Raw genomic sequence first — 46,264 nt, forward strand, 5'->3', positions numbered from 1 at the left:
GTGTCCACCGCGACGATCCGTACCGGCCGGTGCCACTCGCGGAAGTACCGCGCGCACCCCATCAGGGTGCCCGTGGTGCCCGCGCCCACGAACAGCACGTCCAGGCGCGGGAACTGCGTGGCGATCTCCGGCGCCGTCCGCCGGTAGTGCGCACCCCAGTTGCCCGGGTTGGTGTACTGGCTGAGCCACACGTACCGCTCGTCGGAGGCGCACAGCGCCCGGACGTAGTCGATCCGGGCGCCGAGGAAGCCGCCGTTGGCGTCGAGGTCGGCGATGACGTGGACCTCGCTGCCCAGCGCCTCCATCAGCAGCCGCGTGGACAGGTTGCAGCGGGAGTCGGTGACGCACAGGAACCGGTAGCCCTTGCTGGCGGCGATCATGCTGAGCGCGACGCCGAGGTTGCCGGACGAGGACTCGATCAGCACCGAGTCCTCGCCCAGCAGCCCGTCCCGCTCCGCGGCCTCCACCATCTCGACCGCGGCCTTCAGCTTGATCGAACCCGCGAAGTTGAAACCCTCGCACTTCAGGTAGAGCGAGCGTCCGAAGATCGGCCGGAGGTCGACGTAGAGCCGGCCTTCGTTGAAAGCGTGGGGAGCGGAGATGACGGGCACGCTAACCTCCTGATGCCGGGGCCGGGGGACGGGCGTTCAGCCGTACCGGCGCAGCTCGTGGAAGAAGTCGTCGACGACGTGGAGGTTCCCGGCCCGGGCCACCTCGGCGTGGACATAACTGCCGACGGCGAGGTCGAGGACCCCGAGGCCGAACGGGGAGAAGATCACGGTCCGGTCGGCCGGCGGTTCCACCCGGCCGGTCAGCACGTCGTCGAGCGTGCCGTCCAGGAAGTCCCGCCCGCCGGTGAGTTGTTCGGCCAGGTGCGGTGAGGTGCCGGCCTTCAGGCAGTGCTCGACGTCGTCGACGAAGTTCGCCGCGCCGAGCAGGATCCGCGGGTCGAGGTCGCGCAGCGACACGTGCAGCACCACCGGGCGGTGGTCGAACCAGGACGGGTCGGTGACGTGCGGTTCGCCCGCGACGGTCGCGAACACGACCAGGTCGCTGGAGCGGATCAGCTCCTCGGGGCTGTCGTGCACGGTGATCCGCCCGGCCTGATCCGCGGAACCGTTTCCGCCGCCCTGCCCGGCCTGTTCCGCGGCACCGGCCGCCCCCTGGCGCAGATAGCCGCAGAAGCCGGCCGCGCTGTCGGCGGAGACGTCGTACACGCCGACCGAGTCGAAGCTCCAGCCGGTACCGGCGAGGAACGTGTGGATGTAGCGCGCGATCAGACCCGTGCCGAAGAAACCGATCCGGGCCGGCCGTGTCCGGGTGCGGGAGAGCCGGTCCGCGGCCAGCGCGGCCGACGCCGCCGTCCGGGTGGCGCTGATGATGGAACTCTCCAGGCAGGCGAACGGATAGCCGGTGTCGTGGTCGTTGAGGATCAGGACCGCCGAGGCCCGGGGCACCCCGGCGGCCACGTTCTCCGGGAAGCTGGAGATCCATTTCAGTCCGTCGACGCCCACCGGCCCGCCGACCGAGGCGGGCAGCGCGATGATCCGGGAGGTGGGCCGGTCCGGGAAGCGCAGGAAGTACGACGGCGGGTTGACCGTCTGCCCGGCGCCGTGCAGCCGGTACGTGGCCTCGACGAGGTCCACGATCTCCTTCTCGCGGCCCTGGAGCGCCTGCTGCACCTGGGCACCGGAGATCACCGCGAAGGACGGCACGCGCGCCGCACCGGAGGCGGGGGAGCCGGTGACGGGGGACGTCACGGAGGTCATCGCCGGTCTCCTTCCGGGGTGGGCGTGCCACCGGCCGGCACCCGCGGCTCGGCCATGGCCACCAGCACCCGCCGCTCACCGGTGAAGGCCTCGCGGCTGTGCGCGGTGCGGATGTTGTCGACGAGCATCAGGTCACCGGCCTGCCAGGGCTCGCGCCGGGTGTGCTCCTCGTAGACGGCGTTGATCTGCTGGACGACCTTCTCGCTGATCGGAGCGCCGTCCCCGTAACGGGTGTTGAACGGCAGCCCGTCCTCGCCGTACTCGTCCACCAGGTACTCGCGCACCTCGGGTGCCAGCGTCCACTCGTTGAGGAACGCGATCTGGTTGAACCAGCAGGGGCGGCCGGTGACCGGGTGCCGTACGACGGCGCCGCGGCGCTGCCGGGTGCGCAGCGACCCGTCGTCGTGCCACTCGAAGTCGATGTCGTGCGCGCGGCAGTAGTTCTCGACGGTCTCCCGGTCCTCGGTGCCGAACGACTCGGCCAGTGAGGCGCCGATCTCGTCGTTGTAGCTGCGGGTGAGCAGCCAGCCCTCGCGCTCGAAGCGCTCCGTCACCTCGGCGGGCAGCGCCCGGAGCACCTCTTCCGCGTCCGCCACCGCGGTGGCACCGCCCTGGGCGGGCGCGGTGAGGCACGCGAACAGCATCAGCGTGGGAACCCGCTGCGCGTAGCTCAGTTCGTGGTGCATGCACATGGGCTGGTTGTCCGGCCAGGCGGTCGAGGAATACAGCCCGCCGCCGTAGGACTGCCGGACGGCGAACGCCTCGCGCTCCGCCATCGGTTCACCGCCCAGCGCGGTGAAGACCGCCCGGACCTGTTCCTGCTCCCCGAGACCCAGGCCGCGCACCAGGAGCGCGCCGTGCTCGGCGACCTGCGCGCGCACCGCCTCGCGGTACTGGGCCGCCCAGCCGGCCGCGTCGGCCGGCGGTTCGACGTGCAGGACCGGCGGCCGGTCCGGTCGCAGCTCCACCTCCAGCAGTGACGCCGGGGACGAGAACGACATCTCGGTGTTCCTTTCGTCGGGCGGTGTGGTCGCCGGCCGGCCGGTCGCCGGCCGGCGTGGTCAGGAGGACGCCAGCAGTTCGGCGGCGTCCAGGACGGCCCGCGCCGCCCCGTCCGGCCGGGTGCGGGGGAAGTAGTGGCCGCCGTCGGTGAGTTCGTGCAGCTCCACCTGCCCGGCCAGGAACTTCCAGTCCCGGTGGTGTGCGCCGTACCCGGCGGTGTGCGGATCGTCGGCGGCGACGACCACGGTCACCGGTGCGGCGAGCCGCACCGCCGGCGGGTTCTCCAGGGCGGCCGCGAAGTAGCGGTGCGCCGACACGCAGTCGTGCCGGTAGGCCGCGCCGATGTGCTCGGCGTGGTCCGCGTTCAGCTCGCCCAGCTTGGTGTAACCGCTGTCCGCGCTCAGCCGGGCGGCGATCTCCGCGTTGCCGCACCGTGCCAGCTCGGCCGCGGCGGCGGTGCGCCCGGCGGCCGTCCCCGGCAACTGCGCGCCCAGGAACACCCGCACCACCCGCACCCCGCGCTCCTCCAGCCGCCGTGCCGTCTCGACGGCCGGGGCGGCCCCGGAGGAGTGACCCCACAGCATGACCTGCGTCAGACCGCGCGCCAGGATCTCGGACACGGCCCGCTCGGCGACCTGCTCCAGCGGGGCGAACTCCTCACCCGCGGCGGCCAGGTCGTGTCCCGGCAACTCGGCGGCGTACACCGCGAGGCCGCTGCCCGCCAGGGCGCTCGCCATCGGCCGGAAGTTGACCGCGTTGCCGCCCGCGTACGGGAAGCACACCAGGGCGCAGGCGCCGGGCGGGCCCGCCGCGGACAGCGGCTGCAGCAGCTCCGGGCGGCTCGTACGAGCACCGTCGAGCAGCGCGGCGAGGTCGGCGAGCACCGGATGGCGGGTGATGTCCTTGAGGGAGACCGCCCGGTCCAGGGCGATGGTCAGCTTCACCGCCGACAGAGAGGTGCCGCCGCGGTCGAAGAAGTGGTCGTCGCGGCCGACGCCGTCGCGGGGCAGCCCCAGCAGTTCGGCCCAGGCGTCCGCCAGCCGCCGCTCGGTCGCGGTGCGCGGGGCGTCCTTCGCCCCGCCGTCCGCCCTGTCCTGCTCGGCGGACCGCTCGGCCAGCGCGGTCAGGGCCTTGCGGTCGGTCTTGCCGTTGGCCGTCAGCGGCAGGCCGTCCTGCCAGTGGAAGGCGCTCGGCACCATGTACGCGGGCAGCGCTGCCCCCAGCGCCCGCCTCAGTTCCCCGGCATCGAGGCGCCGGCCGGTGTAGAAGGCGACCAGATGGGCGCCGCCCCCGGCGAGTTCGGCGACGACGACCGCGCCGTCGCGTACTCCGTCCACCCGCAGCAGCGTGTTCTCGATCTCCCCGATCTCGATCCGGAACCCGCGGATCTTGACCTGGCTGTCCCGCCGCCCCAGGAACTCCAGCTTGCCGCCCGGGTGCCAGCGCCCCCAGTCCCCGGCCAGGTAGAGCCGCTCGCCCGGCCGGTAGGGGTCCTGCCGGTACGCCTCCCGGGTGCGCTCGGGATCGTTGACGTAGCCGCGGCCCACGCACACCCCCGAGAACGCGATCAGGCCGGGCGCGCCCAGCGGCACCAGGGACAGGTTCTCGTCGACGACCAGGACCCGTACGTTGCTGACCGGACGGCCCAGCAGCACCCGGTCCGGCACCTCGCGCATGACCTCGTGGTTGGTGTCGTCCGACGTCTCGGTCAGGCCGTAGGCGTTGACCAGGGCGACGTCGGGCTTCAGCGCGAACCAGCGCTGGACCAGCTCCCGTTTCAGCGCCTCACCGGTCACCGACACGTACCGCAGGGCGGGCAGCTCGCGCGGGTGCCGTTCCAAATACGCGGCCACCACCTCCAGGTAGGAGGGCACGACCTGCGCCACCCCGGCCCCGCCGCGTTCCAGCGTGTCGACGAACCGCTCCACGTCCACGACCGCGTCCTGCTCCACCAGCAGCGTCCGCCCGCCCACCAGCAGCGCGGCCAGCAACTGCCACAGCGAGATGTCGAAGCACTGCGGGGCCGTCTGCGCCACCACCGTCTCCGGGCCGATCCCCAGGTCGTCGATCTTGGCGAACAGGTGGTTGAGCATGCCGGCGTGCTCGCACATCGCGCCCTTCGGCTCGCCCGTGGAGCCGGAGGTGAAGTAGATGTACGCCAGCCGGCCGGGCGCCACCTCCAGACCGAGGTCGCCGTCGGCGTGGTCCTCCGCGTACGCGTCCCCCACCAGCAGCTTCTCGATGCCCGGTGCCTGCCCGGCCAGGGCCTCGTCCAGGGTGGCGGTGCTGCCCGGCTCGGTCAGCGCGATCCGGCAGCCGGACCGGGCCAGGGTCGCCGCGATCCGCCCGGCCGGGAAGTGCGGCTCGATCGGCAGGTAGACACCGCCGGCCTTGAACACCGCGAGCACCGAGGCCAGCCAGTCCAGATCGCGTTCGGTGACCACCGCCACCACGTCCTCCGGGCCCAGCCCCCGCGCCAGCAGCGCCCGCGCCAGCCGGTTCGCGCGGGCGTTCAGCTCGCCGTACGTCCACGAGCGGTCCCCGTGCACCGCGGCCACGGCGTCGGGACGCTCCCGCACCCGCTGCTCGAACAGCTCGTGCGCCCGCGCGTCGGGCAGGGCGCGCTCCGGTCCGGCCAGCCCTTCGAGCTGCTCGCGCACCTCCTCGTCCGGCAGCAGGCTCTGCCGGGCGTGCTCGGCGTCCGCGTCGGCGGCCATCAGCGCGAGCGCGGCCAGGTGGTAGCCGCAGATCCGGGCGGCCGCCGAGGCGTCCAGCACGTCGGTGCGGTACCGCAGCCGCAGTGTCATCCGCGCCTTGCGGTCGGACCAGCCCACGGCCAGCACGGTGCCCGCGGGCAGGGCGCCGTCGGCGCCGCGCCCGGTCTCCTGCCAGGCCCCGGCGGCCCAGGAGCCCTCCGGGTCGCACACCACCTCGTACGCCGGCTGTGTCAGCCCCAGCTCCCGGCGCAGCTCGCCCACGGCGAAGCCGCGGTGCGTGAGCAGGTCCGCCTCGACGCGGCGGGCGGCGCGCACCACACCGCGCCAGGTGGGGGGCGCGACCGTCAGCCGGCAGGGGAGCGGGTCACCGTCGCCCACCGCGTGCCCGGTCACCACGTCCGGCTCCCCGCAGAGCGCGGACAGCACCTTGGCGTGGGCGGCCAGCAGCACCGCGCTGACCGGGACGCCCAGTTCGGCGGCCAGGGCGCGCACCGCCTCGGCCACCTGGGCCGGGACCGTCTCCTCGTGCCCGGCCACGCCGGCGACGGGCCGCGGCGCCCACCGCGGTACGGCGGTGAACCCGCCGGCGGTCAGCACATCGGTCCAGAAGTCCCTGTCCGCTGCCACGAGCGTTCCCATCGAATGACCCTTCCTCAGTTCGCCTTCGGGGCGGCGGGGTTGCCTTCCCATTCCGCGTCGGGCGGGACTTCCTCGCCCTTCATCAGAAAGGAGTCGGGCGCCAGCACCGCCCGGTCGCCGAGCGTCACGCCGTAGTGCACGTGCGCGCCGACGCCGAGGGTGACGCCCGCGCCGAGTGTGGTGCGGTCGGACTTGAAGGTCCCGTCCTCCTGCGAATGGCACTGGATCTTGCTGCCCGCGCTGAGGGTGCAGTCGTCGCCGATGGCGGCCAGCGTCCGCTCCGTGATGAAGCATCCGTCGTCGAAGACCCGCCGGCCGATGCGCACCCCGGTCAGCCGCCAGACCAGAGCCTTGAACGGTGTGCCGTTGAAGATGGCCAGGTAGTGGTCCGGCACCTTCCACACCCGTTCGTGCCACCAGAAGTACGGCTCGTAGATGGAGCACAGCTTCGGCCGCAGCGGGCGGAAGCCGGTCAGGCACCGCTCCAGCAGGATGTAGAACCCGGTGGTGAGCACCAGGGTGAGGGCCAGGTAGCAGCCGATCACGATGTGCCCCAGGGTGCCGTACAGGCCGACCGAGCCGAGCGCGAAGGCGGTGAGCAGTGCCGTGTGCAGCCAGCGCATCAGCAGGTGCAGGGCCATGGAGCGCAGGTTGTAGCGGTTCTTCGCGGCCAGACTGCGGCGCAGCGCGTCGCCCGTGCGCAGGTGGTCGAAGCGGGTGTCGCGCTCGACCGAGCGGGGGATCTCGAAGCAGGGCGAGCCGAGCAGTCCGACCCCCTCGCGGACCTCGCCGTCGAGGGGGACCATCACCTTCGTCGCCAGCAGGCAGTTGTCACCGGTGCGCGCCCCGGCCGGGTAGGCGATGTTGTTGCCGAGGAAGTTGCGGGCCCCGATCGAGGCCCGGCTCATCCTGAAGGACGTACGGGAGTAGTCGGCGTTCAGGACCGACAGGCCGTCGGCCACCATCGTGCCGCCGCCGACGGAGACCAGGAACGGGGACTGGTGCTGGACCTCGGTGCCGAAGTTCGAGCCGGTCTGCTCGACCTCGCAGAGGTCGTACCCGATGCCGCGCAGGTAGGGGACGATGTAGGAGCTGTCCCCGAACAGCCAGGTGAAGAACCTGACGTTGGTCAGGCCGGCGATCAGCCGGTGCACGGCGTAGTGGAAGCCGTAGAGCGGATAGACCCGGTCGGGGCGGATCACGCGGTGCAGTACCCGCGGCACGGTGCACAGGGCGAGCAGACCGAGCAGGAGACCGCCGAAGAACAGCACCGAGGACACGATCAGGGTGTCGCCGAGGAACTCCCCGGCCGTGGTGCCCCGGGTCTCGGCGGTCAGTCGTTTGCTGAGCACCGGGACCTCCGCGAACAGCATGTACACCCCGCCCACGGCGAGCGGGAGGTACAGGAGGAACAGCTGCAGCAGGGTGGTGAGCGCGAAGCCGGCCCGGCGCAGCGTGCCGCACCGGGCCGGGGGGACCCGTACGTGATCGACGTGCGTGGGCTGGGCCGGGGAGCCGTGCCACCGCTCGCCCGCCGGGATGGTCCGGCCCCGGTACAGGGCCGAGGCGTGGCCGAGTTGGGCGGCGTCGCCCATGGCGGTGTCGATGTCGAGGACCGTCTTCTCCCCGATGAAGACGTCCCGGCCCAGGGTGACGCGGCCGGTCTGGATGGCTCCGGCGTGCGCCCGGTAGCCCAGGAACACGGCGTCGTTGCGGATCACCGTGCCGGCCCCGATGGTGAGCAGGTCGGTGCAGACCGGAACCGACCGGGAGAGGATCGTGACGTCCTTCCCGATCCGCGCGCCCAGCGCCCGCAGGTACATGACGTACAGCGGATTGCCGACGAACAGGACCATGGGGTTGGCGTGGAGCAGTGACTTGACGACCCAGAAGCGCAGGTACGCCATGCTCCACACGGGGAACTCCCGGGGCTTCCAGCGGCCGACGAGCACCCATTTCACGAGGACCGGGAAGGCGCACAGGGCGAGGAATCCGCTCGTGCCGCACAGGAACGAGCGAACGTAGATCTGGACGAGGCCCGATCCGGCCGCGACCCATTCGTAGGCCTGGGCGGTGGCCATGCCGATGACGAAGGAGTAGCCGAGGAAGATCAGCGCCTGGAGCGCCCCGCACACCAGGTGGTTGCCCGGCACGTGCGGTGCGGGCGCGGGCGCGGGCGCCGGCGCGGAAGCCGGTGCCGGCGGTGGTGCGGCCGCCGTGGCGGGGCCGGCGGCCGGGGCCGCGGCCGGCGCGAGGGCGGCCGCCAGCTCGCGGAGGGTGGGGTGCCGGTAGATGTCCTTCATGGACACGGACGGCAGGTCGGGGTGTTTGCGCACCCGTGCGCAGAACTGGGCCATGACCAGGGAGTTGGCGCCCAGGTCGGTGAAGAAGTGGCTGTCCGCCGGTACCTGCTCGGTGTGCACGACGTCCGCCAGGATGCCCGCGAGGAGCCGCTCGGTGTCCGCCGTCGTCGGATCGGTGACTGCACGTCGGGCGACGGCGGATTCGTCCGGCCCGGGCATCAGGATGTCGGCAGACTTCTCCACCATGCGAACTCCCTGAGAAAGGTCGAAAACCGTCGGCCAGGGGTGGCCGGTCCCCGAGACCGTGCGTTTTCGCCTGATCACGAAACCATGGATCAGTCTTGTGCGGGGTTCACGGGGTTGCCACTCGGGTCGGGCGTGCCGATCCGCCGCCGAGCGGCCGACGTACCGCTGTTTCCGCTGCCCCGGGCAGGGCGGGGGCCTTCGGCGGGATCACCCGTATGGAGTTCACTCCCGGCCCCCGAGCGGGGCGCCGGGACGCCGCTTCGGGGGCCTCGGAGCCTTTTCGGGGGCCGGGAACCGGCCGAGTGGCCCACGGCGGTCCTGGCGCGCACACTGAGCTGAGACGCGGGGCCGCGACTGGCAGTGACGCGGGGCCGCCCGGAGCAGGACCGTACCGGCCCGTGGCCGGACCGTTCGTCGAGGGGGCCGATATGGCCGTAGAAATCCCGCCCCTGATCACACCCTCCCGGCTCAGGCGCCGCGGGGGCCTGTGGGGCGAATGCCTGGCGGAGTTCCTCGGGACCTTCGTCCTCATCGCCTTCGGCTGCGGCGTGGTCGCCATGGCGGTCGCGGCGCTGCCCGGATCGGGCCGGACGGAAGGACCCACGACTTTCTTCCTGGGCGCCGGGGACTGGCTGCTCATCACCTGGGGCTGGGCGTTCGCCGTGGTCTTCGGCGTGTACGTGGCCGGTGGCGTCAGCGGCGCGCACATCAACCCGGCGGTGACGCTGGCGTTCGCGGTACGGCGTAAATTCCCCTGGGCCAAGGTCGTGCCGTACTGGATCTCACAGGTGGTGGGCGCCTTCGCCGGCGCGGCCCTGGTGTACGGGGTCTACCACGACGCGATCAACACGTTCGACCAGGCCATGAAGGGTCCCAAGACGCACGGGCACACCGTCGCGTCCTTCTCCATCTTCGGCACCTTCCCGGCCCCGTACTTCCACGGCGGCTACTGGGGGCCGCTGGTCGACCAGATCGTCGGCACCGCCCTGCTGGTCATGCTGATCGTGGCCGTCGTCGACCTGCGCAACACCGCGGTGAAGGCGAACCTCGGGCCGCTCGTCATCGGCTTCGCCGTGGCGGCCGTCGGCATGTCCTACGGCGCCAACGCCGGGTACGCCATCAACCCGGCCCGCGACTTCGGCCCCCGGCTGTTCACGTTCTTCGCCGGCTGGGGCGACCTCGCGCTGCCGGGCAGTGAGCCGGGCTCCTTCAGCGCCTACTGGTGGGTCCCCATCGTCGGGCCGCTCGTCGGCGGTGTGGTCGGCGTGCTGGTCTACGACCTGTTCATCGGTGACGTCCTGCACATCCGCGCCCAGCAGGCCGAACTGCCCGAGGTGGGCCGCACCCGCGGCACCGCGTCGGACGAGGAGTAGCGCGGGCGCGGCACCCGCGGCGGTCCTGGCGGACGCCGCGGGTGCCGCGCCGTCGTGGTCGCGTCGCGGTGCGGCTCAGCCGTGGTAGGAGATGTAGCCGTTGCCGTCGCGGTCGTCGCGCCTCTTGGTGTAGGAGTGCACGTCGGCGCGGGCGCCGGAGGGCTTGTACAGGTAGATGGTGTCCTTGTCGTTGTTCCAGATGAAGTTGCAGTTCTGGCGGTAGGCGACGTTCTTCGCGTCGGACTCCCTGCCCTTGCCGCCGCGCAGCTTCACGTAGTCGCCGGGCTCCAGGTAGTGGTCGGCGGAGAACCTGAAGCGGTTGCCGGCGGCGTCCTTGACGACGTAGCCCTTGAGGTTGACCCGCGAGGTGCGCGAGTAGTTCTTGATGGTCAGGTACTCGTCCTTGGCGTTGCCCTTGGTGCAGCTGTTGGAGTCCCGCCCGGGAGCGTCGTACTGGACGCCCTTGATCTTCAGGGCGGAGGAGTACTCGGCGGCCTGTGCCGGAACCGCGGCGACGACGGCGACCGTCCCCGCCGTGGCGGCCGCGGCCAGCACGGAACGTATGCGCATGAGGATCCCCCCTCGGTGATGCGGATGGAGCGTCAGGAGCATACACAGGCGTGGCGGAACGGTGGCGGGGGAGTGGAGGAAACGTGAAGGCTGGCGGGGCGGCAGACCTGGAGGTCAGGCCCGGGTCCTCGCCGGTGGCGGGAGGGGGCGGGCCCGGCGCGGGGGGCGCTCGCGTACGCGGCGCACGAGGTCCACGGCGGCCTCGGGCCACTGCGGGTGGTCGAAGGCGAAGCCGGCGTCGAGCAGGCGGCCGGGGACCACGCGCCGGCTCTTGAGGAGCAGTTCGGTGTCCGTGCGCAGCACGAAGGCGCCGGCCTGAGCCATCCACCGCGTGGCCGGCAGGCCCACCGGGACGCCCCAGGCGGTGCGCAGCACGCGCATGAGGGCGCGCTGCGTCAGGGGCGCGGGAGCGGCGAGGTTGACCGGCCCCTCGATGTCCTCCCGCGCCGCCAGGAACAGCACGGCACGCACGAAGTCCTGCTCGTGGATCCAGGAGACGTACTGCGCGCCGCCCGCCACCGGTCCGCCGACGCCCAGCCGCGCCAGCCGCAGCAGCACGTCGAAGACCCCGCCCCGGTCGGGGCTCATCACCATGGCGGTCCGCAGGGCGACCTTGCGGGTGTGCGCCGTCGCGGCCCGCTCCTGTTCCCGCTCCCAGGCGCGGGCGATGTCCACGCTGTAGGCCCAATACGCGGGGACGCCGGGTTCCGACCCGCCGATGACGCCGGTCGCCTCGTCGTGGGGCGCGTCGAAGCGGTGCGCGTAGACGGTGGCGGTGCTCATCTGCAGCCACAGGCGCGGGGGCCGCCGGGCGGCGGCCACGGCCTCGCCCACGACCCGGGCGGATTCCACCCGCGACTGTTTCATCGCCCGCAGGTTGTCCGGCGTGTAGCGGCAGCTGACGCTGCGTCCGGCCAGGTTCACGACCAGGTCGCAGCCGTCGACCGCTTCCGCCCACGGCCCCAGCGTCCTTCCGTCCCACAGGACCTGCCCCGCGCGCCGCGGACGCCGGGTCAGTACGACGACCTCGTGACCGGCCGCGGTCAGCGCCCGCTCCAGCACGGTGCCCACCTGACCCGTCCCGCCCGGCAGTACGACCTTCATCGGACCTCGCCCCCCCCTTTTTGTCGGTGAGGGTGATCCTACGCCTTTCTTGAACGCGTTCAAAAAAATTATGGCGGTCGTCCGGGACTCCGGAACGGCTTGACCCTCACGCGGCGTGAGGCCCCAGGGTGAGGCGCATGAGCGACCACTTCAACGCGTTCGAGATCAGCCCCGTGCCCGCTCCCGGCCCGGACGCCACCCCGCCCGAGCCCTTCCGCGGCATCTACGGAATGCCCGCCTTCGTCACCGTCCCCACCGGCGACATGGCGGCGTCCGTGGACTTCTGGACCCGCGGGCTCGGCTTCTTCGAACTGTTCACCGTCCCCGGCAGGCTCGTGCACCTGCGCCGGTGGGCGTTCCAGGACGTACTCCTCGTCACGGCGGCGGACGTTCCGGAGCGGGCACCCGCGATGAGCGTCGGTTTCGCCTGCGTGCTCAGCCAGGTGGAACCCCTCGCCGAGGCCTGCCGCGCGCTGCGCCCGGACTCGGTCGAGGGTCCGCGTGACACCCCCTGGAACACCCGCGACGTGACCGTGATCACCCCCGAGAACGCGCGGATCGTCCTCACCGCGGCGAAGCCCCTCGACCCGGCCGGCGAGGAGGCGCGGTACCTCGAAGCGGTCGGCATCGTCGCGCCGGGAGCGGGTCGCGGCGACGGCGACAATGGGGAACATGCCTGACACCACCGATGCCGGGGGCCTGACCGTCGGTCAGGTCTCGGCCCGTCTGGGCGTGACCGTCCGCGCGCTGCACCACTGGGACGAGACGGGGCTGGCGCGCCCGTCGCTGCGCACCGCTGCCGGGTACCGGCTCTACACCGCCGCCGACCTCGAACGTCTGCACCGCGTCGTCGTCTACCGTGAGCTGGGTCTGGGCCTGGACAGGATCCGGGCCGTCCTGGACGACCCGGCCGCCGACGTGCCCGGTGCGCTGCGCGCGCAACGCGCCCAGGTCGCCGAACGGATCGAGCGCCTCCGGCAGCTCGATGCCGGACTGGGCCGGATGATCGACGCCCACGAGCGCGGCCCGCTGCTGAGCGCCGGCCAGCAGGCCGCGGTCTTCGGCCCCGGGTGGAACGCGGACTGGCCCCTCCAGGCCCGCCGGCGCTACGGGGACACGAGGCAGTGGCAGCAGTACGCCGAGCGCTCGGCCGCCCGCTCGCCGCAGGAGTGGCAGGAGGTCGCCGACGACGTCGCCGGCTTCGAGCGCGCGCTCGCGGAGGCGATGGACGCCGGCGTCGCCCCGGGCGACCCGGAAGCCGACCGGCTCGTCGAACGGCACCGGGAGGTCTTCACCGCCTACTTCCCCCTCACCCGGCGGATGCAGGTCTGCCTCGGCCGCAGGTACGAGACCGATCCGGGATTCGCCGCCCACTACGACGGCATCCGGCCCGGTCTCGCCGCGTGGTTCCGCCGCGTCATCGACGCCGGCGCGCGTGCCCACGGCATCGACCCGGACACCGCGACCTGGGAGTAGGCCCCCGGGCCCCGCCGGACGGTCCGGGGAGCAGGGCCGGCCGTTCGGTGCGCAGCCCCGGCGGGGCCGGGTCAGACGCCCGGCACGGGCCGCACGGTGAGGATCTGCTGGGCGTGGCCGACCGGGCCGTGCACGTCGTGCAGCACCGTACTCGTGATCCCCTGGCCGGCCGGACCGAAGACGACGGTGGTGTCCAGGCCGGTCCAGCGCCCCTCCGGCCGGCGGTGCAGGTGCACGGTCAGGTCGACGTTGGGAAACATCCACGCCTTGGGCGACTCGCGTACGGCGATGCCGTTGGCCGTGTCGACCAGAGCCAGGTAGGAGGCCAGCGGGCCGCACGGCTCCCCGGCCACCAGGGCGAGCGGAGTGGACACCCAGACGGTCGCGCGGCCGGGCCGCGGCGGCCCGACGGGGCGGACGTCGAGGGAGGCGATGTAGCCGCCGGGCCAGTGGTCCGTCATCGGCCAGGGGGCGAGCCCGTCCGGACCGGTGAGCGGCACGGCCCCGCCCCCGGCGACCGAGGCGGTGTCCTGCGCGGCCAGCAGCCAGGCACGGGCCCGGACCACCGGGCGCCCGGCGACGCGTACGACGGCCTCCAGCAGTTCGATGGTGCGGCCCGGCCGGACCGTGTCCACCTCGATCTCGCACTCCTGGAGCGCCAGCCGGCCCAGGATGTCGTAGCTGATCCGCGACAGCAGCAGACCGCTGGGCGGCCGCGTGGCGAGATAGCGGTCGATCGCGTGGACGACGAGACCGCCGAGCGGGCTGAAGTGCAGCTCGGTCTCGTCCCAGGCGCCGCTCGCACGGGCCGTGGGCGTGAAACGGTGGTCGCCGGTACGGACGTAGTAACTGCCGGGAGCCGCAGTGCCGGTGCTCAACGGGCGCCTTTCCTCGTCTTGGTCAGCATGCGCGGGTCACCTCACGCACAAGTACTTCAGGGACCGCCCCCAGCAGGCTGGTCCGCCGCGCGAGCCGGCCGGTCCCCGGGGAGCCCCGGGCAGGATGCCATGACGCTGCTGCCCGGCCCGGGGCAGGGTGCCCCGCCGGCCGCTCCCTCTGCGGCCGGGCGGCCGAGGCGGGGTGGACGCACCCGGGCGGGTTCGCAGGCGGAGCGGGGCACGGCGTCCGGAGCCGTCGCGGCGGCGGCCCGCGTCAGGGCTCGCGGTGCTCGTGGGCCGCGCGGTCCAGTTCGTCCGCCTCCGCCTCGGCCAGCCGCCGCTCGGCGGCCACGTCGAGGGAGCGGGTCAGCCACCAGTACAGCAGCGCGGAGACGGGCAGCCCGACGAACAGGGAGATGTCCGCGCCGCCCAGCGCCTTCGCGGCCGGTCCGACGAAGAGGGTGCCGACGGAGAAGAACGGCACCATGGCGGCGAACCCGGCGAGGTAGGAGACGATCCCCTGCACGCCCCAGCGGCCGTACACCCCGTGCGGGTCGAAGATCTCCGCGACCGCGTAGTGGCCGCGGCGCACGACGTAGTAGTCCATGAGGTTCACCGCGGTCCACGGGATGAACAGGTAGAGGACCAGCAGCAGGAAGTCGTTGAAGTCGCGCAGGAAGTGCGAGGTCGCGGCGAGCGCGCCGCCGAGCGAGAGCGCCGCCGTCACCGCCAGGGTCACCAGGCGCACGGTGAGCGTCGGGCGCACCTTGCGGAAGGAGTCGATGCCGCTGATCAGTGTCAGCGAGCCGCCGTACATGTTCAGCGCGGTGACGGACACCAGGCCGAGCGCGGCGAACAGCAGCACGACGGCGCCGAAGCCGGTGAACACGGTGTCGCCGGCCGCGTCGATCGACCGGATCGTGTCGAAGTCCCGGCCCGCCCAGGCCGCCAGCAGGGAGCCCAGCACCATCAGCCAGATGCCGCCGAGCGCGGAGCCGGCGTAGGTCCAGTAGAAGGTCTTGCGGACCGTGACGTCGGGCGGCAGGTAGCGGGAGTAGTCGGAGACGTAGATGGCCCAGCTGATCTGGTAGCCGGCGACCACGCCGAACTGGGCCAGGAACGGGGTCCACCGGAAGCCGCCCGGGTCGAAGGAGCCCGCCGGGTAGTGCAGGTTCACCAGGACGCCCACGGTGAAGATCCCGAAGACGACCAGGAAGGTGTACGTCAGGAAGCGCTCGGCCTTGTGGATGACGTCGTAGCCGACCAGCGCGACCACCAGCCCGAGCACGGTGACCACGAGCACCCAGAGCTTGACGCCGCCGTGCAGGGTGGCGTGCAGGGCCTGCCCGGCGAGGATCGTGTTGAAGACGTTGAACCCCGCGTACTGCACATAGGCGAAGAGCCACACGAGCAGGGCGCCGACGTAACCGAACTGGGGCCGCGACTGGATCATCTGCGGCAGCCCCAGCTGCGGGCCCTGGGCCGAGTGGAACGCCATGAAGAAGGTGCCGACGAGGGTGCCCGCGACGATGGCCAGGAGCGACCAGAGGAGGTTGCCGCCCCCGGTGATACTGATCAGGCCCACGGCCAGGGTGGCGATCTGCGCGTTCGACATGAACCACAGGGGGCCCAGGTGCCACAGCTTGCCGTGCCGCTCGTCCAGGGGCACGTAGTCGATGGACCGGGTCTCCAGACCCGTCACCCGCGGTTCAGCCGACGCGCTCACGGCACCTCCAGGGACCGACACACCCCTGTGGCCACGGTCGGCCCCGCGAGGGCGGTGGTCAAGCCGGGCGGCGGGCGGCGCGTGCGACCGGACGGGCTGGGCGCGCCCGCGGGCGGCCCGGCGCCGCTCAGCCCGCCAGGACCTCCGCCCAGCGGCTGGTCCCGGCGTCGTCCGCCCGGACGCCGCACCGGGCCGACAGCGCGGTGACGATGCCCAGGCCGCGGCCGTGCTCGTCGGGGTCGGGGGCCGAGCCGGGCGCGGGGGGAGCCGCGGGACCCGGGTCGCTCACCTCCACGTGGACCGCGCCGCGGCCGTCGACCGGCACCCGCCACAGCCGCAGGGTCGCGGGCGGCCGGGCGTGCACGAGCGCGTTGGTGACCAGCTCCGAGACCACGAGGAGGACGTCGTCGGCGGCGTCGGCGGGCAGGTCCCAGCCGCCCAGCAGGCGGCGTACGCGACGGCGTACCGCCGACACGGCCCCGGGCGTGTGCAGCAGGGGGAAGGCGTGGTCGACTTCCCCGTGGGGCGCGGCGTCGAGCTGCGCTACGGTCATGTGCCTTCCTCCTCCGGCAGGTGCCGCCGCCCGCCGTCCGGGCGCGACGTGTCACGCTAAGGAACAAAAGCCCCGCAGGTCAATGAACCGCGGTCGGCATTACCGAACAACAGTCCTGAGCGGGACAAACAGGGCTAATATCGCCCCATGGCCGGACCCGTCCAGTCCATCGAACGAGCCGCGGCGATCCTGCGCCTCCTCGCCGGGGGCCCCCGCAGACTGGGGCTCGGGGAGGTGGCGTCGTCCCTCGGCCTCGCCAAGGGCACCGCACACGGCATCCTGCGCACCCTGCAGCACGTGGACTTCGTCGAACAGGACGAGACCACAGGAAAGTACCAGCTCGGAGCGGCACTGCTGCATCTGGGGACCAGTTACCTCGACGTCAACGAACTGCGCTCGCGCGCGATCAACTGGGCCGACGCGCTGGCCGCCCGCAGCGGCGAGGCGGTGCGCATCGGCACGCCGCTGGAGGGCCGGGTCCTCGTCATCCACCACGTCTTCCGGCCCGACGACACCCTGCAGACCCTCGACGTCGGCGCGCTGCTGCCGCTGCACGCCTCCTCGCTCGGCAAGGTCCTGCTGGCCTTCGGCACCGCCACCCTCGGCCCCCTGCCCCCGGACGGCCTGGAGGCGTACACGCGGCACACCCTCGTCGTCCGCGAGGACCTGGACCGGGCGCTCGCCGAGATCCGCGAGGTCGGCTGGGGCGCGGAGGTCCAGGAGATGGCCATGGGCGACGCGGGGATCGCCGCGCCGATCCGCGGGCACGGCGGCCTGGTGGTGGGCGCCATCTGCCTGTCCGGCCCCGTCGAGAGGATCTGCGACCCCCGGGGCAGGCCGCTGCCCGCGCTGACCGCCCTGCTCCGGGAGGCCGCACGGGCGATTTCCCGGGACCTGGGAGCGGGCCGCTGGTAGACCCCGGTAGGCCTCTCCTGTCAGGCACCCCGCAGACCCCGACAGGTCTCCGCACCCGCGCGACGCACCGGAAGGCAGGACCGACCATGGTTGACCGGTATGTGATGTCCATCGACCAGGGCACCACGTCCACGCGGTGCATCCTGTTCGACCACAGCGGACGGCTGTGCGCGGTCTCCCAGCGCGAGCACCAGCAGTACTTCCCCCGCCCCGGCTGGGTCGAGCACGACGCCGTGGAGATCTGGCGCAACGTCCAGCGCATCGTGCCCGAGGCGCTGCGGAACGCGGGCGTGGACGCCGGGGCCGTCGCCGCCATCGGGATCGCCAACCAGCGCGAGACGACCGTCCTGTGGGACCGGCGGACCGGGGCTCCGCTGGGCCGGGCGATCGTCTGGCAGGACACCCGCACGGCACCGCTCGTCGACGCGCTCCGCGACCGGCCCGGCGACGAGTTCTTCCTCGACCGCTGCGGCCTGCCCGCCTCCACCTACTTCTCCGCGCCCAAGATCCGCTGGCTCTTCGAGCACACGGAGGGCCTGGAGGAACGCGCCCGCAACGGCGACGTGCTGTTCGGCACGATGGAGAGCTGGCTGATCTGGAACCTGACCGGCGGCACCGACGGCGGCCTGCACATCACCGACCCCACCAACGCCGGCCGCACCATGCTCGTCAACATCCGCACCCTGACCTGGGACCCGGAACTCCTGGACTTCTTCGGAGTGCCGCGCGCCCTGCTGCCCGAGATCCGCTCCTCCGCCGAGAGCTACGGCGAGGCCCGCGCCCTGCTGCCGGGCGTGCGCATCACCGCCGCCCTCGGCGACCAGCAGGCGGCCCTGTTCGGGCAGACCTGCTTCTCGCCCGGCGAGGCCAAGTGCACCTACGGCACCGGCAGCTTCCTGCTCATGAACACCGGCACCGAGCTGGTCCGCTCCCGCAACGGGCTGCTCACCACCGTCGCGTACAAGATCGCGGGCGAGCCCACGGTCTACGCCCTCGAAGGACCCATGGCGGTCACCGGGTCACTGGTGCAGTGGTTCCGCGACCGCCTCGGCATGATCAATACCGCCCCCGAGATCGAGACGCTGGCCCGCACGGTGGAGGACAACGGGGGCTGTTACATCGTCCCGGCCTTCTCCGGCCTCTTCGCCCCCCACTGGCGCAGCGACGCGCGGGGGGTCGTCGTCGGCCTCACCTCCTACATCACCCGGGGACACCTGGCCCGCGCGGTCCTGGAGGCCACCGCCTGGCAGACCCGTGAGGTGGTCGACGCCATGAACGCCGACTCCGGTCTCGCCCTCAAGCAGCTCAAGGTGGACGGCGGCATGACCTCCGACCACCTGCTCATGCAGATGCTCGCCGACGTGCTCGACGTCCCCGTGGTGCGGCCCCTGGTCTCCGAGACGGTCTCGCTCGGCGCGGCGTACGCGGCCGGGCTCGCCGTCGGCTACTGGGCCGACCTGGAGGTGCTGCGCCGCAACTGGCACCGTGCCGGACAGTGGATCCCGCAGATGACCCCCGAGCGGCGGGCGTGGGAGTACGAGAGCTGGCAGCGGGCCGTCGAACGCTCCCTGGACTGGGTCCGTCCGCGCCCCGACGGCGTCTGACGCCCGCCGGGCCCCCCACGAATCGCCCCCGCCGCACTGGATACCCGGACGCCCAGGGGTTCGGAAGTGAGCCCCTTTGGGCTCTCCGCGCCGTGTGCCGCGGAGGGCCCTCACCCGTCCTTCACCCGCCTCACCCGGCTCCCCAACGGGATCGCGCCGGGGCGCGGCGGGGGCCGCCGGCCGGTCGTGCCGGTCACCGGGAATTCCGTGTCCGGGACGATTGCGCGGTGCGCGGCCGGGTACGCGAGCAGAACCGTGCCAGGGCGCAGCGCCCGGACGGGCCCCCCGACCGCCGCGACCAGGGACCTGCCATGGACACACCCTCGAACGACCACACCGCCACGCCCGCCCAGCAGGCACTGGACGTCCTCGCCGAGAACGCGGAGGACACCGGCGCGCTGGACACGCTGGCCGGCAGCGACGTGCTGGTGCCCGTGCCGGACGACGTCAGCGACGAGGACGCCACCGACCCCTCGGCGGTGGCCCTGCCCGTCCTGGAACAGCCGGGCGGAGTGCCGGTGGTGCCCGTGTTCACCTCGGAACTGGAGATGTCCGAGCTGCTGCCCTTCATCTCCCGGTACCGCCTGGTGCCCCTGGGCGCCCTCGCCTCCCAGTGGCCCGCCGACGATCTGTCGCTCACCATCGACGCCAGCTCGCCGCACGGCCTGACGCTGACCTCCGAGGGCGTACGCACCCTGCTGGGCCGCCCGCGGGGCTGACCCGCGGGCGGCCGGGCGTCCGTGTGTCTGCCGGACGCCGGGCGGCCGCGCGCCGCTCACGCGTCCTGGATGAGCCCGACGAGGTTGCCGTCGGCGTCCTTCACCGAGGCGATCATCCGCCCGCCGCCGACGTCCTGCGCGTCCTGGAGCAGTTCGCCGCCCGCCTCCAGCAGCGCCGCCAGGCGGCCCCGGATGTCGTCGACGTGCCAGTAGGGCACCGGGCCCGTCATGCCCTTGCCGTGCCCGTTGGGGTCGAGGCCGACGTCCTGGCCGGCCGCCTTGTAGCCGACGTAGTAGGGCTCGTCGGCGTACGGCTCGACCTGGAGCAGGGCGCCGAACAGGCACTTGGCACGGGCCAGGTCCTTGACGGGGTAGACGATCGTCTTGAGGCCGGTGGTCATGGTGGGCTCCTCGCTGGTGGGCCGGATCCGACGGGTGCGTCGGTGGTTCCACCGTAGGGCGGGGGAGGGCGGGACGGCTTCTTCGATCCTGACCGGTCCCGCCGCGCCCCGCGCCTCCCGTCCCGCCACGCCGAGCCGCGCCTGACCAGCTCCGTCGGAGGATCACTGCACCGGTGCTCGGCCGCCGAGGACGCGGGCGTCGCGCCGCGCACCGGACTGTCCCGCGACGCCGAAGCGGCGCGCCGCAGCGGTGCGTCCGGCACCCGTCTCCTCGCCGTCGACCGCACCGGCTCCGGCGTGAAGGTGCCGCTGGAGGGACCCGGCACCGAAGTGCTGACCGGCGAAGCCGTCGCGGGCCGGTTCGCGGTGCCCGCGGGCGCCGTGCGGGTGGTGCGCCTCGGCCGCGGCTGAACCGCCGCGGGGCCGGACCGGGTCGCCGAGCCGCGCCCGGGGAGTGCCGGGCCGTACGCGGCGGGTGCCGGGCCGCACCGGTGTGCGCGGGGGCGCGTTTCCGCGCATGCTCCCGCGCGCACACCCCCCGCGCCGGCCTCCGCCGTCCGGTACCGGCCAACGGCCGTCGAGTCCCGGTCAGCGCGGGTCGCTCCGCTCCCTGGCGGGAAACGTCAGGACGGGACGGGCGAGTGGCCCACGACAGGAGGCGGAGATGCTGCGGACCCCCGCCGGCCGGACACGTCTGGCCATCCTGGAGTGGCTCGAGGACCCGGTCCCGTCCCCGCGGCGCCGCGCGCCCCGCGTCCTGACCGCCGGCCGCGCGGCGCGCGGCAGGACCGCACGGTCCGTCGCCGCGGGCCTCGGCATCCCCCGCCGGGTCACCGAGAACCACCTCGCCCTCCTCGCCGGCCTCGGCCTCGTGCGCGCCCGGCGCGTCGGCCGCCGTACCTACTACCGGCGTGACGAGGCCCGCATCGCGCAGGTGAGCCGGATGTTCGAGAACGGCTGGTGACGGGGGCGAGTTCAGACGGACAGGGGGTGGACGTCACCGGGACTTCATCTTGGCGCAGTAAGAGTGTCTGCGACGCAAGAGCGTCTACAACACTGTCGACCAGACATCCCCAGAACTGGATCCCATGAGCGCCATCTCCGTCGGTCAGGCCGTCGTCCTCGGAGTCGTCGAGGGGGTGACCGAGTTCCTCCCCGTGTCCTCCACCGGCCACCTCAAGATCGCCGAGGGGCTCATGGACATCCCGGTCGACGACAGCTCCGTCGTCGGGTTCTCCGCCGTCATCCAGGCCGGCGCCATCGCCGCCGTGCTCGTGTACTTCTTCAAGGACATCGTGCGGATCGTCTCCGCCTGGTTCCGCGGCCTGACCGACCGCGAGCAGCGCCACCACCACGACTACAAGTTCGCCTGGTGGGTGATCTACGCGACCATACCGATCGTCGTCGTGGGGCTGGCCGCCAAGCCGCTGATCGACGGGCCGCTCGGCTCGCTGTGGGTGGTCGCGGGATCGCTGATCGCCGGCAGCGCCGTGATGTGGTGCGCCGACCAGATGGGGCGGCACAAGCGCGGCGAGGACGACACCTCCTTCAAGGACGCCATGCTGGTCGGCACCTCGCAGATCCTCGCCCTGCTCTTCCCCGGCTTCTCCCGCTCCGGCGCCACCATGTCCACCGCCCTGATCCTGGACCTGGACCGCGTCGCCGCCACCCGCCTCTCCTTCTTCCTCGGCATCCCGGCACTCACCGGCGCCGGCCTGTACGAACTCAAGGACGCGCTGGGCGCCGGCGTGGGCGCCGCTCCGCTGGCCGCCGGCACGGTCGTGTCGTTCGCCGTCGCCTACGCCTCCATCGCCTGGCTGCTGAAGTTCGTCGCCAGGCACTCCTTCAACGCCTTCGTCCTCTACCGCATCGCCGTCGGCGTGCTGCTCTTCGGGCTGCTGGGCACGGGCGTCCTGGACGCGTAGTCCCGATCCGGGACACATGGCGGCGATCCGGGAGGGTGCGGGGCCGGCTCGGGACACATGGCGGCGATCCGGGACCGGGCGGGCCGGCTCGGGACGCACCGGCCCCGTCCGCGAGGGCGCGCCCGGTCCGGCGCGGTCCGCCGGTGCCGGGGCGCGCCTGCGAGGGCCGGGGCCGGGGCCGGGACGAGCCGGGGCGGGACTTGACACCCCCGCCCCGCAGGCCGGACCATCGCACCGTGAACCTGTCAGACAGCCAGACAGGTGGGCAGGCACCCCGGCGCGTCAGCGCCATGGAAGCGGTCCTCACCCACCTGCGCGACGCCATCGAGCGCGGCGCCTACGCGATCGGCGACAAACTGCCGTCCGAGGCGGAGCTGTGCCGCACGCTCGGCGTCTCCCGGCCGGTGCTGCGCGAGGCCCTGCGCGCCCTGCAGACCATGGGCCTGACCGTCTCGAAGACCGGCAGGGGCACCTTCGTCGTCGCCCACTCGGTGGAGGACCCCACCTTCGGCGACTACACCGCCGGCCACCTCATGGAGGTGCGTCGGCACATCGAGATCCCCGTCGCGGGCTACGCCGCCACCCGGCGCACACCGGAGGACCTCGACCGTCTGACCCACCTGCTGGAGCGCATGGAACAGGAGACCGACACGACCTCCTGGGTCGCGCTGGACACCCTGTTCCACCTGTCCGTCGCCCAGGCGGCCCAGAACCCCGTCTTCCGCCGTGTCATCGAGGAGATCCGGGACGCCCTGGCCCGCCAGTCCGCGTTCCTCAACGAGCTGGGCGGCCGGCGCGAACAGTCCGACCGTGAGCACCGGGCGCTCCTCGACGCGCTGGTCGCCGGCAGCGAGCAGGACGCGGTGCGGGCCATGTCCCACCACCTCGACCGCGTCGAGACGACCCTCACCGACATCGTGCGCTCCCCGCACACCCCCACCACGGCCGGCGCGTGAACCCCGCGCGGGGCCGAGCCACCCACCCACCAGTGATCCAGGCAGTGATGTACAGCAGCTTTCCCGCCGAGGCACCCCTCGTCCGCGAACCCCGCCACGTCCCCGTCGCCCACCTCGTCCGCGGCGGGGTGATCGAGGGCGTCCACCACGGCTCCGTCGTCGTCCTCGGCGTCGACGGCCGGGTCTCCTTCGACCTCGGCGACCCCGAGGCCGCCTTCTACCCGCGCTCCGCGCTCAAACCCGTCCAGGCCGTCGCCATGGTGCGCGCCGGGCTCCCGCTGGAGGGCGAGCTGCTCTCGCTGGCCGCCGCCAGCCACTCGGGCGAGGAACGCCACCTCGCCGGCACCCGGCGGATCCTGGAGCTGGCCGGGCTGACCGAGGACGACCTGCGCAACGTCCCCGACCTGCCCTTCGACCCGGTCGTCCGGGACGCCTGGGTGCGCGAGGGCCGGCTGCCCTCCCGGCTCGCCCAGAACTGCTCCGGCAAGCACGCGGCCATGCTCTACACCTGCCGGCTCAACGGCTGGTCCCTCGAGGAGTACCTCGACCCGGCCCACCCGCTCCAGCAGGCCATCGCCGAGATCGTCGAGGACCTGACCGGGCAGCGCGTCGCGCAGGTCACCGTCGACGGCTGCGGCGCGCCGCTGTTCGCGGTCTCCCTGCACGGCCTGGCCCGGGCCGCCGCCCGGATCACCACCGCCGTGTCCGGCACCCCCGAGGCCCGCGTGGCCGACGCGATGCGCGAGCACGCCGAGATGGCGTCCGGCTCCGGCCGGGACGTGGCGGCGCTGATGCGGGCCGTGCCCGGACTGCTCGCCAAGGACGGCTTCGAAGGGGTCCAGGTCGCCGCGCTGCCGGACGGCCGGGCCGTCGCCGTGAAGATCTCCGACGGGGCGAACCGGGCCCGGATACCGGTCGCGGCGGCCGCCCTCGTCCGGGCGGGCGTCGACGCCCGCCTGCTCACCGAGTTCGCGGGCGAGACACTGCTCGGCGGCGGCCGTCCGGTCGGCAGCGTCCGTCCCGTCCGTGCGCTGGACCCCGAGGCGGACCCGCGCCCGGACTCGGACCCGGAGCGCTCCGCGGCCCCCGCCCGCGTCTGACGTCCGGCCACGGCCCGTGTCCGCCGGCCGTACCGCCCGGCCCGAGGTGACGGGCAGGGGCCCGGGGGCGGCGCTGCTGCCCGCGGCCTGTGCGTGAGGGCTGAGGCGATCCGGGCCGCCGCAGCCGCGAGGATGCCGGCGGAGCCTCGGCCCGGCTCGCGTCGAGCCCGGGGCGGTACCCGGCGGGCGGCCGGGGCCGTGAGCAGGCCGGTACGTGCCGGTCCCGGCGCGGTGCGCGGGAGCCCTGGGCGGTACGTGCCGGTTCCGGCGCGGTGCGTGAGTCCTGGGCAGTACGCCCGACCTGTCAGTGCGTACGAGTTCCGGGGCCGGGCGGGGCCGAGTGGCGTGGTGTCGCCGGTTACGGGGGTCAGCCGCGTGCGAGGCGCCTGGACCGGCGCCGCAGGCCCATCAGGACCGCTCCCGCGCCCAGCCCGGCCGCGCCGGCGATCGCGCCCGTCTGCGGCCAGTCGTCGGAGGCCGGTGCGGGCGGCGGCGGTGCGGGCGCCGGCTTCGGGACGACGACCTGGGCGCCGTGCGCGACCGGACGCAGTCCGTCGAGCGACCCGACCGGGTCGACGTGCCCGGCGGCGTCGAACCCCCAGTCGAGCAGGGCACGGGCCTCCTCGTACACCTCGAAGCCCTCACCCTCCTGGGGGTTCATCACGGTCACGATGAGGGTGCGCTCGCCCCGGTGGGCGGCGGCGACCAGGGTGTTGCCCGCGTTGGTGGTGTATCCGTTCTTGATGCCGACCAGCCCGGGGTAGGGCGTCACACCGTCGGCGCCGGTCAGCAGCCGGTTGGTGTTCGCGATCTCGAAGGTGCTGCCGTCGTTGCCGGGGAAGGAGGTCTCCACCGTGGAGCAGTAGCGGGCGAAGTCCGGGTTGCGCAGTCCGGCCCGCCCGAACACGGCCAGGTCGTAGGCGGAGGACACCTGTCCGTCGGCGTCGTAACCGTCCGGCGAGACCACGTAGGTGTCCATGGCGCCCAGGGAACGGGCCTTGACCTGCATCTGACGGGCGGTCTGGTTCCAGCCGCCGTTGAGCGCGGCGAGCACGTGCACGGCGTCGTTGCCCGAGTTGAGGAACACCCCGTGCCAGAGGTCGGAGACCCGGTAGGTGTGCCCTTCCACGACCCCGACCAGGCTGCTGCCCTCGCCGATCCCGGCCAGTTCCTTCGCGCTGACGGTGTGCTGGACACCGCCGGGGACGGCGGGCAGCACAGTCAGCGCGAACAGCGTCTTCAGGGTGCTCGCGGGCGGCAGTTTCTCGTGCGCGTTGTGGGCGGCGAGCACCTCCCCGGTGCCCGCGTCGGCCACCACCCACGACAGGGCGGAGACGTCAGGGGTCTCGGGTGCGCCGGCGCGCGGGCGCACCTGTGTGCCCTCGTGCTGGAGGAGGGCCGGCTGCGGTACCGCGGCGTTGGGCCGTCCCCGCGCCCCGGGGTCCGTGCCGGCCCGGTTCGCAGCCGCCACCGGCGAGGTCACTATGAGCATGCCGGCCGCGCACAGGGCGCAGGCCGACACGGCAGTACGGAGGGAGAATCCGATCGTCATATCGCAAACGTAGGGACGTGCCGGGGCAGGCGTGACCTTGCCGGGGGCCGAACGGGGACGACGAACACCCGGATGTCCCAGCCCGCGCGGCCGTTCGGGTCGCCGCCTGCGTCGCAGGGGGACTTCTCCGGCTTCCGCGCAGCCGTTGAGCGGGTCGGCCGAGGAGTCGGGGAGCTGAGCGGTGGGTCAGCTGAGCGGTGGGGCGGTCGGCCCAGCGGGCGGTCGGCCGGTCGGCCGGGCGGTCGGTGGGCCTGTCGGTCCGTGCCCGTGGGCCCGTGGGCCTGGCGACCGGTCAGTCGCTCGTCGCTCGGCAGCAGTGGGGCGGTCTAGCGGGCGGTCGGCCGGGTTGCCGAGCGGTGGACGGGCCTGTCGGCCCCGTCGGCCTGTCGGCCTGTCGGCCGGTCAGTCGCTCGTCGCTCGGCCGGTCGGCAGGGTCGGCTGGATCCGGCGCAGGAACGTGGCGTTGTCCGGCGTGCCGCGCAGCCGCTCCAGGAGGGTTTCGAGACCGCTGCGGCCGTCGCGGTGCCGCAGGACCCGGCGCAGACCGCGGGTCGCCGCCAACTCGGCCGGTGACAGGAGGAGTTCCTCCCGGCGGGTGCCGGAGGCGGCGAGGTCGACGGCCGGATGGACGCGGCGGGAGGCGAGTTCGCGGTTCAGCCGCAGCTCCATGTTGCCGGTGCTCTTCAACTCCTCGAAGAAGAAGTCGTCGGCGCGGGAGCCCGTCTCCACGAGCGCGGTGGCCAGGATGGTGAGCGAGCCGCCCTCCTCCGCCAGGCGTGCCGCCCCGAAGAGCCGCTTGGGCGCGTGCAGCGCTGCCGCGTCGACGCCGCCGCTGAGAGTGCGGCCACCCGCGGCCGCGGCGTTGTTGTGGGCCCGGCACAGGCGGGTCAGGGAGTCGAGGAGGATCACGACGTCCTCGCCCGCCTCCACCAGCCGCTCGGCCCGCTCTACGACGAGTTCGGCGAGTGCGATGTGCTGCCTGGGTGTCCGGTCGAACGTGGAGGCGTAGACCTCGCCGCGCACCGAGCGCCGCATGTCGGTGACTTCCTCGGGGCGTTCGTCCAGCAGCAGCACCATCAGCCGGCATTCGGGATGGTTGCCGGTGACGGCGGCGGCGATCTGCTGGAGCAGTACGGTCTTGCCCGTCCTCGGCGGTGCCACGATGAGTCCGCGCTGGCCCTTGCCGACGGGTGCGACCAGGTCCGTCACCCGCCCGGCGAGGCCGGCTGCCGGGTGTTCCAGACGCAGCCGCTCGCGCGGGTGCAGGGGCGTCAGGTCGTGGAAGCGGCGCCGGCCGGCGAGTCCGTCCGGGGTGCGTCCGTCGACGCGGGCGACAGCGGTGACGGTGTGCCGGTCGCCCTGCACGGCGTCGACGAGGTCGCCCTTGCGCAGCCCGTGGCGGCGGACGAGGGCGGCGGGGACCTGCGGGTCGGTGGGGGAGGGAAGGAGGCCGGGGCCGCGCAGACGGCCCTTCCCGCCGGTGTCGAGGTCCAGGACACCGGTGACGAGCCGGGGGGCCGGGGACGACTGCGCGTCCCTCGGAAGGCGGTCGAGTGTGACGGTCATGGGTGGGGGTCCTTTCACGGACGGAGGCGCACGGCACGGAAGAGGTGCGGGAGCGAGGAGAGCCACGCGGCGGCGCCGGGTACGGCCCGGACCGGGCCCGGAACGGGTGCCGCGGGCGGAACCACCACGGCGGTACGGCGGCCCGGTGGCGCACGGCGTGCGGTCGGGGGCCCGCGAGGTGGCGGTGGGAAGCTGCTGTGCCGGACGCGAAGGAGCCGGATCGGCAGTCGCGTCGGCGGACCAGCTCGGAAGAAGGGGAATCACATCGCACCGGCGCCCACAGGAAGAGGGCGTGACACAAGTGCTCCAGGCAACGTAACACGTTCACGCCCGTCCGGCCACCCCGAAGGCACGGTGACTCAGGACGGGTGGCTAAGCTGACGCGGATGTTCAGCCCGGAAGGACCCACGGTCCGCGAACTCGCCGTGCAGGCGCTGTCCTCCGTCGAGCACGGCTACGACCTGCTCGCCCCCAAGTTCGACCGCACCCCCTTCCGCACCCCGGACGCGGTGCTGGACGCCGTCGGATCGGTGCTGGAGCGGACCGGCCCCTACGGCGACGGGCTCGACCTGTGCTGCGGGACGGGCGCGGGGGCCGGCGTGCTGGCCCGGGTGTGCCGCTCCACGGTCACGGGCGTCGACTTCAGCGGGGGCATGCTCGCCGTCGCCCGGCACCGACACGGCCGGGCCGGAGACGCCCGGACGGCCGGTGCCCGGGGCACGGATGCTTGGGTCGCCGATGTCCGGGATGCGGGCGGCCGGGGCCCGGACGCCCGCACTCCGGACGACCGGCCCCCGGCTGCCCGGCCCATGGACGCGCCGGGCGCCGGACCAGGGGACGACCGCGGTCCGGGCCCCCGGCCGGCCTGGGTGCGCGCCGACGCGCGTGCCCTGCCGTTCCGTGCCGCCTTCGACCTCGTCGTCAGCTTCGGGGCGCTCGGCCACTTCCTCCCGGCCGAACTGCCCGCGCTCTTCGGACAGGTGCGTGCGGTCCTGCGGCCCGGCGGCGTGTTCGCGCTGCCGGTGTTCGCGCCGCCCCCGCCGCGTTCGAGGGCGTTCTGGGTGCTGCTCGGCTTCGACGCGGTGATGCGGGTGCGCAACGCCGTGTGGCGGCCGCCGTTCGTGATGTACTACCGCGCGTTCCGCTTCGGTGACGTCCTGCGGGAACTGGAGCGCGCCGGACTGCGGACGGAACTGCACGCGCTGCCCGGATTCGGCCGGCGCGCCGACGGCAGCCCGCGGGGTCGGCTGATCATGGCCCGACGGCTGCCCTGAGAGCCGCGGACAGAAGGGGCGCCAGGCTCGCGACGCCCGGCACGCACGCTCGTGGCGTTGCCGCAAGGTCCTGACAGTTCCGCCACAAGGACCCTCCGGCGCGTTGCGATCGCACGCACCGGACGCCGCGAGCCGATCGGGCTCCCCCTCTGTCCGCAGCTCTGAGACCGCCGCCGGCCGGTCCGGCCGAGCACGGCACGTCCCCGGCGGCCGGTACCGGGGCGCGGCGGCTCAGCCCGCCGCCGGCAGCGTGAACTCGTAGACGAGCGCGTCCTGCCGTGCGTCGACCACCAGGTCGGTGATCTCCAGGATGCGGGCGTACTGGTCGTGGACGCGCCGGGTCACGCGCACCGAGGGGCCGTCGGCGAGCCGGGTGATCGCGTCGCGGTGGTGCAGGGCCAGGCCCGCGCGGCGCATCCAGTCGTAGGCCCGGCGCAGTTGGGCGGCGCACGCCCCGTCGGCGCGCTCGCGGTAGCGGGCAAGCTCGTCCACCTCGGCGAGGGCCACGGGGGAAAACGATGTCACCGCGGTGCGCAGTCCGGTCCCGTCGGCCGTCGCCGAGCGGTAGCGGTGCACCAGGGTCGGCCGCCGCGGGGCGAGGCCCAGCTCCGCCGCGTGGTGCGCCGGCGGTGCCTCCCAGGCCACTGTGGCCCGGTCGAAGGCGTCCGGGGCGGCGGAGCGGGCGCCCACGGGGAAGTCCAGGAACGTGGACGGCTCGACGGGCAGGCCGGTCAGTGTGGCGTGGGTGCCGCGCCGGTCGGTGGAGACGAGCCCGTCCCGGCGCAGCACCTCCAGGGCCTGCCGTACGGTCTCCCGGCTGACCCGGAAGTGCGCGGCCAAGTGCCGCTCGCTGGGCAGGCGTTCACCGGGCGGGATGGTGCCGGCGCGCAGCTCGCCGAGCAGTTGGGTGGCGATTCTCCAGTACAGTGGCCGTCCCTCGGTCGCTCCTTCGGTCGTCGGTCGGGGGTGGGGGGTGGTGCGGGCCATGCCGCGCCTCCTGTTGGTGACGTACGGTAGCCATGCGGGCTCGGTGCGCCACCACATCTACCATTGGTCTAAACCAGTCGGAAGATGGTCCGCGCACTTCGACCGAAATCCGTCCATGCCCCACCCCTCACCGCGCCACCGGACCGCCTCCGGACGCCTCTCCTCCCGTCCGCGGGCCGGCCGCGTCGGACCTCCGGCCCGGCGCGGCCGCCGCCGCCGCCCAGAAGCTGCGTCAGGCGCGCGAGCGCAGCCAGCGCATCTGGGCCGCTTCCTGGTAGGGGCCGCCGCCTTCGTGGTCGTTGAAGTCGTACACCTCGATCGTCTTGTCCTGGTGCGCCCACGCGTTGAACGCGGCGAACACCGTGGACGGCGGGCACGTCTGGTCCTCCAGGGCCGCCGAGAAGAGGGCCGGCGCCCGGCCGCGGGCCGCGAAGTGGACCCCGTCGAAGTACGACAGCGTCCGCAGCACGTCCTCGGTGCGGCCGCGGTGCGTCTTGAGGTAGAGGCCGATCTCCCGGTAGGGGTGGCGGTCCGTCAGGGTCGCGGCGCGCGGGTAGTCGCACAGGAACGGCACGTCCGGCGCGACGGCGACGAGGTCCGGCACCAGGCCGCCCACCGCGATCGTGATGCCGCCGCCCTGGCTCGCGCCGAGCGCGACGGTCCGGGCGGAGTCGGTCAGCGGGTGTGAGCGGGCCGCCTCGACCGCGCGGACCGCGTCCGTGAACACCCGGCGGTAGTAGTAGTTCTCGGGCGCGTCGATGCCCCGGGTCATGAAGCCGGGGTACGCCGGAGCACCGCCCACCGGGTCGGCCGTGCCGCCACCGCCGCCCCAGGCGCTGCCCTGTCCGCGGGTGTCCATCACGAAGTGCGCCCGGCCCGTGGACGCCCACAGCAGGTGTTCGTGGGCCAGCCCGCGCCCACCGCCGTAGCCGACGAACTCCACGATCAGCGGCAGCGGCGCGTCGACGTGGGTGGGCAGGGTCAGCCAGCCCTTGACCGGGTGGCCGCCGAAGCCGGCGAAGGTGACGTCGTACACCTTGACCGTGCTCAGCCCGGTGTCGACGAGGTCGAAGCGCGCGCCGAGATCGTGCTCGCGCGCCTCCTGGAGGGTCTTGGACCAGAAGGCGTCGAAGTCCTCGGGCTCCGTGGAGGCGCTGCGGTACTCGCGGAGTTCGTCGAGGGGAAGGTCGAACAGGGGCATCGGCGACCGCCTTGGGGAGAGACGTACTGAGGATGATCACACCGTACGGCGGTGGTCGGATCACTCGCCAGACCCGGTCCGTGGACCGGACGGCCGGGCGGCGCGTCGCGGTCCGGGTGATCCGCAGGTCAGGGCGGCTGCGCGGGAAGGAGCGTCCGGCGGGCCGGACAAGTGGGGGCGGCCGGGCGGGGGCGCGGGTGATCGGGTCGGTGGGGGCGGCCGTGCGGGGGCGTGAGCGCTCTCGGGGAGCGCGCCCGGGCGCGCGGGCCGCACGTCCGCGCCCGGGCGGACCGCCGTCAGCCGAAGCGCTCCACGCGGACGCGGTCGACGGGCAGGCCCGCCGCGACGAGCAGCCGGCAGGCGTGCTCCGCGAAGGAGTTGGACCCGCACACGTACGCCTCCCAGCCGCCCTCGGGCGACTGGGCGACGAGCGGCGCCAGATGCGCTGCCGACAGCCGCCCCACCGGCACGCCGGCCGGGGCACGGCGGGTGAAGACGGCCGTGGTCTCCGCGCCGAACTCCCGGGCGTAGATGAGCTGTTCGGGGCTGCGCGCGGACACCAGCAGGCGCAGCGGCACGCTCAGCCGCCGAGCGCGGTGGTGGCGCACCATCGACATCAGCGGGACGACCCCGCTGCCCGCGCCCAGCAGCAGCGCGGGACGGTCGCCGGGCCAGGCGAAGAAGCCGCTCAGCGGGCCGCGCACCTCCACCTGGTCGCCCGGCCGGGCCACCGTGTGGAACCAGCCGGAGACCTCGCCGCCCTCGACGTGGTCCAGGGTCAGCTCGATGTGCCCGGAGTCGTCGGGCGCGGAGGCCAGCGAGTAGTGACGCTGGGCCACGTAGCCGTCGGGCGCGGTCAGCCGCAGCATCAGGTGCTGCCCGGGCAGGTGCCCGGCCCAGCCCGGCACGGCGAGGCGGAAGGTGGCGGCGCGCGGGGTCTCCCGGCGGATCTCGGTCAGGGTCGCCGTCCGCCAGGTCGCGGCGACCTGCTCGCCGACCGCGATACGCCCCGGCACGGCGAACCGGGTCGGCGGCGTGAACGCCCCGCCGGCCGGCGCCCGGCCCGCCGGCGGCTCGTTCACCACGGCCCCGCTCGCCGGCGCCTCGGCCGCCCTCGTCTCGTTCACCGGCGTGCGGGCCGGAGGTGTCTCAGTCACCGGAGTACCGCTGCTCCTCCCAGGGGTTGCCCCGGGCGTGGTAGCCGTTCTGCTCCCAGAAGCCCGGCTCGTCGTGGTCGAGGATCCGCAGACCGGCTATCCACTTGGTGCTCTTCCAGAAGTACAGGTGCGGCACCAGCAGCCGGGCCGGACCGCCGTGCTCGGCGGTCAGCGGCTCGCCGTCGTGGGTGAACGCGATCCAGGCGCGCCCGCCGCGCAGGTCCGCCAGCGGCAGGTTGCTGGTGTACCCGGTGTGGGAGTAGGCCACCGCGTGCGTGGCGGCGGCGTCCGGCCGCACGGCGTCCAGGAACACGTCCAGCGACACCCCGCCGAAGCGCACCCCGAACCGCGACCAGCCCGTCACACAGTGGATGTCGCCCTCGTAGGCGGACCGCGGGAGCCGCCGCACCTGCTCCAGGTCCCAGGTGCGGTCCTCGGCGACCAGGCCGTCGACGCGGAAGGTCCAGTCGGCGGGTGCGAGGTCGGGCGTGACCTCGGCGGACAGGACGGGCCAGTCGTCGCCCGCGTCGTACTGCCCGGGCGGCAGGCCGGGGTTGTGGACGCGGGGGCGCCCGGTGAAGCCTCGGGTGACGTGCATGCGGGTGGTGCCTCCAGGCCGCCGTGCGCGCGGCGGCCCGCCGGTCGGACGGGACGGTTGCTTGCGCATTCCACCGTACGTGCTCGCCGGACCCGCTCCCGACCCGGGCGGGCCCGGCCGGTGTGACGGCTGTATGAACTCTCCGGCGCGCCCCGCGGTCACCGGGAATAGCCGCCGGACGATCTCTCTTGCAGGTGGCGTGCCGGCCGCGGCCGCCCCGCGTCCGGACAGGTGACGGCGCGGACGACACCGGCCGCGCGGTGCGGACGGCGGCGGACGGCGGCGGACGTGCGGCGGCGGCCTGTGCGACCGCACGGGCCACAGCGAACGCGACAGCGAAGGAGAGTGGGAGCGATGCCGAAGGCGTACGTCTTCACCCGGTACGGCGGTCCGGAGACCGAGGCGCTCGTGGACGTCGACCGGCCCCGGCCGGGCCCCGGGCAGATCCTGATCGCGGTGCGGGCGGCGGGGGTGAACCCGGTCGACTGGAAGCTGCGCACGGGATTCCGGCGGCCGGGCGAGAGCGGCGAGCCGGTCTTCCCGGTCGTCTTCGGCAGCGAGGCGTCCGGTGTCGTCGAGGAGGCCGGCGAAGGCGTCACCGGCTTCGCCGCCGGGGACGCCGTCTTCGGGAACACCGTGGCGGGCGGCTACGCGCAGTACGCCCTGCTCCCGGCGGCGGTGACCGCGCACAAGCCCGCGACGGTCCCGTTCACCGACGCGGCCACGCTGCCCGTCGCCGCGGCCACCGCCTACGACGGCCTGCGCCAGCTCGGCCTGCCGGCCGGGGCCACCGTGCTCGTCACCGGCGCGGGCGGCGGGGTCGGCGCGGCGGTCCTGCAGATCGCCCGCGCCTTCGGGCTGCGGGCCGTGGGCGTCGCGAGCGAGGGCAAGAAGGACTTCGTCGAGGGGCTCGGCGCGGTGCACGTGCCGTCCGGGCCCGGGTGGGCCGAACGCGCGCGGGCCGCCGCTGGCGCCGCCGACGGCGTCTACGACCTCGTCGGCGGTGAGGTCCTGAAGGAGGCGGCGGACCTGGCCGCCGACCGCACGAAGCTGATCACCGCCGGCGCGCCGGAGTCCGACGTCGAGGCGCTGGGCGGCGCGCGGGTGCGGCGCGCCCGGACCGCCGCCGTCCTGGACGCGCTGGCGGACCTGGTCGTGCGCGGCGCCCTGGACCCGCACGTCACCGCGGCGTTCCCGCTGGAACGGGCCGCCGAGGCGCTGCGCACCGTGGAGGACGGGCACGCTCGCGGCAAGGTCGTGATCGAGGTCGCCGCGTGAACGTGCGCACCGGCCGCACCGCCGGCGGCCCGGTGCGCGGGCACGTCCTCGACCACCCCGCCCTGGCCTCCCTGACCGGCCCGCACGCCCGCTTCGCCGAGCGGCGCGGACGGGTGCTGCGCTACCCGGTGGACGTGTCACCGTGGACGGCGCTGCCCGAGGAGCCCGACGCCCGCGACTGGGCGGACCTCGCCGCCCTCGCCGGGCCGGGCGCCGAGGTCCCCCTGCCGGGGTTCGTGGGCCGGGTGCCCGCGGACTGGGAGATCACCTTCCGGGTCGAGGGCGTACAGCTCGTCGACGACGGTCTGGCCGCGGCCCCCGACCCGGAGGCGGTCCGCCTCGGCCCCGCCGACGTGCCGGAGATGCTCGGCCTGATCGCCCGCACCGAGCCCGGCCCGTTCCTGCCGCGCACGATCGAACTCGGCACCTATCTCGGCATACGGCGGCAGGGAGCGCTCGTCGCCATGGCGGGGGAGCGGCTGCACCCGCCCGGGTACACCGAGATCAGCGCGGTCTGCACGGACCCCGCCTTCCGTGGCCGGGGCCTGGCGAGCCGGCTGGTGCTGGCCGTGGCCCACGGCATCCGGGCCCGCGGCGAGACGCCCTTCCTGCACACGGGGGCCCGGAACACGAACGCCGTACGGCTGTACGAGTCCCTGGGCTTCCGTCTGCGGCGCCGCACCGCCTTCCTCGCGGCCCGCGCTCCGCAGGAGGCGGACGGCGGTGCGGCTGCCGCGGCGCCGGCGGCGTAGCGGCCCCCCGCCCGGGGCCGGGGTCAGCCGCCGTCGGGCGGTGCCCAGGAGTTGTAGCGGGTCAGGTAGTCCGCGAAGCGCTTCAGGTCCTCCTCGGGCCACCGGGCCAGCCGCTCCTGGAAGGCCGCCCGGCGGCTGTCGGTGACCTGGAGGAGGAGCTGCCGGCCGGCGTCCGTGAGGTGCAGCACCTGGACCCGGTGGTCCTCCGGGTCCAGGCGCCGTTCGATGAGCCCGGTCCGTTCCAGCGCGGCGACCTGCCGGCTGACGGTGGACTTGTCCAGGGCGTAGTGCGCGGCCAGGTCGGTGGCCCGGCAGCCGCCGCGCTCCTCCAGGTGCCCGAGCAGCGTGTACGAGACCAGCGACAGCTCCGGGTGCATGCGGCCCGCGGAGGCCCTGGCCCGGCGGGCGAAGACCGTCATCTCGCGCTGGATGGTCTCGACGGCCCCCTCCCGGGCGGGACCGGTCGCGCCCCGGGCGGCGGCGTGCCCGCCCGGTTCTTCGGCTGCTGTCACGGAATACCTCCCCGGCTCATTCTGGTTGTATAGTACAACTGAAAATAGAGTTGTATATGCCAACCATTGGAGGTCGTGAGCGATGAGGTCGCCTGCGCTGCGCCATGTGCTCACCCACCTGATCACCCCCCTGCTGATGTGCCTGGGCATGGGGCTCGCGTACATGGGCGCGTTCGTCACCCCGGAGCCGCACCACCTGCCCGTCGCGGTCGTGGGCTCCGGGCCGCAGGCCAAGGTGTTCGCCCAGACGGTCAAGGACACGGCGGGCGACCGGCTCGACGTCCGCACGGTCGGCACCCGGGACCGTGCCGTCGACCTGCTCATGTCCCGCGACATCGACGGCGCCTACGTGCCCGGCGCCAGGGCCCCGGAGGTGATCGTGGCCAGCGCCGGGTCCGACATGGGCGCCACCGCCGTGGAGAAGGTCTTCACGCCCGTCGCCGCACGCCAGGGCCTGCCGCTGAAGGTGACCGACGTGGCCCCGCCCACCTCCCACGACCCCACGGGGCAGGGCCTGTTCTTCCTGCTGGTCGCGCTGAGCATCGGCTCCTACGCCTCCGTCGCCGCCATCGGCGCCGCGGGCGCCGCCCTGCCCATGCGGATCCGCGCCCTGCTCACCCTCGGCGTGTCCGCCGTGGTCGGCGGCATCGGCGCCCTGCTCGCCGGCCCCGTCTTCCACCTCGCCCCGCACAGCCTGGCGGGCATCTGGGGCATGTCCTGGCTCTACTCCGCCGGCATCCTCTTCATCGGCGTCGGTCTGCACACCTTCCTCAAGCGGTGGACCACGCTCACCATGATGGTGCTGTTCGTGATGCTCAACTTCACCACCTCCGGCGGTCTGTTCCGGCCCGAACTCCAGAACGGCTTCTTCGGCACCCTGCACGCCTTCTGGAACGGCGCCGGGTTCGTCGAGGGCGCCCGCGGCCTGCTGTACTTCGGCAGCGACGGACTGGGCCGCAACCTGTGGACCCTGGTGGTGTGGCTGCTGGCCGGCCTGGCGGTCACCGCGGTCGCGGCGGCCTGGGAGGGACTGGGGACGACCGCCTCCCACGGGGCGCACGCGGCCGGAGGGGCGCATGCGGCGGGCGGCGCCCATGCCGCCGGTGCGCCGCGCACGGCGCCCGCGCTGCCGGCGCGGGACCCCGCAGAGGCGGAGCGCTCGCAGGAGACCGGCGCGCCGGCGCCCCGCGTGAGCGCCACCGAGGCGGCCGACGAGGCGGCGCGCGAGGCCGCCGAGGAGGAGACCGAAGAGACCGTCGGCGTCTGAATGCTGCGGTAGGGTGACCTGCGGTCGTGGACGGTCCCGGCCGCAGGAGACGGAGGAGGTGAGACCCATCACCGCTGTGTCGGCTCGGGTGCTCTCCTCCCACCGGGCGCGGATCACCATCGGCAGGTGACCGCGGGAGCACCCTTCGCTTCCGAAAGGTCTCGGCCCTCCATGTCTGAACTGCACCCCTCTTCGCCCGAGTTCTCCCCGTCCGCCGCTCCGGCGGAACCTTCCCCTTCCTCCGCCGGCTCCGCCCCCGTCCCGCCGGATCCGGCCGCGGTCGTCGCGGCGCTGCGCGCGGCCGGCTGCGTGTTCGCCGAGGAGGAGGCGGAGCTGATCCTCACCACCGCCCGCACTCCGCACGAGGTCACCGCCCTCGTGGAACGGCGGACCGCCGGCCTGCCGCTCGAACAGGTGCTGGGCTGGGCGGAGTTCCACGGTCTGCGCATCGCCGTGGACCCGGGCGTCTTCGTGCCCCGGCGCCGCACCGAGTTCCTGGTCGACCAGGCCCTGGCCCAGGTGCCCGGCGCGTCCGTCGTGGTGGACCTGTGCTGCGGCTCGGGCGCGGTGGGCACCGCCCTGGCCGGCGCCCTCGGCCCGGTCGAACTGCACGCCGCCGACATCCACCCGGCGGCGGTGCGCTGCGCCCGCCGCAACGTGGGCGCCGCCGGCGGCCGGGTCCACCAGGGCGACCTGTTCGCGGCGCTGCCCGCCGCGCTGCGCGGCCGCGTGGACATCCTCGCCGCGAACGTGCCCTACGTCCCCACGGACGAGGTCGCCCTGCTGCCCTCCGAGGCCCGAGACCACGAACCGCCGGTCGCGCTCGACGGCGGTGCCGACGGCCTCGACGTGCTGCGCCGGGTCGCCGCCGGTGCCCCCGGCTGGCTCGCCCCCGGCGGCTGCCTCCTCGTGGAGACGAGCGGGCGCCAGGCACCGGCGGCACTGGCCGCCTTCGAGGCCGCCGGACTCGCCGCGCGCCTGGCCGCCTCGGAGGAACTGGCCGCGCACGTCGTCGTCGGCACACGGCGCTGACGCGGGCGCGGCGGCGGGCGGCCGGGGGAACCCGGGCGGCCGCCGCCGCGCCCGAGCCGGAGCTTTGCACGGGTCGGTGCCGGCGTCGGTGTCGAGGGCGGGTCGGTTCCGGGGCCGGAACCGGACCGGTGGGCGGGCCGGCTTCGGGTCCGGGGGCCGGGCCCGTGGCGGGCCGGTGCCGGCCCCGCGGCTGCGCGCCGCTGCACCCAGGACGAGTCGCTGCACCTAGGACGGTGTCTGTGCGCGGGCGACGAGCAGGGCCACGTCGTCGTGGTTGTCCGGCTGGCGCAGCGTGCGCAGCAGCAGGTCGCACAGCTCCTCCAGCGGCCGCAGCGGATCGTCGAGCAGCGACAGCAGCAGGTCCAGGCGTTCGTCCAGCGGATGCCGGCGGGTCTCGACCAGCCCGTCGGTGTACAGCACCAGCTGGTCGCCGGGTTCCAGGCCGACGGTGGTGGTGGAGAACGCGACGCCCCCGACGCCCAGCGGCACCCCTGTGGGCAGGTCGAGCAGCTCGGGCAGGCGGCCGGCCCTCACCCGGGCCGGCGGCAGGTGCCCGGCGTTGGCGATCCGGCACTGGCGCAGCCGCGGATCGTGGACGGCGTACAGGCAGGTGGCGATGGAGTGGTCCAGGCCGTCGGTGATCCGGTCCAGGTGCTCCAGGAGCCGCGCGGGGTCGAGGTCGAGCGAGGCCAGCGCCTTCGTGGCGGTGCGCAGCCGGCCCATGGTGGCCGCCGCGCCGATGCCGCTGCCCATGACGTCACCGACGACCAGGGCCGTCTTGTCGTCCTCCAGGGGGATCACGTCGAACCAGTCGCCGCCCACCTCGGTGGTGGCCCCGGCCGGCTGGTAGCGGGAGGCGACCTCCAGGCCGCCCGTGACGGAGGGGTGGTGGGGCAGGAGACTGCGCTGCAGGGTGAGGGCGGTGTCGCGGGCGTTCTGGTACCAGCGCGCGTTGTCGATCTGCACCGCCGCGCGGGCGGCCAGCTCGCGGGCCAGCAGGACGTCGTCGTCGCTGAAGGGAGCCGGGTTGCGGGTGCGTTTGAGGTCCAGGGCGCCGAGCACCTCGCCGCGCGCGATGAGCGGCACGGCCAGGTACGAGTGCACGCCCTCCCGGCTCAGCAGGACGGCGGCCTCCGGTGACCGGGCGATGCAGGTCAGGTCCTCGTCCTTCACGTGGGCCACCAGCACCGGCTCTCCGGTGCGCACGCACCGGGTGACCAGGCGGTCGGGGTCGTAGCGGGCGATCTGCCCGGGCGTGTCGGCGGCCTCCAGGGCGTCCGGGGCGTGGTCGGCCCGCACCGCGAGCGCCCTGATCACGGCCGGCTCGGCGGGTCCCAGTTTGCTGCGGCGGCCCCCGACGACCGCCTCCAGCAGGTCCACGGCCGCCACGTCCGCCAGTTCCGGCACGGTGACGTCGGCCAGTTCCCTGGCCGTGCGGTCCAGGTCGAGGGTGGTGCCGATCCGGGCCGAGGCGTCGGCGATCAGGGCCAGGCGCCGCCGGGCGGCCTCCGCCTCGATGCCCGCCCGGTACTGCTCGGTGATGTCGACGACCGACACGGCCACGCCCAGCGGGGTGCCGACCGCGTCCTCGAGCCGGTACATCGACACCGACCAGGCGTGGTCGTTGTCGGGGTCGGCCGGTGTCCTGCCGACCGCGAAGACGTCGACGACGGACCGTCCCGTCTCCAGGACGCCCCGCGCCGCCGACTCCACGGCCTCGGCATCCACCTGGACCAGCACCTCGGGGACGGTCCGGCCGATGTGCTCCTCGGCGCCGACGCCGTCGATCCGCTCCAGCGCGGGGTTGACCGACACGTAGCGCAGCCGGGTGTCGAGGACGGCCAGGCCGATCGGTGACTGCGAGACGATCCGCGCCGACAGGGCCACGTCCCGCTCCAGCCGCCGTACGGTCGACTGGTCCGCGGCGAGCCCGAGCGCGTAGACGTCCCCGCGGTCGTCCAGCAGCCGCATGTTGCGGAACTCCACCAGACGGGTGCTGCCGTCCTTGTGCCGGATGGGGAAGGCGCCCGCCCAGCTGCGGCCGGTGCGCAGGACGTCGGCGAAGAGTTTGATGACCACGTCGAGGTGTTCCTCGTGGACCATGATGCGGGCCGCGTACTGGCCCAGTGCCTCGCGCGCGGAGTAGCCGAACAGCTCCTCGGCCTGCGGGCTCCACAGCACGATGCGTCCGTCGGCGTCCAGCACCACCGAGGCCACGCGCAGCACGTCGAGCAGGCCGCTCGGCTGCAGCGGGCCGGACACCGGCTCGTCGCCCTCGGCCAGGGGAGCCCCGGCTGCAGTCATCCCACGCACCGCCTTCACCCGTCCACGCGGCCCGCCGTCCCCGGTGCCGGCACACCCCGTCGTACCGCGCCCCCGCTCACGCCGAGAGGGTCCGCCGCTTCCCTCCACCATCTCTCAACACCCGGGCGGCCGTCCCCCCGAATGCGCCGGAAGGGCCGCCCCGCGGCGGCCCGGAACGACGGCAGCGCCGCGGAGGAGGTGGTGCTTCGCCGAGAGGAATGAGGGTGGAACGCCGCTTCGGGGGAACCCCTGTGCGGTAGTACAGCGCGGTCACGAGAGGAGCGATCACGATGGAGAGCGAGCGAGCGCACCCGGAATCCGTCTCGGTGGAGCTGAGCGGATGCAGCAAGGAAGACGCCCGGACCGTGTTCGACGCCCTGTGCGCCTGCTATTCGTCCGACCGGTGTACGGACGACGTTCCCCGGAACTTCCACGAGGTACGCCCGACGGTGTGGCTCGGCACCTTCGACGTCACCGAGACGACCGGGTCCGAGTGCGGACCCACGCGGCTGGGGGCGTCCGTCACCGCGGACGTGCAGGGCGGCTACTGGGCGATCGACAGGTTCCGTACGACCCTGGACTCCCTGTTCACCGTGCAGGACCTGGCCACGGCCTCCGGGGACCAGGAGCGGGAGCTGCACGTGCGGCTGGAGAGCCGCTGAGGGCGCACGGCCGCGGGTACGGACCGCGGACCGCTGACGGCGGCCCGCTGACGGCGGCGGGGACGGCCGGTGCCGGCCCGCCCGCCGACGGGCGGCGGCCGCCCTTACGACGGTGACGGTGGCCCGTACGACGGTGACGGTGCGACGGAGGCCATGGAGGTGGCCGGTACGGCGGTGACGGCCGCCCGTACGGCGGTCAGGGCCGACGCGGGAGGGCGGCGGACCGGCGTACGGCCGCCGGGGTGACGGCGCGCGGCCGTCACCCCCGCCGCGTCCGTCCCCCAGCTGTCCCTTTCCCGCCCCATCGCCCGGAGACCGTCCGGCCACCCTCCGGGCGATGAGGCCGCACCTCCCACCTTTGTGCAACAAGTTGCATAACAGTCTCCGGGTCCTCTACAACTAGCGGGTACGACACCACGCACGGAGGGCCCGATGAGCCGTTACCCGCACCTGCTGAGCCCGCTCGACCTGGGCTTCACCACCCTGCCCAACCGTGTCCTCATGGGCTCGATGCACGTCGGGCTCGAGGAGGCCGAGGGCGGCTTCGAGCGCATGGCGGAGTTCTACGCGGCGCGGGCCCGCGGGGGAGTGGGCCTCATCGTCACCGGCGGCATCGCCCCCAACGACGAGGGACGGCCCTACGAAGGCGGCGCCACGCTGACCGACGAGGCCGAGGCCGCCCGGCACCGCACCGTCACCGCGGCCGTGCACCGCGAGGGCGGCCGGATCGCCCTGCAGATCCTGCACTTCGGCCGCTACGCCTACCACCGCGACCTGGTCGCCCCCAGCCCCCTCCAGGCGCCGATCAGCCCCTTCGTGCCCCGCGAGCTGACCGACGCCGACATCGAGCGGACCATCGACGACTACGCGCGCACCGCCCGCCTCGCCCGGCAGGCCGGCTACGACGGCGTGGAGATCATGGGTTCCGAGGGCTACCTGATCAACGAGTTCATCGCCGCGCCGACCAACCACCGCACCGACCGCTGGGGCGGCCCGTACGAGAACCGCATGCGCCTGCCGGTCGAGATCGTCCGCCGGGTGCGCGAGGCGGTGGGCGAGGACTTCATCGTCATCTACCGGCTGTCCATGCTCGACCTGGTGCCCGGCGGCTCGTCCCTGGACGAGGTGATCACCCTCGCCCGGGCCGTCGAGGCGGCGGGCGCCACCCTGATCAACACCGGCATCGGCTGGCACGAGGCACGCATCCCCACCATCGCCACCTCCGTGCCGCGCGGCGCCTACACCTGGGTGACCAAGAAGCTCATGGGCGCGGTCTCCGTCCCGCTCGTGACCACCAACCGCATCAACACCCCCGAACTCGCCGAGCGGCTGCTCGCCGACGGCTGCGCCGACATGGTGTCCATGGCCCGCCCGATGCTCGCCGACCCCGACTTCGTCGCCAAGGCCGCCGCCGGGACCCCCGAGGCCATCAACACCTGCATCGGCTGCAACCAGGCCTGCCTCGACCACACCTTCAGCGGGCAGATCACCTCCTGCCTGGTCAACCCGCGCGCCTGCCACGAGACGGAACTGGTGCTCTCGCCGACCCGCCGGCGCAAGCGCGTCGCCGTCGTCGGAGCGGGCCCGGCGGGACTGGCCTGCGCGGTGGCGGCGGCCGAACGCGGCCATCAGGTCACCCTGTTCGACGCCGCGAGCGAGATCGGCGGGCAGCTCAACGTGGCCCGCAAGGTCCCCGGCAAGCAGGAGTTCGAGGAGACGCTGCGCTACTTCCGCCACCAGCTCGCGGCGCACGGCGTCGACGTACGGCTGAACACACGCGTGGGCGCGGACGACCTCACCGGCTACGACGAGACCGTCGTCGCCACCGGCGTCACCCCGCGCACCCCCGACATCCCCGGCGTCGGCCACCCGCGTGTCGTCGGCTACCTCGACGTGCTCCAGGGCGGCGCCCCCGTCGGCGAGCGGGTGGCGATCCTCGGCGCGGGCGGCATCGGCTTCGACGTCGCCGAGTACCTGACCGACGGCGGCGAGAGGACGAGCGAGGACCCGGCGGCGTACTTCCGCGCCTGGGGCGTCGACACGGACTACCGCACGCCCGGCGGCCTCGCCGCGCCCGAGCGGCCCGCCCCGCCGCGCACCGTCCACCTGCTCCAGCGCAGGACCACCAAGGTCGGCGCCGGACTGGGCAGGACCACGGGCTGGATCCACCGCACCGAACTCAGGCACCGGGGCGTCACCATGGTCCCCGGTGTGCGCTACGACCGGATCGACGACGCCGGACTGCACATCACCGTCGACGGCACGAGCCGCGTCCTGGAGGTCGACACCATCGTGCTGTGCACCGGGCAGGAACCGCGCCGGGACCTGTACGACGAACTGCTCGCCGCCGGACGCAGCGTGCACCTCGTGGGCGGCGCGGACGTGGCCGCCGAACTGGACGCCAAGCGCGCCGTCAAGCAGGGCACGGAACTGGCGGCGGCCCTGTAGCACCGCCGCCCGGCCGCCCGGGGTCCGGCCTCCCCCGTCCCCGGCGGCCCGGACGGGCCCGTCCCGGGCCGGGTCCGGTCCCTGCCCGGCTCGGCCCCGCCCTCCCTAGGATGGAGCGCATGTCACTGCCGCACGCCATCCTCACCGCCCTGCTGGAGAAACCGTCCTCGGGGCTGGAGCTGACGCGCCGCTTCGACCGGTCGATCGGCTACTTCTGGTCGGCCACGCACCAGCAGATCTACCGCGAGCTGGGAAAGCTGGAGGCGGACGGTCTGATCCGCACCCTGCCGGCCGAGCAGTCGGCCCGCGGGCAGAAGAAGAGCTACGAGGTCCTGCCCGCGGGCCGTGCGGAACTGGCCCGCTGGAGCGCCGCCGCGCAGGACCCCAAGCCGCTGAGGGACGCCCTGCTGCTGCGGCTGCGCGCCGCCGCGGTGGTCGGCACGGCGGGCATCCAGGACGACCTCAGACGCCACCTGGAGCTGCACGAACGGCAGTTGGCGGAGTACCGGGAGATCGAGGAGCGCGACTTCCCGCCCGGCCGGGACGGCGCGCAGGACCGGCTGCGGCACCTGGTGCTGCGGGCCGGCATCGACCTGGAGACCTTCTGGACCCGGTGGCTGGAACACGCCCTGGAGGAGTTCGCCGAGCTGCCGGACGGCGCCTGAGAGCGCGGACCCTCACAGCCGGTACGGCCTGGAGCGGCGGCGCAGCACCCAGCCCGTGGCGATCAGGCCGGCCCCCACCAGGGCCCCGCCCGCCGCGAACGTGACCGTACGGTAGTCCTTGACGGCGCCGCCGAGCCCGCCCATCACACCGCGCGAGGGCCTGGCGGGCGCGGACGTGGCCGAGACCGCCGGTTTCGAGGCGGCCGCGACGACGATCGACTGGGTGCCCGCGGTGATGTTGTCGGAGCACACCACGATGACGGTGTAGGTGCCCGGCCGCACACTCTGCCAGGCGGCCGACTGGCTCACGGTCGTCCCCGCCAGCGCCGACCTGCGTCCCTGGGCGAAGCTGGTCTGCCCGGGCGCGAGCAGCGACGCCGTCCCCCAGCCGCCGCCGACCAGGGTGCACGCGCTGGTGGTGACCGACACGGTGGAACCGTTGGCGCTCACCGAGATGCCCGGGCCCGCGGCGGCCGGCGCGGCGGCGAGGGCGAGAGCGGCGGTGACCGCCGCCGCGGCCGGGGCGGAGCGCGTGAGTGGCTGAGCGTGGCGCATGGGAGTCCCTCCGGCGGCACGGTCGGCGGACCACCCCATGTGCCGCCGGAGATAGGGAATCGCCCGTGCTGCCTCCTCAAGGGGCAGCCAACGCCCCGCGGGCGCCGGTCGCACGCGCGGCGCGCCCACCCGGGTGACCGCCGCCGCGACGGCGGCTCCGGCGGACGGATGCCACCGGGGTGCGGAGAGCGGCGGGGGTCCGGTGCCGGGGGTCCGGCGGCCGGCGGGTGGCTCCTGCGCACAGGCCCCGGGCCTCGGCGGGCCCGGCTACCGGCGGTCCTGCCCGGTGGTCACCGTGCGCTCGGGCGAGAAGCCGCCCCAGGTACCGTCGGGCAGTCTCGCCCGCAACCGGACCCGGTGCGCGGCCCCCGCTTCCCGGCCCAGGTAGAAGCTGTACGACGCCGTCCCGCGCGGGGGCGTGCCGCCCCAGACCAGGGAGGTGGCCGGCCGCCCGTCGAGTTCGATCTGGTACTCCGTCACCACGGTCTCCGTGCGCGGCGCGACCCAGTCGAGGTCGAGGTAGTACGCCCCGTCCGCCCGGTGGGCCGCCGCGTGGAACGCGGTGGGCGCGGTGTCCCGCCCGTCGTCGGAGCCCGGGGTGGTGAGGGGGACGGCGGCGCTCGCGGGGGAGAGGTTGCCGGCCGCGTCGCGGGCCCGCACGGTGAAGGAGTAGCGGGTGCCCGGCCGCAGCCCGGTGAGCACCGTCGCCGTCTGGTTCCCGCCCACGCTGTGGATCCTCGTGGCGCCCTGGCAGATGTCGTAGGAGACCACGCGCCGGTCGTCCTCGGAGGACTGCCAGGACAACTGGACGGCCCGGCTGCCCACCGTCCGGCCGCGCGGGGAGCGCGGACGGGACGGGGCCGAGCGGTCGGCCGGGGCGGCCGCGGGCGTCGTCGCCCGCACCGGCCGGCTGCGCGGCCCGAGCCTGCCCTCGGTGTCCAGGGCCCGCACGGTGAACACGTACGCCGTCGACGGGCTGAGCCGGGTGACGTCCGCCATGTGTTCCGTGGCCGGTACGTCCGTCACCCGCGCGGTGCCCCGGTAGATTCGGTACGCCCGGACGCCCGACCCGGAGGGCGAGGCGTTCCACATCACGTGCACGCTGGTGGCGCTGCCGGCCGCCGCGGTGACCCCGGTGGGCGCACCGGGGCGGCCGCCCTCCCCGTCGTCCGCGGCCCCCCGCCCGCACGCCGCGAGCAGCACCAGCGCCCCGCAGACCACGACGACACGCCCGGGACGGCGGTGAACGCCGCCGGGCGGGGAAACCGGTTCGGGAACGCGTCGCACGCGGCCTGCCTCCCCGTCAACTGCGGCGCGGGAAGCCCGAACACCGCTTCGGTCAAGGTCCGGACCAATATGCCGCGTTGATGTGAGCCCATCAAGAGGGCCCGAGCCGTGCGCGCCGCGGGACCGGGCGGGGCGGGGCGTGCACGCGGTTGCGTATGCTGAACCACATCCCAGCCGAACTCCTGGAAACACCAGGGAAGTTCGTGCCGTGGCGCGGACCGCTGTCGTCGCAGATCCCGCGCCGTCGCCGGCGGCCGGGGCGGCACGGGCCCTGCGGGGCCGGCCCCCGGCCGTCCGGCGGGCATGACGCACCATGCGCCGTCCGGTCCCCTAACGTGTGCCGCACGATCACCTTCATCCCCGATGAGATGAAAGTCAGTCAATGTCCCCGAGGAGAGGGTTCCTCATCGTGCGTGTCCAGTCGCTGACCCTCGTCGCGGCGAGCGCCGCCCTGCTGGCTCCGACGACACTGCCCGCCACCCCCGTCCCGTACCGCCCCCCGGCGGAGCCCGCGGCCCGCGGCGACGGCGACGTCGTGGCCGCCGACCTGCTGGCCAGGACCCGCCACTGCGCCCAGGTGTCCCACGGCCGCTACCGCTCCGACGCCGGCACCCGCGCCACCATCCCGGTCTGCGGGCTGTCCGGCGCCGTCTACTGGAAGGCGGACCTGGACATCGACTGCGACGGACGGCCCACCCGCCGCTGCAACCGGCGCACCGACCCGCAGTTCTCGCCCGCCGCCGCCTACACGCAGTCCGACGGCCGCCGGCTGAACGCCGAGCGCCTGCCCTACATCGTGCTGCCCGCCCCCAGCCGGATCTGGAACCACCGCGCCCACGGCCTGCGCGGCGGATCCGTCGCCGCCCTCGTCTACCGCGACCGGGTGCGCTTCGCGGTCGTCGGCGACACCGGGCCACGGGACGTCATCGGCGAGGCCTCCTACGCCGCCGCCCGCCAGCTCGGCATCCCCGCCGACCCGCGCGGCGGCGGCGCACGCTCGGGCGTGACCTACATCGTCTTCGAGAACTCCCGGGTCGGCCGCATCGAGGACCACGCCGAGGCCGTGGCCCAGGGGGAGCGGCTGGTCCGGCGGCTGGTGGGCGGCAGGACGCGGACCCGGTGACCGGGGGAGGGGCCGGTCCGGCCCGTGTCCCTCAGCCCGATCCTGCCCCCTGCGGCGGTGCCGGGAAC

40 protein-coding genes and 1 pseudogene (1 of these 41 running past the window's edge) are annotated in these 46,264 nt (G+C 74.1%); 20 read left to right on the top strand and 21 right to left on the bottom strand.

Annotated elements, in window-relative coordinates:
* The 5 genes in view from sbnA to ABZ719_RS21230 are tightly spaced (at most 60 nt apart) and all read right to left on the bottom strand, a layout consistent with a single transcriptional unit that may run on beyond the window.
* On the bottom strand, nucleotides 1–611 hold the 5' portion of the coding sequence (gene sbnA, locus ABZ719_RS21210) for a 2,3-diaminopropionate biosynthesis protein SbnA (RefSeq protein WP_366726731.1). The gene continues 418 nt to the left of window position 1, outside the view; the window shows 611 of its 1,029 coding nt (coding positions 1–611); it begins with the start codon at nucleotides 609–611; the stop codon falls past the left edge of the window.
* A 36-nt stretch (nucleotides 612–647) separates the two neighbouring features.
* Nucleotides 648–1,769: a 2,3-diaminopropionate biosynthesis protein SbnB gene (gene sbnB / locus ABZ719_RS21215; protein ID WP_366726732.1), complete on the bottom strand. Its 1,122-nt coding sequence runs from the start codon at nucleotides 1,767–1,769 to the stop codon at nucleotides 648–650.
* Nucleotides 1,766–2,770 (bottom strand): TauD/TfdA family dioxygenase, encoded by a 1,005-nt coding sequence (locus tag ABZ719_RS21220; RefSeq protein ID WP_366726733.1) that lies wholly within the window; start codon nucleotides 2,768–2,770, stop codon nucleotides 1,766–1,768. The genes sbnB and ABZ719_RS21220 overlap by 4 nt, the downstream gene beginning before the upstream one ends.
* Before the next feature lie 60 nt (nucleotides 2,771–2,830).
* Nucleotides 2,831–6,127: an amino acid adenylation domain-containing protein gene (locus tag ABZ719_RS21225; RefSeq protein WP_366726734.1), complete on the bottom strand. Its 3,297-nt coding sequence runs from the start codon at nucleotides 6,125–6,127 to the stop codon at nucleotides 2,831–2,833.
* Nucleotides 6,128–6,141: 14 nt separating this feature from the next.
* On the bottom strand, nucleotides 6,142–8,676 hold the full coding sequence (locus ABZ719_RS21230) for a Pls/PosA family non-ribosomal peptide synthetase (protein WP_366726735.1): 2,535 nt from the start codon (nucleotides 8,674–8,676) through the stop codon (nucleotides 6,142–6,144).
* A gap of 428 nt (nucleotides 8,677–9,104) precedes the next feature.
* Here ABZ719_RS21230 and ABZ719_RS21235 point away from each other — a divergent pair, with 428 nt between their 5' ends.
* A complete protein-coding gene (locus ABZ719_RS21235; protein ID WP_366726736.1) occupies nucleotides 9,105–10,049 on the top strand; it encodes an MIP/aquaporin family protein in 945 nt (314 codons plus the stop codon).
* A 75-nt stretch (nucleotides 10,050–10,124) separates the two neighbouring features.
* Here ABZ719_RS21235 and ABZ719_RS21240 read toward each other — a convergent pair whose 3' ends face one another.
* Nucleotides 10,125–10,619: a lamin tail domain-containing protein gene (locus ABZ719_RS21240; protein ID WP_366726737.1), complete on the bottom strand. Its 495-nt coding sequence runs from the start codon at nucleotides 10,617–10,619 to the stop codon at nucleotides 10,125–10,127.
* A gap of 114 nt (nucleotides 10,620–10,733) precedes the next feature.
* On the bottom strand, nucleotides 10,734–11,723 hold the full coding sequence (locus ABZ719_RS21245; RefSeq protein WP_366726738.1) for a TIGR01777 family oxidoreductase: 990 nt from the start codon (nucleotides 11,721–11,723) through the stop codon (nucleotides 10,734–10,736).
* Between the two features lie 137 nt (nucleotides 11,724–11,860).
* Here ABZ719_RS21245 and ABZ719_RS21250 point away from each other — a divergent pair, with 137 nt between their 5' ends.
* Both ABZ719_RS21250 and ABZ719_RS21255 read left to right on the top strand, forming a co-directional pair.
* Nucleotides 11,861–12,403: a VOC family protein gene (locus ABZ719_RS21250; RefSeq protein WP_366726739.1), complete on the top strand. Its 543-nt coding sequence runs from the start codon at nucleotides 11,861–11,863 to the stop codon at nucleotides 12,401–12,403.
* The gene (locus ABZ719_RS21255; protein ID WP_366726740.1) at nucleotides 12,396–13,199 is read left to right on the top strand and encodes a MerR family transcriptional regulator; all 804 of its coding nucleotides are present in this window, start codon (nucleotides 12,396–12,398) and stop codon (nucleotides 13,197–13,199) included. The genes ABZ719_RS21250 and ABZ719_RS21255 overlap by 8 nt, the downstream gene beginning before the upstream one ends.
* A gap of 71 nt (nucleotides 13,200–13,270) precedes the next feature.
* On the opposite strand, the gene ABZ719_RS21260 is transcribed toward ABZ719_RS21255, so the two are convergent.
* The 3 genes from ABZ719_RS21260 to ABZ719_RS21270 all read right to left on the bottom strand — a co-directional run bounded on the left by ABZ719_RS21260 (nucleotide 13,271) and on the right by ABZ719_RS21270 (nucleotide 16,356).
* The gene (locus ABZ719_RS21260) at nucleotides 13,271–14,077 is read right to left on the bottom strand and encodes a thioesterase family protein (RefSeq protein WP_366726741.1); all 807 of its coding nucleotides are present in this window, start codon (nucleotides 14,075–14,077) and stop codon (nucleotides 13,271–13,273) included.
* Between the two features lie 274 nt (nucleotides 14,078–14,351).
* Complete coding sequence (locus ABZ719_RS21265; RefSeq protein WP_366726742.1) at nucleotides 14,352–15,803, bottom strand: cytosine permease; 1,452 nt, start codon at nucleotides 15,801–15,803, stop codon at nucleotides 14,352–14,354.
* A gap of 127 nt (nucleotides 15,804–15,930) precedes the next feature.
* A complete protein-coding gene (locus ABZ719_RS21270; protein WP_037854033.1) occupies nucleotides 15,931–16,356 on the bottom strand; it encodes an ATP-binding protein in 426 nt (141 codons plus the stop codon).
* A gap of 147 nt (nucleotides 16,357–16,503) precedes the next feature.
* Between ABZ719_RS21270 and ABZ719_RS21275 the strand changes: the two genes are divergently transcribed.
* From ABZ719_RS21275 to ABZ719_RS21285, 3 genes are all read left to right on the top strand, one after another.
* Nucleotides 16,504–17,271, top strand: coding sequence for an IclR family transcriptional regulator (locus ABZ719_RS21275; RefSeq protein WP_366726743.1), 768 nt, complete (start codon nucleotides 16,504–16,506; stop codon nucleotides 17,269–17,271).
* A gap of 86 nt (nucleotides 17,272–17,357) precedes the next feature.
* Nucleotides 17,358–18,875 carry a glycerol kinase GlpK gene (gene glpK / locus ABZ719_RS21280; protein ID WP_366726744.1) on the top strand — a complete coding sequence of 506 codons (1,518 nt, stop codon included), beginning with the start codon at nucleotides 17,358–17,360 and terminating at the stop codon, nucleotides 18,873–18,875.
* A gap of 311 nt (nucleotides 18,876–19,186) precedes the next feature.
* Nucleotides 19,187–19,594 carry an SseB family protein gene (locus ABZ719_RS21285; RefSeq protein WP_366726745.1) on the top strand — a complete coding sequence of 136 codons (408 nt, stop codon included), beginning with the start codon at nucleotides 19,187–19,189 and terminating at the stop codon, nucleotides 19,592–19,594.
* Nucleotides 19,595–19,650: 56 nt separating this feature from the next.
* Here the strand turns inward: ABZ719_RS21285 and ABZ719_RS21290 are convergent, their stop codons facing one another.
* A complete protein-coding gene (locus ABZ719_RS21290; RefSeq protein WP_366726746.1) occupies nucleotides 19,651–19,995 on the bottom strand; it encodes a glyoxalase in 345 nt (114 codons plus the stop codon).
* 180 nt (nucleotides 19,996–20,175) lie between these two features.
* Here ABZ719_RS21290 and ABZ719_RS21295 point away from each other — a divergent pair.
* From ABZ719_RS21295 to ABZ719_RS21315, 5 genes and pseudogenes are all read left to right on the top strand, one after another.
* A pseudogene (locus ABZ719_RS21295) lies at nucleotides 20,176–20,406 on the top strand (Beta-galactosidase C-terminal domain); the annotation flags it as partial.
* Nucleotides 20,407–20,659: 253 nt separating this feature from the next.
* On the top strand, nucleotides 20,660–20,959 hold the full coding sequence (locus ABZ719_RS21300) for an ArsR family transcriptional regulator (protein WP_366726747.1): 300 nt from the start codon (nucleotides 20,660–20,662) through the stop codon (nucleotides 20,957–20,959).
* A gap of 124 nt (nucleotides 20,960–21,083) precedes the next feature.
* Nucleotides 21,084–21,920, top strand: coding sequence for an undecaprenyl-diphosphate phosphatase (locus ABZ719_RS21305; protein WP_366726748.1), 837 nt, complete (start codon nucleotides 21,084–21,086; stop codon nucleotides 21,918–21,920).
* A 236-nt stretch (nucleotides 21,921–22,156) separates the two neighbouring features.
* On the top strand, nucleotides 22,157–22,876 hold the full coding sequence (locus tag ABZ719_RS21310; protein WP_366726749.1) for a FadR/GntR family transcriptional regulator: 720 nt from the start codon (nucleotides 22,157–22,159) through the stop codon (nucleotides 22,874–22,876).
* A gap of 47 nt (nucleotides 22,877–22,923) precedes the next feature.
* Nucleotides 22,924–23,976, top strand: coding sequence for an asparaginase (locus ABZ719_RS21315; protein ID WP_366726750.1), 1,053 nt, complete (start codon nucleotides 22,924–22,926; stop codon nucleotides 23,974–23,976).
* Between the two features lie 367 nt (nucleotides 23,977–24,343).
* Here ABZ719_RS21315 and ABZ719_RS21320 read toward each other — a convergent pair whose 3' ends face one another.
* Both ABZ719_RS21320 and rho read right to left on the bottom strand, forming a co-directional pair.
* On the bottom strand, nucleotides 24,344–25,528 hold the full coding sequence (locus ABZ719_RS21320) for a serine hydrolase (RefSeq protein ID WP_366726751.1): 1,185 nt from the start codon (nucleotides 25,526–25,528) through the stop codon (nucleotides 24,344–24,346).
* 402 nt (nucleotides 25,529–25,930) lie between these two features.
* Nucleotides 25,931–27,094, bottom strand: a complete 1,164-nt coding sequence (gene rho / locus ABZ719_RS21325; protein WP_366726752.1) for a transcription termination factor Rho — start codon at nucleotides 27,092–27,094, stop codon at nucleotides 25,931–25,933.
* A 386-nt stretch (nucleotides 27,095–27,480) separates the two neighbouring features.
* Between rho and ABZ719_RS21330 the strand changes: the two genes are divergently transcribed.
* On the top strand, nucleotides 27,481–28,368 hold the full coding sequence (locus ABZ719_RS21330) for a class I SAM-dependent methyltransferase (protein WP_366726753.1): 888 nt from the start codon (nucleotides 27,481–27,483) through the stop codon (nucleotides 28,366–28,368).
* A 231-nt stretch (nucleotides 28,369–28,599) separates the two neighbouring features.
* On the opposite strand, the gene ABZ719_RS21335 is transcribed toward ABZ719_RS21330, so the two are convergent.
* The 4 genes from ABZ719_RS21335 to ABZ719_RS21350 all read right to left on the bottom strand — a co-directional run bounded on the left by ABZ719_RS21335 (nucleotide 28,600) and on the right by ABZ719_RS21350 (nucleotide 32,311).
* The gene (locus tag ABZ719_RS21335; protein ID WP_366726754.1) at nucleotides 28,600–29,355 is read right to left on the bottom strand and encodes a winged helix-turn-helix domain-containing protein; all 756 of its coding nucleotides are present in this window, start codon (nucleotides 29,353–29,355) and stop codon (nucleotides 28,600–28,602) included.
* Nucleotides 29,356–29,587: 232 nt separating this feature from the next.
* Nucleotides 29,588–30,556 carry an acetylxylan esterase gene (locus ABZ719_RS21340; protein WP_366726755.1) on the bottom strand — a complete coding sequence of 323 codons (969 nt, stop codon included), beginning with the start codon at nucleotides 30,554–30,556 and terminating at the stop codon, nucleotides 29,588–29,590.
* Between the two features lie 296 nt (nucleotides 30,557–30,852).
* Nucleotides 30,853–31,638 (bottom strand): ferredoxin reductase, encoded by a 786-nt coding sequence (locus tag ABZ719_RS21345; protein WP_366726769.1) that lies wholly within the window; start codon nucleotides 31,636–31,638, stop codon nucleotides 30,853–30,855.
* Nucleotides 31,639–31,705: 67 nt separating this feature from the next.
* On the bottom strand, nucleotides 31,706–32,311 hold the full coding sequence (locus ABZ719_RS21350; RefSeq protein WP_366726756.1) for a sulfite oxidase-like oxidoreductase: 606 nt from the start codon (nucleotides 32,309–32,311) through the stop codon (nucleotides 31,706–31,708).
* A gap of 354 nt (nucleotides 32,312–32,665) precedes the next feature.
* Here ABZ719_RS21350 and ABZ719_RS21355 point away from each other — a divergent pair, with 354 nt between their 5' ends.
* Both ABZ719_RS21355 and ABZ719_RS21360 read left to right on the top strand, forming a co-directional pair.
* Complete coding sequence (locus tag ABZ719_RS21355) at nucleotides 32,666–33,589, top strand: NADP-dependent oxidoreductase (RefSeq protein ID WP_366726757.1); 924 nt, start codon at nucleotides 32,666–32,668, stop codon at nucleotides 33,587–33,589.
* On the top strand, nucleotides 33,586–34,341 hold the full coding sequence (locus ABZ719_RS21360; protein ID WP_366726758.1) for a GNAT family N-acetyltransferase: 756 nt from the start codon (nucleotides 33,586–33,588) through the stop codon (nucleotides 34,339–34,341). Before ABZ719_RS21355 ends, ABZ719_RS21360 begins: the two co-directional genes overlap by 4 nt.
* A gap of 23 nt (nucleotides 34,342–34,364) precedes the next feature.
* Here the strand turns inward: ABZ719_RS21360 and ABZ719_RS21365 are convergent, their stop codons facing one another.
* Nucleotides 34,365–34,760 carry a MarR family winged helix-turn-helix transcriptional regulator gene (locus tag ABZ719_RS21365; protein WP_366726770.1) on the bottom strand — a complete coding sequence of 132 codons (396 nt, stop codon included), beginning with the start codon at nucleotides 34,758–34,760 and terminating at the stop codon, nucleotides 34,365–34,367.
* 175 nt (nucleotides 34,761–34,935) lie between these two features.
* Here ABZ719_RS21365 and ABZ719_RS21370 point away from each other — a divergent pair, with 175 nt between their 5' ends.
* Nucleotides 34,936–36,120, top strand: a complete 1,185-nt coding sequence (locus tag ABZ719_RS21370) for a hypothetical protein (RefSeq protein WP_366726759.1) — start codon at nucleotides 34,936–34,938, stop codon at nucleotides 36,118–36,120.
* 171 nt (nucleotides 36,121–36,291) lie between these two features.
* Nucleotides 36,292–37,152, top strand: coding sequence for a putative protein N(5)-glutamine methyltransferase (locus ABZ719_RS21375; RefSeq protein ID WP_366726760.1), 861 nt, complete (start codon nucleotides 36,292–36,294; stop codon nucleotides 37,150–37,152).
* Between the two features lie 225 nt (nucleotides 37,153–37,377).
* Here ABZ719_RS21375 and ABZ719_RS21380 read toward each other — a convergent pair whose 3' ends face one another.
* Entirely contained in the window at nucleotides 37,378–39,456 is a 2,079-nt protein-coding gene (locus ABZ719_RS21380; protein WP_366726761.1) for a SpoIIE family protein phosphatase, read from the bottom strand.
* Nucleotides 39,457–39,746: 290 nt separating this feature from the next.
* Here ABZ719_RS21380 and ABZ719_RS21385 point away from each other — a divergent pair, with 290 nt between their 5' ends.
* From ABZ719_RS21385 to ABZ719_RS21395, 3 genes are all read left to right on the top strand, one after another.
* Complete coding sequence (locus ABZ719_RS21385; protein ID WP_366726762.1) at nucleotides 39,747–40,118, top strand: hypothetical protein; 372 nt, start codon at nucleotides 39,747–39,749, stop codon at nucleotides 40,116–40,118.
* Between the two features lie 432 nt (nucleotides 40,119–40,550).
* A complete protein-coding gene (locus ABZ719_RS21390; RefSeq protein ID WP_366726763.1) occupies nucleotides 40,551–42,566 on the top strand; it encodes an NADPH-dependent 2,4-dienoyl-CoA reductase in 2,016 nt (671 codons plus the stop codon).
* 119 nt (nucleotides 42,567–42,685) lie between these two features.
* A complete protein-coding gene (locus ABZ719_RS21395; protein ID WP_366726764.1) occupies nucleotides 42,686–43,231 on the top strand; it encodes a PadR family transcriptional regulator in 546 nt (181 codons plus the stop codon).
* A gap of 12 nt (nucleotides 43,232–43,243) precedes the next feature.
* Here ABZ719_RS21395 and ABZ719_RS21400 read toward each other — a convergent pair whose 3' ends face one another.
* Together ABZ719_RS21400 and ABZ719_RS21405 are read right to left on the bottom strand one after the other, a co-directional pair.
* Nucleotides 43,244–43,786 (bottom strand): hypothetical protein, encoded by a 543-nt coding sequence (locus ABZ719_RS21400; protein WP_366726765.1) that lies wholly within the window; start codon nucleotides 43,784–43,786, stop codon nucleotides 43,244–43,246.
* A gap of 267 nt (nucleotides 43,787–44,053) precedes the next feature.
* A complete protein-coding gene (locus ABZ719_RS21405; RefSeq protein ID WP_366726771.1) occupies nucleotides 44,054–45,007 on the bottom strand; it encodes a fibronectin type III domain-containing protein in 954 nt (317 codons plus the stop codon).
* A 475-nt stretch (nucleotides 45,008–45,482) separates the two neighbouring features.
* Between ABZ719_RS21405 and ABZ719_RS21410 the strand changes: the two genes are divergently transcribed.
* Nucleotides 45,483–46,196 carry a glycoside hydrolase family 75 protein gene (locus ABZ719_RS21410; RefSeq protein ID WP_366726772.1) on the top strand — a complete coding sequence of 238 codons (714 nt, stop codon included), beginning with the start codon at nucleotides 45,483–45,485 and terminating at the stop codon, nucleotides 46,194–46,196.
* The last annotated feature ends 68 nt before the right edge of the window (nucleotides 46,197–46,264 follow it).

Origin of the sequence: Streptomyces sp. NPDC006743, assembly GCF_040703815.1 — a bacterium.
Lineage (GTDB): Bacteria > Actinomycetota > Actinomycetes > Streptomycetales > Streptomycetaceae > Streptomyces.

Coding starts and splice junctions, on each gene's coding strand:
- sbnB (WP_366726732.1), bottom strand. CDS start 1,769: ATGACCTCCGTGACGTCCCCCGTCACCGGCTCCCCCGCCTCCGGTGCG.
- ABZ719_RS21220 (WP_366726733.1), bottom strand. CDS start 2,770: ATGTCGTTCTCGTCCCCGGCGTCACTGCTGGAGGTGGAGCTGCGACCG.
- ABZ719_RS21225 (WP_366726734.1), bottom strand. CDS start 6,127: ATGGGAACGCTCGTGGCAGCGGACAGGGACTTCTGGACCGATGTGCTG.
- ABZ719_RS21230 (WP_366726735.1), bottom strand. CDS start 8,676: ATGGTGGAGAAGTCTGCCGACATCCTGATGCCCGGGCCGGACGAATCC.
- ABZ719_RS21235 (WP_366726736.1), top strand. CDS start 9,105: ATGGCCGTAGAAATCCCGCCCCTGATCACACCCTCCCGGCTCAGGCGC.
- ABZ719_RS21240 (WP_366726737.1), bottom strand. CDS start 10,619: ATGCGCATACGTTCCGTGCTGGCCGCGGCCGCCACGGCGGGGACGGTC.
- ABZ719_RS21245 (WP_366726738.1), bottom strand. CDS start 11,723: ATGAAGGTCGTACTGCCGGGCGGGACGGGTCAGGTGGGCACCGTGCTG.
- ABZ719_RS21250 (WP_366726739.1), top strand. CDS start 11,861: ATGAGCGACCACTTCAACGCGTTCGAGATCAGCCCCGTGCCCGCTCCC.
- ABZ719_RS21255 (WP_366726740.1), top strand. CDS start 12,396: ATGCCTGACACCACCGATGCCGGGGGCCTGACCGTCGGTCAGGTCTCG.
- ABZ719_RS21270 (WP_037854033.1), bottom strand. CDS start 16,356: ATGACCGTAGCGCAGCTCGACGCCGCGCCCCACGGGGAAGTCGACCAC.
- ABZ719_RS21275 (WP_366726743.1), top strand. CDS start 16,504: ATGGCCGGACCCGTCCAGTCCATCGAACGAGCCGCGGCGATCCTGCGC.
- glpK (WP_366726744.1), top strand. CDS start 17,358: ATGGTTGACCGGTATGTGATGTCCATCGACCAGGGCACCACGTCCACG.
- ABZ719_RS21285 (WP_366726745.1), top strand. CDS start 19,187: ATGGACACACCCTCGAACGACCACACCGCCACGCCCGCCCAGCAGGCA.
- ABZ719_RS21290 (WP_366726746.1), bottom strand. CDS start 19,995: ATGACCACCGGCCTCAAGACGATCGTCTACCCCGTCAAGGACCTGGCC.
- ABZ719_RS21300 (WP_366726747.1), top strand. CDS start 20,660: ATGCTGCGGACCCCCGCCGGCCGGACACGTCTGGCCATCCTGGAGTGG.
- ABZ719_RS21305 (WP_366726748.1), top strand. CDS start 21,084: ATGAGCGCCATCTCCGTCGGTCAGGCCGTCGTCCTCGGAGTCGTCGAG.
- ABZ719_RS21315 (WP_366726750.1), top strand. CDS start 22,924: ATGTACAGCAGCTTTCCCGCCGAGGCACCCCTCGTCCGCGAACCCCGC.
- ABZ719_RS21320 (WP_366726751.1), bottom strand. CDS start 25,528: ATGACGATCGGATTCTCCCTCCGTACTGCCGTGTCGGCCTGCGCCCTG.
- rho (WP_366726752.1), bottom strand. CDS start 27,094: ATGACCGTCACACTCGACCGCCTTCCGAGGGACGCGCAGTCGTCCCCG.
- ABZ719_RS21330 (WP_366726753.1), top strand. CDS start 27,481: ATGTTCAGCCCGGAAGGACCCACGGTCCGCGAACTCGCCGTGCAGGCG.
- ABZ719_RS21335 (WP_366726754.1), bottom strand. CDS start 29,355: ATGGCCCGCACCACCCCCCACCCCCGACCGACGACCGAAGGAGCGACC.
- ABZ719_RS21340 (WP_366726755.1), bottom strand. CDS start 30,556: ATGCCCCTGTTCGACCTTCCCCTCGACGAACTCCGCGAGTACCGCAGC.
- ABZ719_RS21350 (WP_366726756.1), bottom strand. CDS start 32,311: ATGCACGTCACCCGAGGCTTCACCGGGCGCCCCCGCGTCCACAACCCC.
- ABZ719_RS21355 (WP_366726757.1), top strand. CDS start 32,666: ATGCCGAAGGCGTACGTCTTCACCCGGTACGGCGGTCCGGAGACCGAG.
- ABZ719_RS21365 (WP_366726770.1), bottom strand. CDS start 34,760: ATGACGGTCTTCGCCCGCCGGGCCAGGGCCTCCGCGGGCCGCATGCAC.
- ABZ719_RS21370 (WP_366726759.1), top strand. CDS start 34,936: ATGAGGTCGCCTGCGCTGCGCCATGTGCTCACCCACCTGATCACCCCC.
- ABZ719_RS21375 (WP_366726760.1), top strand. CDS start 36,292: ATGTCTGAACTGCACCCCTCTTCGCCCGAGTTCTCCCCGTCCGCCGCT.
- ABZ719_RS21380 (WP_366726761.1), bottom strand. CDS start 39,456: ATGACTGCAGCCGGGGCTCCCCTGGCCGAGGGCGACGAGCCGGTGTCC.
- ABZ719_RS21385 (WP_366726762.1), top strand. CDS start 39,747: ATGGAGAGCGAGCGAGCGCACCCGGAATCCGTCTCGGTGGAGCTGAGC.
- ABZ719_RS21390 (WP_366726763.1), top strand. CDS start 40,551: ATGAGCCGTTACCCGCACCTGCTGAGCCCGCTCGACCTGGGCTTCACC.
- ABZ719_RS21395 (WP_366726764.1), top strand. CDS start 42,686: ATGTCACTGCCGCACGCCATCCTCACCGCCCTGCTGGAGAAACCGTCC.
- ABZ719_RS21400 (WP_366726765.1), bottom strand. CDS start 43,786: ATGCGCCACGCTCAGCCACTCACGCGCTCCGCCCCGGCCGCGGCGGCG.